The sequence below is a fragment of the Bacillus basilensis genome (genome assembly GCF_050630465.1).
Taxonomy (GTDB): Bacteria; Bacillota; Bacilli; order Bacillales; family Bacillaceae_G; genus Bacillus_A; species Bacillus_A basilensis.
Map to the genome: position 1 here is coordinate 1 of NZ_JBNTQO010000020.1, position 57,671 is coordinate 57,671.

General features: G+C 36.3%; 56 protein-coding genes, 1 tRNA gene, 1 other RNA gene, 2 pseudogenes, 1 riboswitch and 1 other annotated feature (1 of these 62 running past the window's edge). Of the genes and pseudogenes, 42 read left to right on the plus strand and 18 right to left on the minus strand.

The genetic code is table 11. The features are described from left to right. From ACQVV1_RS25265 to ACQVV1_RS25295, 7 genes are all read right to left on the minus strand, one after another. Window positions 1–596: DUF421 domain-containing protein (locus ACQVV1_RS25265; RefSeq protein WP_431169675.1), on the minus strand; the 596-nt coding region annotated here is incomplete at its 3' end. A gap of 20 nt (window positions 597–616) precedes the next feature. Further along, complete coding sequence (locus tag ACQVV1_RS25270) at window positions 617–823, minus strand: DUF1657 domain-containing protein (protein WP_000215914.1); 207 nt, start codon at window positions 821–823, stop codon at window positions 617–619. An 11-nt stretch (window positions 824–834) separates the two neighbouring features. Continuing rightward, on the minus strand, window positions 835–1,185 hold the full coding sequence (spoVAE, locus tag ACQVV1_RS25275; RefSeq protein ID WP_000575919.1) for a stage V sporulation protein AE: 351 nt from the start codon (window positions 1,183–1,185) through the stop codon (window positions 835–837). Continuing rightward, on the minus strand, window positions 1,182–2,198 hold the full coding sequence (spoVAD, locus tag ACQVV1_RS25280; protein ID WP_063221773.1) for a stage V sporulation protein AD: 1,017 nt from the start codon (window positions 2,196–2,198) through the stop codon (window positions 1,182–1,184). The genes spoVAE and spoVAD overlap by 4 nt, the downstream gene beginning before the upstream one ends. Beyond that, complete coding sequence (gene spoVAC, locus ACQVV1_RS25285; RefSeq protein ID WP_000095399.1) at window positions 2,199–2,675, minus strand: stage V sporulation protein AC; 477 nt, start codon at window positions 2,673–2,675, stop codon at window positions 2,199–2,201. A gap of 29 nt (window positions 2,676–2,704) precedes the next feature. Beyond that, window positions 2,705–3,190 carry a YhcN/YlaJ family sporulation lipoprotein gene (locus tag ACQVV1_RS25290; RefSeq protein ID WP_001228545.1) on the minus strand — a complete coding sequence of 162 codons (486 nt, stop codon included), beginning with the start codon at window positions 3,188–3,190 and terminating at the stop codon, window positions 2,705–2,707. A gap of 93 nt (window positions 3,191–3,283) precedes the next feature. Next, on the minus strand, window positions 3,284–3,490 hold the full coding sequence (locus ACQVV1_RS25295) for a DUF1657 domain-containing protein (protein WP_000216166.1): 207 nt from the start codon (window positions 3,488–3,490) through the stop codon (window positions 3,284–3,286). Between the two features lie 205 nt (window positions 3,491–3,695). Here ACQVV1_RS25295 and ACQVV1_RS25300 point away from each other — a divergent pair. The 9 genes from ACQVV1_RS25300 (at window position 3,696) to eno (ending at window position 12,753) form a co-directional block, all read left to right on the plus strand. Further along, a tRNA-Arg gene (locus ACQVV1_RS25300) sits at window positions 3,696–3,771 on the plus strand. Between the two features lie 259 nt (window positions 3,772–4,030). Continuing rightward, the gene (gene rpoN / locus ACQVV1_RS25305) at window positions 4,031–5,338 is read left to right on the plus strand and encodes an RNA polymerase factor sigma-54 (RefSeq protein WP_242254861.1); all 1,308 of its coding nucleotides are present in this window, start codon (window positions 4,031–4,033) and stop codon (window positions 5,336–5,338) included. 9 nt (window positions 5,339–5,347) lie between these two features. Beyond that, window positions 5,348–5,593, plus strand: a complete 246-nt coding sequence (locus ACQVV1_RS25310) for a glutaredoxin family protein (RefSeq protein ID WP_063221768.1) — start codon at window positions 5,348–5,350, stop codon at window positions 5,591–5,593. A 136-nt stretch (window positions 5,594–5,729) separates the two neighbouring features. Next, window positions 5,730–6,758, plus strand: coding sequence for a gapA transcriptional regulator CggR (cggR, locus tag ACQVV1_RS25315; protein ID WP_001258183.1), 1,029 nt, complete (start codon window positions 5,730–5,732; stop codon window positions 6,756–6,758). A 26-nt stretch (window positions 6,759–6,784) separates the two neighbouring features. After that, a complete protein-coding gene (gap, locus tag ACQVV1_RS25320) occupies window positions 6,785–7,789 on the plus strand; it encodes a type I glyceraldehyde-3-phosphate dehydrogenase (RefSeq protein ID WP_000161237.1) in 1,005 nt (334 codons plus the stop codon). Between the two features lie 139 nt (window positions 7,790–7,928). Continuing rightward, window positions 7,929–9,113, plus strand: a complete 1,185-nt coding sequence (locus tag ACQVV1_RS25325) for a phosphoglycerate kinase (protein WP_063221767.1) — start codon at window positions 7,929–7,931, stop codon at window positions 9,111–9,113. Window positions 9,114–9,145: 32 nt separating this feature from the next. Beyond that, on the plus strand, window positions 9,146–9,901 hold the full coding sequence (gene tpiA / locus ACQVV1_RS25330; protein ID WP_001231043.1) for a triose-phosphate isomerase: 756 nt from the start codon (window positions 9,146–9,148) through the stop codon (window positions 9,899–9,901). Next, complete coding sequence (gene gpmI, locus ACQVV1_RS25335) at window positions 9,898–11,427, plus strand: 2,3-bisphosphoglycerate-independent phosphoglycerate mutase (RefSeq protein ID WP_001231144.1); 1,530 nt, start codon at window positions 9,898–9,900, stop codon at window positions 11,425–11,427. Before tpiA ends, gpmI begins: the two co-directional genes overlap by 4 nt. 30 nt (window positions 11,428–11,457) lie before the next feature. Further along, window positions 11,458–12,753 carry a phosphopyruvate hydratase gene (gene eno / locus ACQVV1_RS25340; protein ID WP_060632838.1) on the plus strand — a complete coding sequence of 432 codons (1,296 nt, stop codon included), beginning with the start codon at window positions 11,458–11,460 and terminating at the stop codon, window positions 12,751–12,753. Window positions 12,754–12,803: 50 nt separating this feature from the next. On the opposite strand, the gene ACQVV1_RS25345 is transcribed toward eno, so the two are convergent. Beyond that, window positions 12,804–13,754, minus strand: coding sequence for a nucleoside hydrolase (locus ACQVV1_RS25345; protein WP_431169677.1), 951 nt, complete (start codon window positions 13,752–13,754; stop codon window positions 12,804–12,806). A 321-nt stretch (window positions 13,755–14,075) separates the two neighbouring features. Between ACQVV1_RS25345 and ACQVV1_RS25350 the strand changes: the two genes are divergently transcribed. From ACQVV1_RS25350 to ssrA, 7 genes are all read left to right on the plus strand, one after another. Then, window positions 14,076–14,444: a CidA/LrgA family holin-like protein gene (locus ACQVV1_RS25350; protein ID WP_000673222.1), complete on the plus strand. Its 369-nt coding sequence runs from the start codon at window positions 14,076–14,078 to the stop codon at window positions 14,442–14,444. Continuing rightward, window positions 14,441–15,133 carry an LrgB family protein gene (locus ACQVV1_RS25355; protein ID WP_063221764.1) on the plus strand — a complete coding sequence of 231 codons (693 nt, stop codon included), beginning with the start codon at window positions 14,441–14,443 and terminating at the stop codon, window positions 15,131–15,133. The genes ACQVV1_RS25350 and ACQVV1_RS25355 overlap by 4 nt, the downstream gene beginning before the upstream one ends. 94 nt (window positions 15,134–15,227) lie before the next feature. Then, window positions 15,228–15,461 (plus strand): preprotein translocase subunit SecG, encoded by a 234-nt coding sequence (gene secG / locus ACQVV1_RS25360; RefSeq protein WP_000557263.1) that lies wholly within the window; start codon window positions 15,228–15,230, stop codon window positions 15,459–15,461. Window positions 15,462–15,623: 162 nt separating this feature from the next. Next, window positions 15,624–16,364 carry a carboxylesterase gene (estA, locus tag ACQVV1_RS25365; RefSeq protein ID WP_161940515.1) on the plus strand — a complete coding sequence of 247 codons (741 nt, stop codon included), beginning with the start codon at window positions 15,624–15,626 and terminating at the stop codon, window positions 16,362–16,364. 142 nt (window positions 16,365–16,506) lie between these two features. Then, window positions 16,507–18,957 (plus strand): ribonuclease R, encoded by a 2,451-nt coding sequence (gene rnr, locus ACQVV1_RS25370; RefSeq protein ID WP_242254857.1) that lies wholly within the window; start codon window positions 16,507–16,509, stop codon window positions 18,955–18,957. Window positions 18,958–19,207: 250 nt separating this feature from the next. Beyond that, complete coding sequence (gene smpB, locus ACQVV1_RS25375) at window positions 19,208–19,675, plus strand: SsrA-binding protein (protein ID WP_001123906.1); 468 nt, start codon at window positions 19,208–19,210, stop codon at window positions 19,673–19,675. Window positions 19,676–19,801: 126 nt separating this feature from the next. Next, window positions 19,802–20,156, plus strand: a transfer-messenger RNA (tmRNA) gene (gene ssrA, locus ACQVV1_RS25380). A gap of 317 nt (window positions 20,157–20,473) precedes the next feature. Here the strand turns inward: ssrA and ACQVV1_RS25385 are convergent. Then, entirely contained in the window at window positions 20,474–21,241 is a 768-nt protein-coding gene (locus ACQVV1_RS25385; protein WP_431169679.1) for a GNAT family N-acetyltransferase, read from the minus strand. 488 nt (window positions 21,242–21,729) lie between these two features. Here ACQVV1_RS25385 and ACQVV1_RS25390 point away from each other — a divergent pair, with 488 nt between their 5' ends. The 5 genes from ACQVV1_RS25390 to ACQVV1_RS25410 all read left to right on the plus strand — a co-directional run bounded on the left by ACQVV1_RS25390 (window position 21,730) and on the right by ACQVV1_RS25410 (window position 26,636). Then, a complete protein-coding gene (locus tag ACQVV1_RS25390) occupies window positions 21,730–22,407 on the plus strand; it encodes a response regulator transcription factor (protein WP_242254836.1) in 678 nt (225 codons plus the stop codon). Window positions 22,408–22,776: 369 nt separating this feature from the next. Next, window positions 22,777–23,790, plus strand: a complete 1,014-nt coding sequence (locus ACQVV1_RS25395; RefSeq protein ID WP_242254834.1) for a siderophore ABC transporter substrate-binding protein — start codon at window positions 22,777–22,779, stop codon at window positions 23,788–23,790. Between the two features lie 19 nt (window positions 23,791–23,809). After that, entirely contained in the window at window positions 23,810–24,826 is a 1,017-nt protein-coding gene (locus tag ACQVV1_RS25400) for an ABC transporter permease (RefSeq protein WP_061679285.1), read from the plus strand. Beyond that, window positions 24,823–25,887: an iron chelate uptake ABC transporter family permease subunit gene (locus tag ACQVV1_RS25405; RefSeq protein ID WP_431169682.1), complete on the plus strand. Its 1,065-nt coding sequence runs from the start codon at window positions 24,823–24,825 to the stop codon at window positions 25,885–25,887. Before ACQVV1_RS25400 ends, ACQVV1_RS25405 begins: the two co-directional genes overlap by 4 nt. Then, a complete protein-coding gene (locus tag ACQVV1_RS25410) occupies window positions 25,884–26,636 on the plus strand; it encodes an iron ABC transporter ATP-binding protein (RefSeq protein WP_048566655.1) in 753 nt (250 codons plus the stop codon). The genes ACQVV1_RS25405 and ACQVV1_RS25410 overlap by 4 nt, the downstream gene beginning before the upstream one ends. Window positions 26,637–26,934: 298 nt before the next feature. Here ACQVV1_RS25410 and ACQVV1_RS25415 read toward each other — a convergent pair whose 3' ends face one another. Further along, window positions 26,935–27,900, minus strand: coding sequence for a DUF4822 domain-containing protein (locus ACQVV1_RS25415; RefSeq protein ID WP_431169684.1), 966 nt, complete (start codon window positions 27,898–27,900; stop codon window positions 26,935–26,937). 441 nt (window positions 27,901–28,341) lie between these two features. Between ACQVV1_RS25415 and ACQVV1_RS25420 the strand changes: the two genes are divergently transcribed. The 5 genes from ACQVV1_RS25420 (at window position 28,342) to ACQVV1_RS25440 (ending at window position 31,110) form a co-directional block, all read left to right on the plus strand. Next, window positions 28,342–29,304: a nuclease-related domain-containing protein gene (locus ACQVV1_RS25420; protein ID WP_431169685.1), complete on the plus strand. Its 963-nt coding sequence runs from the start codon at window positions 28,342–28,344 to the stop codon at window positions 29,302–29,304. Between the two features lie 49 nt (window positions 29,305–29,353). Then, entirely contained in the window at window positions 29,354–29,758 is a 405-nt protein-coding gene (psiE, locus tag ACQVV1_RS25425; protein ID WP_000834704.1) for a phosphate-starvation-inducible protein PsiE, read from the plus strand. A gap of 142 nt (window positions 29,759–29,900) precedes the next feature. Next, window positions 29,901–30,416 carry a spermidine N1-acetyltransferase gene (speG, locus tag ACQVV1_RS25430; RefSeq protein ID WP_063221756.1) on the plus strand — a complete coding sequence of 172 codons (516 nt, stop codon included), beginning with the start codon at window positions 29,901–29,903 and terminating at the stop codon, window positions 30,414–30,416. A 136-nt stretch (window positions 30,417–30,552) separates the two neighbouring features. Further along, entirely contained in the window at window positions 30,553–30,789 is a 237-nt protein-coding gene (locus tag ACQVV1_RS25435) for a DUF3955 domain-containing protein (RefSeq protein ID WP_003295667.1), read from the plus strand. 81 nt (window positions 30,790–30,870) lie between these two features. Beyond that, on the plus strand, window positions 30,871–31,110 hold the full coding sequence (locus tag ACQVV1_RS25440; RefSeq protein WP_242255023.1) for a DUF3947 family protein: 240 nt from the start codon (window positions 30,871–30,873) through the stop codon (window positions 31,108–31,110). Between the two features lie 33 nt (window positions 31,111–31,143). Here ACQVV1_RS25440 and crcB (ACQVV1_RS25445) read toward each other — a convergent pair whose 3' ends face one another. After that, window positions 31,144–31,500: a fluoride efflux transporter CrcB gene (gene crcB, locus ACQVV1_RS25445; protein WP_242254815.1), complete on the minus strand. Its 357-nt coding sequence runs from the start codon at window positions 31,498–31,500 to the stop codon at window positions 31,144–31,146. Then, window positions 31,497–31,901: a fluoride efflux transporter CrcB gene (gene crcB, locus ACQVV1_RS25450; RefSeq protein WP_431169699.1), complete on the minus strand. Its 405-nt coding sequence runs from the start codon at window positions 31,899–31,901 to the stop codon at window positions 31,497–31,499. The genes crcB (ACQVV1_RS25445) and crcB (ACQVV1_RS25450) overlap by 4 nt, the downstream gene beginning before the upstream one ends. Window positions 31,902–31,959: 58 nt before the next feature. Continuing rightward, window positions 31,960–32,019, minus strand: a riboswitch (Fluoride riboswitch). A gap of 218 nt (window positions 32,020–32,237) precedes the next feature. On the opposite strand from crcB (ACQVV1_RS25450), the gene ACQVV1_RS25455 reads away from it, so the two are divergent. The 5 genes from ACQVV1_RS25455 to tyrS all read left to right on the plus strand — a co-directional run bounded on the left by ACQVV1_RS25455 (window position 32,238) and on the right by tyrS (window position 38,351). Further along, complete coding sequence (locus ACQVV1_RS25455; RefSeq protein WP_431169688.1) at window positions 32,238–33,296, plus strand: endonuclease/exonuclease/phosphatase family protein; 1,059 nt, start codon at window positions 32,238–32,240, stop codon at window positions 33,294–33,296. A 27-nt stretch (window positions 33,297–33,323) separates the two neighbouring features. After that, window positions 33,324–34,826 carry a DUF4077 domain-containing protein gene (locus tag ACQVV1_RS25460; protein ID WP_431169690.1) on the plus strand — a complete coding sequence of 501 codons (1,503 nt, stop codon included), beginning with the start codon at window positions 33,324–33,326 and terminating at the stop codon, window positions 34,824–34,826. A 196-nt stretch (window positions 34,827–35,022) separates the two neighbouring features. Beyond that, window positions 35,023–35,418 carry an SET domain-containing protein gene (locus ACQVV1_RS25465; RefSeq protein WP_000573650.1) on the plus strand — a complete coding sequence of 132 codons (396 nt, stop codon included), beginning with the start codon at window positions 35,023–35,025 and terminating at the stop codon, window positions 35,416–35,418. Window positions 35,419–35,806: 388 nt separating this feature from the next. Then, a complete protein-coding gene (murB, locus tag ACQVV1_RS25470; RefSeq protein WP_063221750.1) occupies window positions 35,807–36,721 on the plus strand; it encodes a UDP-N-acetylmuramate dehydrogenase in 915 nt (304 codons plus the stop codon). A gap of 100 nt (window positions 36,722–36,821) precedes the next feature. Further along, window positions 36,822–37,037, plus strand: a binding site (T-box leader). A 51-nt stretch (window positions 37,038–37,088) separates the two neighbouring features. Then, window positions 37,089–38,351, plus strand: coding sequence for a tyrosine--tRNA ligase (gene tyrS / locus ACQVV1_RS25475; RefSeq protein ID WP_309259502.1), 1,263 nt, complete (start codon window positions 37,089–37,091; stop codon window positions 38,349–38,351). 190 nt (window positions 38,352–38,541) lie between these two features. Here the strand turns inward: tyrS and ACQVV1_RS25480 are convergent, their stop codons facing one another. From ACQVV1_RS25480 to ACQVV1_RS25490, 3 genes are all read right to left on the minus strand, one after another. Then, entirely contained in the window at window positions 38,542–39,720 is a 1,179-nt protein-coding gene (locus tag ACQVV1_RS25480; protein WP_000043194.1) for an NAD(P)/FAD-dependent oxidoreductase, read from the minus strand. A 44-nt stretch (window positions 39,721–39,764) separates the two neighbouring features. Then, window positions 39,765–40,205: a DUF1641 domain-containing protein gene (locus tag ACQVV1_RS25485; RefSeq protein ID WP_001115309.1), complete on the minus strand. Its 441-nt coding sequence runs from the start codon at window positions 40,203–40,205 to the stop codon at window positions 39,765–39,767. A 435-nt stretch (window positions 40,206–40,640) separates the two neighbouring features. Then, a complete protein-coding gene (locus ACQVV1_RS25490) occupies window positions 40,641–40,985 on the minus strand; it encodes a winged helix-turn-helix transcriptional regulator (protein WP_000760481.1) in 345 nt (114 codons plus the stop codon). Window positions 40,986–41,351: 366 nt separating this feature from the next. Here ACQVV1_RS25490 and ACQVV1_RS25495 point away from each other — a divergent pair, with 366 nt between their 5' ends. The 4 genes and pseudogenes from ACQVV1_RS25495 (at window position 41,352) to ACQVV1_RS25510 (ending at window position 47,554) form a co-directional block, all read left to right on the plus strand. Then, a complete protein-coding gene (locus ACQVV1_RS25495) occupies window positions 41,352–42,515 on the plus strand; it encodes an MFS transporter (RefSeq protein ID WP_166688331.1) in 1,164 nt (387 codons plus the stop codon). A 16-nt stretch (window positions 42,516–42,531) separates the two neighbouring features. Beyond that, on the plus strand, window positions 42,532–43,371 hold the full coding sequence (locus ACQVV1_RS25500; RefSeq protein WP_048528200.1) for an aldo/keto reductase: 840 nt from the start codon (window positions 42,532–42,534) through the stop codon (window positions 43,369–43,371). A gap of 112 nt (window positions 43,372–43,483) precedes the next feature. Further along, window positions 43,484–44,404, plus strand: coding sequence for a thioester domain-containing protein (locus tag ACQVV1_RS25505; protein ID WP_242254801.1), 921 nt, complete (start codon window positions 43,484–43,486; stop codon window positions 44,402–44,404). A 570-nt stretch (window positions 44,405–44,974) separates the two neighbouring features. Next, window positions 44,975–47,554 (plus strand): annotated as a pseudogene (locus ACQVV1_RS25510) (M60 family metallopeptidase). 44 nt (window positions 47,555–47,598) lie between these two features. Here the strand turns inward: ACQVV1_RS25510 and ACQVV1_RS25515 are convergent. Beyond that, window positions 47,599–48,237, minus strand: a complete 639-nt coding sequence (locus ACQVV1_RS25515) for an NAD(P)-dependent oxidoreductase (RefSeq protein ID WP_242254797.1) — start codon at window positions 48,235–48,237, stop codon at window positions 47,599–47,601. A gap of 300 nt (window positions 48,238–48,537) precedes the next feature. On the opposite strand from ACQVV1_RS25515, the gene ACQVV1_RS25520 reads away from it, so the two are divergent. From ACQVV1_RS25520 to ACQVV1_RS25540, 5 genes and pseudogenes are all read left to right on the plus strand, one after another. After that, window positions 48,538–49,968 (plus strand): alanine/glycine:cation symporter family protein, encoded by a 1,431-nt coding sequence (locus ACQVV1_RS25520; protein WP_001022921.1) that lies wholly within the window; start codon window positions 48,538–48,540, stop codon window positions 49,966–49,968. 255 nt (window positions 49,969–50,223) lie between these two features. Next, window positions 50,224–51,669, plus strand: coding sequence for an alanine/glycine:cation symporter family protein (locus ACQVV1_RS25525; protein ID WP_431169692.1), 1,446 nt, complete (start codon window positions 50,224–50,226; stop codon window positions 51,667–51,669). 331 nt (window positions 51,670–52,000) lie between these two features. Continuing rightward, on the plus strand, window positions 52,001–53,182 hold the full coding sequence (locus ACQVV1_RS25530) for a NupC/NupG family nucleoside CNT transporter (protein WP_000673852.1): 1,182 nt from the start codon (window positions 52,001–52,003) through the stop codon (window positions 53,180–53,182). 352 nt (window positions 53,183–53,534) lie between these two features. Continuing rightward, window positions 53,535–54,716: a NupC/NupG family nucleoside CNT transporter gene (locus tag ACQVV1_RS25535; RefSeq protein ID WP_063222188.1), complete on the plus strand. Its 1,182-nt coding sequence runs from the start codon at window positions 53,535–53,537 to the stop codon at window positions 54,714–54,716. A gap of 94 nt (window positions 54,717–54,810) precedes the next feature. Further along, window positions 54,811–55,032 (plus strand): annotated as a pseudogene (locus tag ACQVV1_RS25540) (hypothetical protein); the annotation flags it as partial. A gap of 36 nt (window positions 55,033–55,068) precedes the next feature. On the opposite strand, the gene ACQVV1_RS25545 reads toward ACQVV1_RS25540, so the two are convergent. Next, window positions 55,069–55,575, minus strand: a complete 507-nt coding sequence (locus tag ACQVV1_RS25545; RefSeq protein WP_063222186.1) for a ferritin — start codon at window positions 55,573–55,575, stop codon at window positions 55,069–55,071. Window positions 55,576–55,628: 53 nt separating this feature from the next. Continuing rightward, window positions 55,629–55,952, minus strand: a complete 324-nt coding sequence (locus tag ACQVV1_RS25550; RefSeq protein ID WP_063222185.1) for a MazG nucleotide pyrophosphohydrolase domain-containing protein — start codon at window positions 55,950–55,952, stop codon at window positions 55,629–55,631. A gap of 73 nt (window positions 55,953–56,025) precedes the next feature. Here ACQVV1_RS25550 and ACQVV1_RS25555 point away from each other — a divergent pair, with 73 nt between their 5' ends. Further along, on the plus strand, window positions 56,026–56,604 hold the full coding sequence (locus tag ACQVV1_RS25555; protein ID WP_277930185.1) for an LOG family protein: 579 nt from the start codon (window positions 56,026–56,028) through the stop codon (window positions 56,602–56,604). Window positions 56,605–57,008: 404 nt separating this feature from the next. Then, window positions 57,009–57,671, plus strand: the beginning of a protein-coding gene (locus ACQVV1_RS25560) for an RNA-guided endonuclease TnpB family protein (RefSeq protein WP_242254793.1). The gene runs 693 nt beyond the window's last position; 663 of the gene's 1,356 nt are visible here — the first part of the coding sequence; its start codon is at window positions 57,009–57,011; its stop codon lies off the right edge, out of view.

A 57,671-nucleotide genomic window follows, 5' to 3' on the forward strand; every position in this document is an offset into this window, starting at 1 on the left:
GAATGCAACCAAGCGCGGTTATGCCCGCTTGCTGAAAGAGGTTCATCTAGTACATTGCCATCCATAATAACAGTTTGCGGTTCTTTTTCATTCGGCACTTTTAAACCGAGATCTTTTGCAGTAAGTGGTTGAGAATCTTTCTTTAATAATACATTTAATTCTCCGCTTGGTTCTAAGACAGCAAATTCGACTTCAGCTATACTGAATGCACCATTTCCTCTAAGAAGTTCAAGTAACTCATCACTTGTATATTTTTCTTGTTTTAAATTATCCTCAAGTACTTTGCCATCTTTTATTAACACTGTAGACTTCCCTTCAAAAAAATCTCTAGCAGTTTTGTTTTTTAGGGAGAGAATTCCGACAAAAAAGGGTACTGAGGCGAAAATAAGTATGGCAAAAACACCATGGAAAAACTTTTGATCAAGCCCTGTAGCTATTTGAGCGGCGATATCACCGATTGTCATTCCTGCTATGTATTCAAAAAAGGAAAGTTGGGAGATTTGCCTTTTTCCTAAGCATTTTGTAATAGTGAATAAAATGATTAATATGAATACAGAGCGAAGAATGACCAGTGTCCATTCCGGCAGGTGAGACATAGTCATTTCCTCCAGTCTACTTAAAACCCTTTATATTGAGGTTCTTCACGTTCTAATACGGAAACTCTATTTTGTAAATCAGCGATGATGCTGTCCATTTCTAACATACATTCATGAAATACGCGTTTTGCTTCATCGTCTGTAGAATTTAGCGAAAGGGAGCTTAAGCTTGCTTGAGCTCCTCTTACACTAGCAAGGCAGGTTTTTACGCTAGCGATAACAGTCATACAAACACCTCTTATCCTTTCGGTTTGAATAGCAATGCTCCGATGAAGCCGAAAATAATAGCTGCTGACACACCGGCGCTCGTTACTTTAAACATGCCAGTAATAACGCCAACGATGCCATGTTTTGCAGCTTCTTCCATTGCACCGTGAACAAGGGCATTACCGAAGCTTGTAATAGGTACGGTTGCCCCAGCTCCAGCGAAGTCAATTAATGGTTCATACAAATTGAATCCATCTAATATAGCTCCGGCAACAACGAGTGTTGCCATTGTATGAGCTGGTGTTAGCTTGCCGACATCAAACATAAGTTGCCCGATTACACATATGAGTCCACCAATGACGAAAGCCCAGAAAAAAATCATTGCATTGCACCTCCAAATTCAATCGAAACGGCATGAGCGATACACGGAATCGTTTCTTCTTGTTGGAATGTAAGTGGAGATAGCAAGGCGCCTGTCGCAACGACAAGTATTTTTTTAAACTCTCCTCTTTTCATTCGGTTTAATAAGTGACCGTATACGACTGTTGCAGAGCATCCTGGTCCGCTAGCACCAGCGATAACAGGTTGCCCTTCTCTATAAATGAGTAACCCACAATCTTGAAACTGTTCGCTCGTTACTTTTGTTCCGTGTTTATGTAGTAAGTCATAAGCGATTTCGCGACCGACATGTCCGAGGTCGCCTGTTACGATTAAATCGTAGTAAGAGGCATCAATTTGGCGTTCGCGTAAATGGGCTTCAATTGTATCAACGGCAGCTGGAGCCATTGCACCTCCCATATTAAAAGGATCTGTTAATCCCATATCAACCACTCGTCCGATTGTGGCAGATGTTACCCTAGGACCGTGTCCCGTATCGCTTAAAATAGCGGCTCCTGCTCCGGTTACTGTCCACTGCGCGGTAGGTGGTTTTTGCCCGCCATATTCGGTAGGATAGCGGAACTGTTTTTCCACAGCTGTATTATGACTTGATGCACCGGTTAATAAATATTTTGCGCCTTTTGCATTTACGATACTTGCTCCAAGTGCTAAACCTTCCATAGAAGTAGAACAAGCGCCGAATAGTCCGAGATAAGGAGTGCCCAGTGTACGGCAAGCAAAGCTTGTAGGGGTAATTTGATTAATTAAATCGCCTGCGAGTACAAATTGAATATCATCTTTACGAAGTTTTGCTTTTTCAGTAGCGCGGCTACAAGCCTCTTCGAACAAAATTTTATGTGCTTTTTCATAGGAATCTTGTCCGAGCCATAAATCTTCATGGAGGGTATCGAAGTCTTCTGGAATTTTTCCTTTAGCTTCAAACGGCCCGCCAACGACTCCCGTCGAAATAATAACTGGTTTGTTTTCAAATACCCATGTTCGGTGTCCTTGTAACATTTATAGCCCTCCCCATTGAACGAGAATCGTTTTAATAAGTGCGATGACGAAAGCGGAAAATACACCAAATAAAATAACAGAACCAGCTAATTTAAACATGTTACCGCCAACACCGAGGACAAAACCTTCCGTTCGGTGTTCGATACATGCGGCAATAACAGAGTTACCAAATCCAGTGACAGGTACAGCTGTGCCTGCTCCGGCAAACTGTCCAAAACGATCATATATACCAAATCCAGTTAGTAACATGGAGATGAAAATAAGAGTTGCGACTGTTGGATTTCCCGCTGAGCGTTCAGTGAAATCAAAATATGTGATATAAAATGTAGAAATGAGTTGTCCGATGAAGCAAATAAAACCACCGACGAAAAAGGCTTTTATACAATTTTTCAAGACAGGGCGCTTCGGTTCTCGTTCTTGTTCGAATTTTTTATACTCCTGTTGCACAGGGGTTAAGTTTTTATCTTTACTAGACATTGCAATCCTTCCTTTTCTTAAAAAAAGCGTTAAGTGTTAGACTCCATTTTTTTCCCAATGAATTTTAATTGTTTATTAATTTCATCTTTAGATACTTCTTTTTCCTTAATTTTTCTTTCGAGTTTTTCGAGTAACATAAAGATTTTTTTATCTGTACTGACACGAACATCGAAAGTAGGATGCTCATCACTTAGCTGCTTTTGAAGCTTCTTACGAAGAGGTTTTAATCCAAACCTTTCGTGATGCTCCGGTGTAACTGCTATGTAGAGATCTAAATTTGAATTTACTGCTGTGCTTTTTATAATTTCATCCATAGCGAGAGCTCTTTTTTTTGCTCCTTGTGATATAGATTGATTAAAGGATTCCGTACTTGTCTTTGTTAATTTGGGACCTTTCTCTTTCTCCGTTCGTTTTGCTTCTTCTTTCACTTTTTTATCTAAGGGACTATTATCACATCCGGTAAAAGAGCTAAATAGAAGGGCAAATAATGCGGTTATGAGGCCGAGTTTTCGCATAATTATCATTCCATTTCTATTGCAATATGTAATGTGATAGAAAAAGGATGACTGCATATCATCCTTTTTCTATTTCACAGCATGACGAATCCGTTATTGCTGTGAGTATTGTGGTTCTTCTTGTTGGACTTCTTCAACGCGAGGGTTTAAAGAATCGATAATCGTTTGTGTTTGCTGCGCAGCTGTTTGGAAAAGTTGCTTAGCTTGTTGGTTATCCGTATCAAGAGCGAATCCCTCTAAGCTAGCTTGTGCACTTTTTAATCCAGAAACAGTTTGCTTTAGTTTCGTAATTACAGTCATTGAATGAAGCCCCCTTTGGAATATCAATTCAAAGATTATAATTTGTGAGTTGGGGTGAATTTATGATTGGAAAATTTAGGGGATGGTGCTTTGTTGATGTAATCATAACTAAGTTGCATAAAGGATTATGGGGATATTTTTATTGATTTAGATGGATTTTATTGCTATTATTATGAGAAGAAAATGAAGTGTATTTTATAATCATGCGCCCATAGCTCAGTCGGATAGAGCGGTGGTTTCCGGTACCACGTCTGCCGGGGGTTCGAATCCCTCTGGGCGCGTCAAAAAGTCTTAACTTACGTTTTGTAGGTTAGGACTTTTTTTATTTCTCTCTTGTTATATCTAGTGATAAGATTTACTATTAGTACTTGGTAATAATTTTTTGGCCTTAATATTTTCTTTCAATATTATTCAAATTTCGGTTGTAAGTTGTAAATCTCATTAATACATATAAATTAATAATATTTTGGAATGGGTGTCTGTGATAGCATTCTCCTTTTACCAAACTTATTGTACAATAGAAACAAGGGGGAGATTAGTTTGAAGGCAAGTCTTTTACAAGAACAAAGCTTACGTTTGGCAATGACACAAGAGTTAAGGCAAGCGATTACAATGCTCCAGTATAATGTACAAGAATTATCGGAGTTTTTGTATGAGCAATCGTTAGAGAATCCCCTTATTGAGTTAGGTGGTTTTGAGAGGGAGAAGAAAAAGAGCTCTAACACAAGTAAAAGTACCAGCAAACAAGTCGAGAATCAGATGGAAATCTACAGTGTGGATTCTACAACGATTCAGCAACATTTATTAAATCAAATACAGTATTATAAAATAGAGGAAGAAGAGCGAAAAGCAGCTTCTTTCATTATTATGAACATGGATGGAAATGGATATTTACAAGAAACGAACGAGGAGTTAGCGAGCCTCCTTTCCGCACCGCTTCATGTAGTTGACCGCTCTGTAGAGCTTGTCCAATCACTCGAGCCAGCAGGGGTAGGCGCGCGTAATATTCAGGAATGTCTAACTTTGCAATTGAAGCGCTTACAAAGACGAAATGGATTAGCAGAAGAGGTTGTGGAAGATCATTTCGCTTATTTCGTGAAGAAAGATTGGCGAAAGCTTGTTCAAGTGTTGAAGTGTAGTAATGAAGAATTGCAGGATGCGGTAAATTGTATAACGTCATTACAACCAAAACCAGGTCTTGCGTTTTCTTCTGATAAACCACTTTATATTGTGCCTGATATGGCGGTGAAAAAAGATGGCGATCGTCTCGTTTTACAGATGAATGAGAGAAATATGCCAAGAATTGAAATTCATTCTGAGTATAGTGCGCTTCTTAATAATAGCGAAAGTGAAGTAGCATCTTACGTATCAGAAAAGTATCAGCATGTGCAGTGGATCATGCGCAGTTTGAAACAGAGAAAACAGACATTGCTGCAAGTAATGACTATTATTATGGAAAAACAACGTGATTTCTTTTGGGAAGGTCCAGCGTATTTAAAACCGCTTGCTTTAAAAGAGGTGGCGGAAGAGTTAAGTGTGCATGAATCTACAATTAGTCGTGCAACGCGAAATAAATATGTGCAAACACCACATGGTTTATTTGAGATGAAATCGTTCTTTAGTAATGCTGTTTCAACGACTGAAGATGAAGCAGTTTCTACAAAACGTGTAAAACAGTTTATTCAAACGCTTGTTGAGGCAGAGGATAAGAAAAAGCCACTTTCAGATCAAAAGATTTCAAAATTATTAGAAGAAGAGCATGAAATCGTTATTTCTCGAAGAACGGTGGCGAAGTATAGAGAACAAATGCATATTCCAGCTTCGTCATTACGAAAAACGATTGGATAGGTGAAGAAGATGAAAGTTGTACTGTATACAAAAAAAGATTGTGGTCTTTGCGTGCAGGCAAAAGAAGTTTTGCAGGAAGTACAATGTGAATATTCTTTTCAAATCGAGGAAATAGATATATATGAAGATAATGACCTTTTAGAAAAATATCACTTAATGATTCCGGTTGTAGAAATAGACGGAAAACAAGTAGAATATGGTAACATTCACAAAGGTGTCATAATAAACTATATAAAGAATGCAGTTAAGAGTTGAATAAGTTTCTATCTCCTGTTACAATAATACACGTAGCAGGGATTATTTTTTTAACCTATGTGGGACACAAAATGTCACTACGGGACGTAAAGTGACCACCGAGGAAAAATGAACCAATGTAGTGAGGAGAAAAGATATGCGCTCATGGATTCAGAACACAAAAAAATTATTACCTGATCTGCTACCTGTTATGCAAACGAGAATGCAAATTCTTCAATACATTAGGCTCATGCAGCCGATTGGAAGAAGAAACTTATCAGCAAGTCTCGGTATGACAGAACGAGTATTGCGAAGTGAAGTTCAAGTTTTGAAAGAACAAAACTTAGTTCACGTCGCTTCTTCTGGAATGACTTTGACAGAAGAAGGAACAGCTTTAGTTCTTGCTTTGGAAGACTTTATGAAAGAAATTTCCGGGTTAAAGGTTTTAGAAAAGCAACTTAAGGAAACATTAGACTTGGATGAAGTTTTCGTTGTCCCTGGTGATAGTGATGAATCACCTTGGGTCAAACTGGAGATGGGCCGTGCTTGTGTGACTTGTATAAAAGACCGTCTGACAGCGAATAATATCGTTGCTGTGGCTGGAGGAACTACGCTAGCTGCTGCTGCGGACATGATGCAGCTTGATTGCAAAGATTTACATATGCTATTTGTCCCAGCGCGTGGTGGAATTGGAGAAGGTGTTGAGTTAGAAGCCAATACCATTTGTGCCAAAATGGCGCAAAATACGATGAGTAATTATCGCTTGTTGTATGTTCCAGACCATGTTAGTAGCGAAGCATATGCGTCTATTGTGACAGAGCCTTCCGTGAAAGAAGTTCTTGAGTTGATTCGATCTTCCAATATCGTCATTCATGGAATAGGTGATGCGTTAACAATGGCACGTCGCAGAAATACTTCAGAAGCAGATTGGTTAAAGATTCAGGCAAGTGAAGCAGTTGGCGAAGCTTTCGGTTACTACTTTAATGAACAAGGAAATGTTGTTCATAAAGTAAGAACAGTTGGTATGCAACTAGAGGATTTACAACATGTATCTCACGTTGTTGCAGTCGCTGGAGGTTCTTCAAAGGCAAAGGCAATACAGGCTGTAATTAAACAAGGGCACACTTCAATTCTAATTACAGATGAAGGTGCAGCAAAACAGTTAACAAAGGGTATTACCCTTTAATATAATCCCCCAAGGAGGAAATTCAAATGACTAAAATTGGTATTAATGGATTTGGACGTATCGGACGTAACGTATTCCGCGCAGCTCTTAACAACTCTGAGGTAGAAGTAGTAGCAATCAACGACTTAACAGATGCTAAAACATTAGCTCACCTTTTAAAATATGACACAGTTCACGGAACTTTAAATGCAGAAGTATCTGCTAACGAAAACAGCATCGTTGTTAACGGTAAAGAAATTAAAGTTATTGCTGAGCGTGACCCAGCTCAACTACCATGGAGCGACTACGGAGTAGAAGTAGTAGTAGAATCTACTGGTCGTTTCACTAAAAAATCAGACGCTGAGAAACACTTAGGTGGATCAGTTAAGAAAGTTATCATCTCAGCTCCAGCTTCTGACGAAGATATCACTGTAGTTATGGGTGTTAACCACGAACAATACGATGCAGCTAACCACAACGTAGTATCTAACGCTTCTTGTACTACAAACTGTCTAGCTCCATTCGCTAAAGTATTAAACGAAAAATTCGGCGTAAAACGCGGAATGATGACAACAATTCACTCTTACACTAACGACCAACAAATCTTAGACTTACCACACAAAGATTTACGTCGTGCTCGTGCAGCAGCTGAAAACATGATTCCAACATCTACTGGTGCAGCTAAAGCTGTAGCATTAGTATTACCAGAACTTAAAGGTAAATTAAACGGTGGCGCTGTACGTGTTCCAACTGCTAACGTTTCTCTTGTTGACTTAGTTGTTGAACTTGACAAAGAAGTAACAGTTGAAGAAGTAAACGCAGCATTCAAAGCAGCTTCTGAAGGCGAATTAAAAGGTATCCTTGGATACAGCGAAGAGCCATTAGTATCTATCGACTATAACGGATGTACAGCTTCTTCTACAATCGATGCATTATCTACAATGGTAATGGAAGGTAACATGGTTAAAGTACTTTCTTGGTACGATAACGAAACTGGTTACTCTAACCGCGTAGTAGACTTAGCAGCTTACATGACTTCAAAAGGTCTTTAATTCTTAATTATATAAGTTATCAATGACAAAACGAGGGAGAGGGTTTGTTCCCTCTCTCTCTTCTTTCGTTTTAAAAGCAAATGTGTTAAGCTTTTGAGTGGGTTTTGTCAATCCTAACTAGTAGTCGGAGGGAAATCCAATGAACAAAAAATCAATTCGTGACGTAGATTTAAAAGGTAAGCGTGTATTTTGCCGCGTTGACTTCAACGTACCTATGAAAGAAGGCAAAATTACAGATGAAACTCGTATCCGTGCAGCTCTTCCTACAATTCAATATTTAGTAGAGCAAGGTGCGAAAGTTATTTTAGCAAGCCACTTAGGCCGTCCAAAAGGTCAAGCAGTAGAAGAATTACGTCTTACTCCAGTAGCAGCACGTTTAGGCGAGCTTCTTGGTAAAGATGTTAAAAAAGCGGACGAAGCATTCGGACCAGTTGCACAAGAAATGGTTGCAGCAATGAACGAAGGCGACGTATTAGTTCTTGAAAACGTACGTTTCTATGCGGGCGAAGAAAAGAACGATGCAGAACTTGCGAAAGAATTTGCAGCTCTTGCTGATATCTTCGTAAACGATGCATTCGGTGCAGCTCACCGTGCTCATGCTTCTACAGCAGGAATCGCAGACTACCTACCAGCAGTATCTGGTTTATTAATGGAAAAAGAGTTAGATGTATTAGGTAAAGCACTTTCTAACCCAGAACGTCCATTCACAGCTATCATTGGTGGTGCGAAAGTAAAAGATAAAATCGGTGTAATTCGTCATCTATTAGACAAAGTAGATAACTTAATCATCGGTGGCGGACTTGCTTACACATTCGTTAAAGCTTTAGGTCATGAAATTGGTCTATCTCTATGTGAAGACGACAAGATTGAACTAGCTAAAGAATTTATGCAACTTGCAAAAGAAAAAGGCGTAAACTTCTACATGCCAGTTGATGTTGTAATCACTGAGGAATTCTCTGAAACTGCAACAACTAAAATCGTTGGTATCGACTCTATCCCTTCTAACTGGGAAGGCGTGGACATCGGTCCTAAAACACGTGAAATTTATGCAGATGTAATTAAAAACTCTAAGCTTGTTGTATGGAATGGACCAATGGGTGTATTCGAAATGACTCCATTCGCAGAAGGTACAAAAGCAGTAGGACAAGCATTAGCAGATGCAGAAGGTACATACTCTGTTATCGGCGGTGGTGACTCTGCAGCAGCTGTTGAAAAATTCGGTATGGCTGATAAAATGAGCCACATTTCTACTGGCGGCGGTGCGTCATTAGAATTCATGGAAGGTAAAGAGCTTCCAGGTGTAGTTTGTCTTAACGACAAATAAGTAGCAGCCAAAGAAAAAGGACGGTGCAAAGCATGCGTAAACCAATTATCGCAGGTAACTGGAAAATGAATAAAACTCTATCTGAAGCAGTTAGCTTCGTAGAGGAAGTTAAAGGTCAAATCCCAGCAGCTTCAGCTGTTGATGCAGTAGTTTGCTCTCCAGCTCTATTCTTAGAGCGCTTAGTAGCAGCAACTGAAGGAACTGACTTACAAGTAGGTGCACAAAACATGCACTTCGAAAAAAATGGTGCATTCACTGGCGAAATTAGCCCAGTAGCACTTAGCGACTTAAAAGTAGGCTACGTAGTACTTGGCCACTCTGAGCGTCGTGAAATGTTTGCTGAAACAGACGAATCAGTAAACAAAAAGACTCTTGCAGCATTTGAACATGGTTTAACACCAATCGTATGTTGTGGTGAGACTTTAGAAGAGCGCGAAAGCGGAAAAACATTTGATCTAGTAGCAGGTCAAGTGACTAAAGCACTTGCAGGCTTAACAGAAGAGCAAGTTAAAGCAACTGTTATCGCTTATGAGCCAATTTGGGCTATCGGTACAGGTAAATCTTCTTCTTCTGCAGATGCAAATGAAGTATGTGCGCACATCCGTAAAGTTGTTGCAGAAGCTGTTTCTACAGAAGCTGCAGAAGCTGTTCGTATTCAATACGGCGGTAGCGTAAAACCAGAAAACATTAAAGAGTATATGGCACAATCTGACATCGACGGCGCTTTAGTTGGCGGTGCTAGCTTAGAGCCTGCTTCGTTCTTAGGTCTTCTGGGGGCGGTAAAATGAGAAAGCCAACAGCTTTAATCATCCTTGACGGTTTCGGACTACGTGAAGAAACTCACGGGAATGCTGTAGCACAAGCTAAAAAACCTAATTTTGATGGTTACTGGAACAAATTCCCTCATACAACGCTTACAGCTTGTGGTGAGGAAGTAGGTCTTCCAGAAGGTCAAATGGGTAACTCTGAGGTTGGTCACTTAAATATCGGTGCTGGCCGCATAGTATATCAAAGCTTAACACGCGTAAACGTTGCAATTCGTGAAGGTGAGTTCGATCAGAACGAAACGTTCCAAAATGCAATTAAAAGCGTAAAAGAAAAAGGTACTGCACTTCATTTATTCGGTTTACTTTCTGACGGTGGTGTGCACAGTCACATGAACCACATGTTTGCTCTTCTTCGCTTAGCAGCAAAAGAAGGCGTGGAGAAAGTTTATATCCATGCATTCTTAGATGGCCGCGATGTTGGACCACAAACAGCAAAAGGTTATATCGATGCAACGAATGAAGTAATTAAAGAAACAGGCGTAGGACAATTCGCGACTATCTCTGGTCGTTATTACTCTATGGACCGTGACAAGCGTTGGGATCGCGTTGAAAAATGTTACAGTGCTATGGTGAATGGTGAAGGCCCTACTTATAAATCAGCAGAAGAGTGTGTAGAAGACTCTTATGCGAACGGTATCTATGATGAATTCGTATTGCCGTCTGTAATTGTTAACGAAGATAACACGCCAGTTGCAACAATCAATGATGATGATGCAGTTATCTTCTATAACTTCCGTCCAGACCGTGCAATTCAAATTGCTCGTGTATTTACAAACGAAGATTTCCGTGAGTTCGATCGTGGTGAAAAAGTACCTCACATTCCTGAATTCGTTTGTATGACACACTTCAGTGAAACTGTAGATGGTTACGTGGCATTCAAGCCAATGAATCTTGATAACACTTTAGGTGAAGTTGTTGCGCAAGCGGGATTAAAGCAACTTCGCATCGCGGAAACTGAAAAGTATCCGCACGTTACATTCTTCTTTAGCGGTGGTCGTGAGGCTGAATTCCCAGGAGAAGAGCGTATCTTAATTAACTCACCGAAGGTTGCAACGTATGACTTGAAACCTGAAATGAGCATTTACGAAGTAACGGACGCTTTAGTAAATGAAATCGAAAATGATAAACATGATGTTATCATTCTTAACTTTGCAAACTGTGATATGGTTGGCCATTCTGGGATGATGGAACCAACAATTAAAGCAGTAGAAGCAACTGACGAATGTTTAGGAAAAGTTGTAGAAGCAATTCTTGCAAAAGATGGTGTAGCACTTATTACTGCTGACCATGGTAATGCTGATCAGGAGTTAACTGCTGATGGCGAGCCAATGACAGCTCATACAACTAACCCGGTTCCTTTCATCGTTACAAAAAATGATGTAGAGCTTCGTGAAGGTGGTATTTTAGGAGATATCGCCCCAACAATGCTTACGCTTTTAAATGTGGAACAACCGAAAGAAATGACAGGTAAAACAATTATTAAATAATTTGCTTATATAAAAAGGAGAGAATTTATTATGTCAACAATTATTGATGTTTATGCTCGCGAAGTCCTTGACTCTCGTGGAAACCCAACTGTAGAAGTAGAAGTTTACACAGAAAGCGGCGCTTTCGGACGCGCTATCGTACCAAGTGGTGCATCTACTGGTGAACACGAAGCAGTAGAATTACGTGACGGTGACAAATCTCGTTACCTTGGTAAAGGTGTTATGAACGCAGTAAACAACGTTAACGAAGCAATCGCTCCAGAAATCGTTGGTTTCGACGTAACTGACCAAGCTGGTATCGACCGTGCTATGATCGAATTAGATGGCACTCCAAACAAAGGTAAACTAGGCGCTAACGCTATCCTTGGTGTATCTATGGCAGTAGCTCACGCAGCAGCTGACTTCGTAGGTCTTCCATTATACCGTTACCTTGGTGGATTCAATGCAAAACAATTACCAACTCCAATGATGAACATCATCAACGGTGGTTCTCACGCTGATAACAACGTAGACTTCCAAGAGTTCATGATCTTACCAGTTGGTGCTCCAACATTCAAAGAATCAATCCGTATGGGTGCTGAAGTATTCCATGCACTTAAAGCTGTATTACATGACAAAGGTCTTAACACTGCAGTAGGTGACGAAGGTGGATTCGCTCCAAACCTTGGTTCTAACCGTGAAGCTCTAGAAGTAATCATCGAAGCTATCGAAAAAGCTGGTTACAAAGCTGGCGAGAACGTATTCTTAGGAATGGACGTTGCTTCTTCTGAGTTCTACAACAAAGAAACTGGTAAATATGACCTTGCAGGTGAAGGCCGTACTGGCTTAACTTCTGCAGAAATGGTTGATTTCTACGAAGAGCTTTGCAAAGACTTCCCAATCATCTCTATTGAAGATGGTTTAGACGAAAACGACTGGGATGGTCACAAATTATTAACTGATCGTATCGGTGATAAAGTACAATTAGTTGGTGACGATTTATTCGTAACTAACACTCAAAAACTTGCTGAAGGTATCGAAAAAGGTATCTCTAACTCAATCTTAATTAAAGTTAACCAAATCGGTACTTTAACTGAGACTTTCGAAGCTATCGAAATGGCTAAACGTGCTGGTTACACAGCAGTTGTATCTCACCGTTCTGGTGAAACTGAAGATGCTACAATCGCTGACATCGCAGTTGCAACTAACGCTGGCCAAATCAAAACTGGTTCTATGAGCCGTACGGATCGTATTGCTAAGTACAACCAATTATTACGTATCGAAGACGAGCTAGGCGAAGTAGCTGTTTACGATGGTGTAAAATCTTTCTATAACATCAAACGATAATTGTAGAAAATAACGACAGACCGTGAGAAATCACGGTCTGTTTTTTTGTGCTAAAATTGTTCACCCGTCATAAGTGACATGAAATGTTTAAAGAAACGGTTATAATCAAAATCAATGGCGATTTGATGAACCGGCCAATCAATAAATGGCTTCTGGTTCACTAAAGAGCGAAATTCCCCAATGCTTGCTCCTTGTGCAGAGGATTCCGTCATGACAACAATAGGTGATTTGTGATACGTGAACATAGAGTTATCAAATAAAGCGAGTATCGGCATTGTGTCATGAAAGGGGCTTCCCTTTAAATGCGGTAAGGCAACTTTATAATAGCCGTAGTAATAATGATCGAATAACGGTTTGACGAGTGGGGCTTTTCCTTTTGCTTCAATGTATTCGGTCATTTCGGATGTAATGACCGAATATTGGGTGACGTTTAACGGGTATATGTACATGTTAGCTGCGGATTGAAGAACGATATTAGCGGCAGTAGGATCGCCATAAAAGTTCGCTTCCGAAATAGGAGTAACATTACCGGGATGTAAAAAGGCACCGCCCATTACGTAGTAAGATTTAATTTGCTTCATTAACTGTTTGCACATGATAAACAAAATTGCTAGGGAGGTAAGTCTTCCTAAACTTACAATGATTAATTCATCTTTATACTGTTCAATAAGAGGAATAACCTCGAAAAAATTCTCCATTTCTCCATTAGTCACATTCCCATTTGGAATAATTGGACCGAGCCCTTGTGTCCCGTGTACATCTGTAAAAAAAGCAGGGGGGGCACCAGTAAGCGGACGTTCTGAACCACCGAATATCTTGATATTTCTATTCTTTGTTTCGTTCTTAAGAAAATGAGCATTTTGTACGGCCATTTCTTTTGGAACATTGCCGTAATCAGCAACAATACCGATGATTTCTATTTCATCGATAAAGAATGCTAAGAGGAGAGCCATCGTATCATCAATCCCAGGATCACAAAAAATAAGAACTTTTTTTGGCATATGTTCACCACCTATGTTGTTTGGTCCGTAAAAGCCCGATTGGTGAGAGGTGATTAAAGTTTCACTTTATATATATGTAAGTTTAAGGAGAAAAAGATTATTTTATTGAAATAACAACCTTTAAAATTCAGAAAATAAAAACTTCTTATATTAGGTCAAGGTTTTTGACTTAATTTTCTCTTGGAAATACAGTCATATCAAGGTTGTAAGCGTATAACATAGGCTGTTTTTGCTGTCAAGTTGATAAATTGCAGCTTTTTACAATTTATACTATGATAAAGATATTAAGAGAAGATCGTATAAACATGAGGGATGATGAACATGAAATTTACAAAGATTCTTGTCCAAATTGCTGCTCTTTACGTTTTTTATATGGTTGGAACTTGGGTACAAGAAATGTTAAATATTCCGATTCCAGGAAGTTTGATTGGGATGTTCCTCTTACTTGTTTTACTTAGCCTAAAAGTTCTTCCGGTGAAATGGTTCGATTTAGGAGCAGAAACACTCGTTGCTATTATGCCGTTTTTATTAATTCCGCCAACGCTTGGCTTAATGAATTACGGTGCTTTTTTTATGAGTAAAGGAATTTCACTTTTTATTACAGTTGTAGCGAGTACATTTTTAATTATTATTGTCGCAGGACATACAGGACAATATCTTGCGAATAGAAAGGAAAGAGAGTCGCGATGAACCAAATATTAATCGGAATTGGTTGGGTTCTTTTTACGGTGCTATTATATCAATTATCTAAAAAAATCTATAAAGTATTTCCAACACCATTCACCATTCCAATGCTTGTAGCAACAGGTTTAATGGCTTTCTTATTTATCGTGCTTGATATACCATATCAACATTATATGGAAAGTGGTGGTGGCTGGATTGCAAAACTGCTGGGACCCGGTGTTGTAGCATTTGCAATTCCTCTTTATAAACAACGTCACGTTCTGCAAAAATATATTGTGCCGATTGCTGGTGGTGTATTAGTAGGTACAACAGTTGCGATTGCAAGTGATTTTGCCATTGCATCACTTATGGGAACAGATAAAAGCTTAATTTTATCTTCTTTACCAAAATCGGTGACAATGCCAGTTGCGATGAGTGTTTCAGAGCAAGTTGGTGGTGTACCGTCATTAACAGCAGCTTTCGTTGTTATTGCAGGTATTACTGGAACGATTACAGGACCGCTTTTATTAAAATGGAGCCGCGTTACAAACTCAGTTGGTAAAGGGATCGGATTTGGATGTGCTTCTCATATTATGGGCGTCATGAGAGCGATGAAAAATAATGAACATGAAGGTGTTATTGGATCGGTAACAATGACATTAACTGCAATTTTGACATGTTTGCTTGGACCATTATTTGCAATGATGTTTATGTAATAGAAGAAAAGCGAGAGCAACCTTATTGCTCTCGCTTTTCTATAGGATTTATGCTACAGTTACAATAACTGAATCTTTGTAGGAGGTACGCCAAGTGCATACGTTATTATCCGTTTTACTTATTATTGTATCGATTTTAATGATTGTTATGGTACTTATGCAGTCTAGTAATAGCTCAGGCCTTTCAGGTGCAATTTCAGGCGGTGCAGAGCAATTATTTGGTAAGCAAAAAGCACGTGGAATTGAAGCGGTATTGAACCGTATTACGATTGTTTTAGCTGTGCTATTCTTCGTATTAACAATTGCTGTAACGTACTTAAATTTATAGAATTGAAAGAAGAAGCGTTAGTAAGTTGTACTAATGGTTCTTCTTTTTTTATTTTGCTATTTGAAAGATGTTTCTAATTAGATTATAGAAATATAAATATGGTACACTAAGATATAGAAAGAATACGACTAGATTACAGAAGAGAAAGAGGAGAAGTACATGATGAAATTAGCATCTCCGAAACCATTTACATTTGAGGGTGGAGACCGCGCTGTTTTATTACTACATGGTTTCACAGGAAACTCAGCTGATGTACGTATGTTAGGGCGTTTCTTAGAAAAGAAAGGCTATACTTGTCATGCGCCAATTTATAAAGGGCACGGTGTACCACCAGAAGAGCTTGTTCATACAGGTCCTGAAGATTGGTGGCAAGATGTAACGGAGGCATACCAGCTTTTAAAAGATAAAGGTTTTGAGAAAATTGCTGTCGTTGGATTATCACTTGGCGGCGTATTTTCTCTAAAATTAGGTTATACAGTACCGGTTTTAGGTGTAGTACCAATGTGTGCACCAATGTATATTAAGAGTGAAGAAACGATGTACCAAGGTATATTGGCATATGCCCACGAATATAAAAAGCGTGAGCAAAAATCACCAGAGCAAATTGAACAAGAAATGTTGGAATTCCAAAAGACACCGATGAATACATTAAAAGCATTACAACAATTAATTGCTGACGTACGTAACAATGTGGACATGATTTATGCACCGACATTTGTTGTACAAGCACGTCATGATGAAATGATTAATACAGATAGTGCGAACATTATTTATAACGGTGTAGAATCAACGTTAAAAGACATTAAATGGTATGAAGACTCTACGCATGTCATTACACTTGATAAGCAACGTGACGAGCTACATGAGGATGTATATAACTTCTTGGAGCAACTAGATTGGTAAGATCTAGTTGCCTCTTTTTTTCATAAGGAATTTTTTGTGAAAACTGTAAAAATCATAAGGGGAGTATTGAATTTTCGCTTTATACATCCCCTATCTTTCGGATACACTAAATAATATAAGGTTTTAAAGGAGGTATTTTTGCTTGGAAGAAATCATACAAGAACATATTGATAAGTTGTTATTATTTATGAGAGAAGAAGCGTATAAACCATTAACAATACAAGAGTTAGAAGAGGCATTTGGAATTGAAAGTTCTGAGGGCTTTAAAGATTTTGTAAAGGCACTTGTAATGATGGAAGAGAAGGGACTTGTTATTCGTACCCGTAGCAACCGTTACGGTCTTCCTGAAAAGATGAATTTAGTACGCGGTAAGTTAATTGGACATGCACGTGGCTTTGCATTCGTTGTACCAGACGAGAAGAAAACAGGAGACGATGATCTTTTCATCCCGCCTACAGAGTTAAACGGTGCACTTCATGGCGATACAGTATTAGCCCGACTTAGTTCCCAATCGAGTGGTTCGCGTCAAGAAGGTTCAATTGTACGCATTTTAGAGCGTGGCACGAAAGAATTAGTTGGTACATATACAGAATCGAAAAACTTTGGGTTTGTTATACCTGACAATAAGCGCTGGACGAGTGATATCTTTATCTTGAAAAGTGCATCGATGGGTGCTGTAGAAGGTCATAAAGTAGTTGTGAAAATTACGAGCTATCCAGAGAATCGTTTAAGTGCAGAAGGTGAAGTTATTCAAATTCTAGGTCATAAAAATGATCCAGGAGTAGATATTTTATCTGTCATCCATAAACATCACTTACCTTTAGCATTTCCTGAAGAAGTAATGGAACATGCAAACAGTGTACCAGAAACGATTTCAGAAGAAGATTTAAAAGATCGTCGTGACCTGCGTGACCAAATGATCGTAACAATTGATGGTGCAGATGCGAAAGATTTAGATGACGCTGTTACAGTAACAAAACTGGAGAACGGTAACTACAAGCTTGGCGTTCATATTGCGGATGTAAGCCATTACGTTCAAGAAGGTTCTCCAATTGATGTAGAAGCAGCGGAAAGAGCGACGAGTGTATATCTTGTTGACCGTGTAATTCCGATGATTCCGCATCGACTATCGAACGGTATTTGTTCATTAAATCCAAAAGTAGACCGTCTGACACTATCTTGTGAAATGGAAATTAACAATTTAGGTGACGTTGTCAAACACGAGATTTTCCAAAGTGTAATTAAAACGACAGAGCGTATGACGTATGCTGACGTAAGAAGCATTTTAGAAGACGAGGATGAAGAATTAATCAAGCGCTATGAACCGCTTGTACCGATGTTTAAAGAGATGGGTCAATTGGCACAAATTTTACGTGAAAAACGTATGCGCCGCGGTGCAATCGACTTTGACTTTAAAGAAGCGAAAGTATTAGTAGATGAAGAAGGAAAACCGACAGATGTTGTCATGCGTGATCGTTCTGTATCAGAGAAGTTAATTGAAGAATTTATGCTTGTTGCGAACGAAACAGTAGCAGAGCACTTCCACTGGATGAACGTACCATTCATGTACCGTGTCCATGAAGATCCGAAAGAAGATAAGCTAGAGCGTTTCTTCGAGTTTGTAACGAATTTCGGATATGCAGTAAAAGGTCGTGCGAATGAAGTGCATCCTCGCGCACTACAACAAATTCTTGAAATGGTTCAAGGGCAACCGGAAGAAGTGGTAATCTCAACAGTTATGCTTCGTTCAATGAAGCAAGCTCGTTACGATTCGGATAGCTTAGGACATTTCGGTTTATCAACTGAATTCTACACGCATTTCACGTCGCCAATTCGTCGTTACCCAGATACGATTGTTCATCGATTAATTCGTGAATACATCATTAACGGTAAAGTCGACAACGAAACACAAGCAAAATGGCGTGAAAACTTACCTGAGATTGCAGAGCACTCTTCTAATATGGAGCGTCGTGCTGTTGAAGCAGAACGTGAAACAGACGAAATGAAAAAAGCAGAGTATATGGTTGATAAGATCGGCGAAGAGTATGACGGTATGATTAGCTCTGTAACAAACTTCGGTTTATTCGTAGAGCTTCCAAATACAATCGAAGGTCTTGTACATGTTAGCTACTTAACGGATGATTACTACCGTTATGATGAGCAACATTTCGCAATGATCGGAGAACGTACAGGTAACGTATTCCGCATTGGTGACGAAATTACAATTCGCGTTATTAACGTAAACAAAGATGAGCGTGCAATCGACTTTGAAATCGTTGGCATGAAAGGTACGCCTCGTCGTAAATTCAAAGACCGCCCAGTCGTTATCGAACAGCCAAGAACAGGCAGAAAGAAACGCGGTGGACGTAGCGAGCGTAGTAATGAGCGCGGCGGAGAACGTGGCACAGGAAGAAAATTTGACCGTGGTGGCAAAGGTAAAGGCGCAGGAAAAGGAAGAGGATCCGCATCCGCATCCACATCCACATCTACGTCTGCTAGCCAGTCAGGGAAAAAAGATGGTAACGGCAAGAAGAAAAAAGCATTCTTCGAAAACGTACCAGGATTCAAGAAGAAAAAGAAAAAGCGTAAGTAAGAAAAAGATGGCTTCGCTTTGATGAAAAGCGGGGCTTTTTCTTTTTTCTTGGTGGCTTGAGAGCGAGCCACTTTCGCTTTTTATGGAATCCAGCTACAGTAGTGGCTAGGATGTTCGGCGGCTTCGCTTCTTCCCCAGAGGTAAAGAGCACCTCAAGGTCAGAAGCTCCATCCACCTCACATTCTGAGCGAGCCACTTTCGCTTTTTATTAACATTTGTTACAATAGTAAAAATAGAGGAGGGACGTTATATGCCAAAAGGTTCAGGTAAGGTTATTGCACAAAATAAAAAAGCATTTCATGATTATTTCATCGAAGAAACATACGAAGCAGGGCTTGTCCTTCAAGGAACGGAAATTAAGTCGATTCGCGCTGGACGCGTGAACTTGAAAGATGCGTTTGCACGTGTACATAATGGTGAAGTATGGGTTCATAATATGCATATTAGTACGTACGAGCAAGGGAATCGTTTCAACCATGACCCGCTTCGTACGAGAAAGTTACTTCTTCATAAAAAAGAAATCGAGAAGTTAATGGGTGCTTCAAAAGAAACAGGATATGCATTAGTTCCAGTTAGAATCTATTTAAAAAATGGATTCGCGAAAATGGCACTGGGTTTAGCAAAAGGTAAGAAACAATATGATAAGCGTCACGATTTAAAAGAGAAAGAAGCTAAACGTGAAATTGCACGCGCGTTCCGTGATCGTCAAAAGATGTAATACAGATATTTACATTTGTAAAACGGCGCGCGTATGTTATAATAACTTATGTAAGATTGTTGCACATTGAAAAACAGCTCTTAGTAGCTATCACGAAATTTTCTTCGTATGCTCCATTTTTATCATGGGGACGTTACGGATTCGACAGGGATAGTTCGAGCTTAGGTTGCGAGTCGAGGGGATCGGCCTCGTTAAAACGTCAAAGCCTATAATTGGCAAACAAAACAATCTTTCTTTAGCTGCTTAATTGCACTAAAGGTTCCTCCCTCCATCGTCCATGTGGTAGGGTAAGGGACTCAAACTAAGTGGACTACGCCGGAGTTCGCCGTCTGAGGACAAAGGAAGAGAACAACCAGACTAGCAACTTGGAAGCCTGTCGATAGGCCGAAGAGTTTGCGAAATGCTAATATATCGACTACACTCGTAGAAGCTTAAGTGCCGATATTTTTGGACGTGGGTTCGACTCCCACCGTCTCCACCAATACATATTTGGTGGTTTTTTTATTTTGTTATAACAGGAAGCGTAACTTTGCATAAAATGCAGGTTTATGCTTCCTTTTTTGTTATGCAAAGATATGCTCCTTGGAAGTAATTTTAATTAAGGTTGTTTTAGAATAAAGTTTGTTCAAATTAAGCAAATAACCTTGATAAATAAAAAAGGAAAAAGCGTGTTTTGAAAAAAATTGGTCAAAACACGTCCTTAATATTTTCAATTAGTTCATTCTTTTAAAAAAATTTGGATCATTTTCTATCTATGTTGCTCAAGAATCCTGCCCTATAGCTGAATAAGAAAACCCCTTATTCAAATACAACCATTTCCCCGACATCCATAAATCCAAATCGCTTATAGATATTTTTTCCATCATCTGAAGCTTGTAATACAACTGGTTTTTGTTTATCCGTTGTTTGATTTAGAAGAAATTGAAACATTTCACTGCCAATTCCTTTACCTCTAAATGTTTCTTTTGTCATCACATCATAAATACCATAACTATCTTTGCTTTCTATTAATAAACCAGTAGTTACAGGCATTTCATCTATGCATCCAATAAACATTTGAACTTTTGGACCTAATTTTACTTGAGAAAACTTATTAAAATAACTTTCTAATGCGTTTTTTTCTGGTGTACCCTCAAATAAGCTCATGAATACGTCTATATATTTTAAAAGTTCTTCATTATTTTTTACATTAGTAATCATAAGTTGATCGGAAATTCTTTGACCAACATTAAGAGTATTTTCAAGCTTCATCATCACATTACGTTCCGCTTCTTCTAGGTCATATTCTTGCATAAGTTTTGTCCAATCCTCGGTTAAATACTGAGCATCAATCCAAATACTAAAGGGATATTTTTTATATGAAAAATTATCGATTCCATGTCTAATCTTACCTGTATTTTTGATATTTGGAGATTTCGGCAATATTACATTGAATGTATCAGTAGGAATGTCTGTATTTGCTATGATGAAATCTTCTTCTTTTGTAAGTTCTCCACTAACTGCATGAGTAAATACTTTTAATTTTTCTTCCAAATTGTTTATGACTAATTGTTGATTTGTAATCATTTTTTTGCACCTTTCAAATTAATTTAGCGCGCTGTTTTTTATTATAAGGTCAATTAAACACTAAATATACCGTGTTCACAGTATTTACATCCTCCCATAATATTCAGAAAATATTGAAGCGATTTGTCTTCTAGGTTTAAAGCAATAGAAAAAATACCGTATTTTGTTTTGTAGTTTTATAAAATGTATAAGTTGATGGGGCGGTATCCCTGAAACAGAAAATGAAGGAATGGTTATTGATGATAAGCAGGTAGATACTATAGATGCCCGTAAGCGCCCGATTGGCGAATAGTTATTGAAATTTCACTTTATTCAAATCTTTATATGTTTTGTATTTTTATCTATACATATTGTAAGATTATATAGAGTTCTCCTAATAAGCTGTTTTAATGAATTTTTTAGGAATTTAATATTTATAAATCTTAAATTATTTTCTGGGGATAATTTTTTATCTAACTAAGTGATATTGAAGTAGAGGTGAACCATCGGTGAGGCAGGTGTTAGTAATTAAGAATGAACGGTCTTTAGCAAAGAAAATCGTAAGCGGTTTAACGCAAGAAGGCTATTTCATTTTAAAACTTCACAATGAAAACGAAGGTTTAAATATAATATATGAACAAGATTGGGATATTATCATATTAGATTGGGATTCATTAAGCATATCCGGACCAGAATTTTGCAGACAAATACGACTTGTTAAAATGACACCGATCATTATTGTAACCGACAATATTTCTAGCAAGGATTGCGTAGCAGGGTTACAAGCAGGAGCAGATGATTATATAAGAAAACCATTTGCGAAAGAAGAATTAGTAGCAAGGATTCAAGCTATTTTAAGAAGAAGTGACTGTAACCAGCAAAATGAGATAAACTTTTTTCAGTTTAAAGATCTTTTTGTTGATGCATCTAGCAATATTGTGAAAAAAGGTGGTAAAAATCTCTCGCTTACGAAGCGGGAGTATGATTTACTTGTATTCTTAATCAAGAATAAAAATACAATATTGAGCCGTGAAATGCTTTTGAATCAGGTTTGGGGACATAACGTAGTAGTAAATCCAAATGTAGTAGACTTATATATTGGGTATATAAGAAAAAAGTTAAAGTGCGAGAAGAAAGATAGATATATTCAAACGATACATGGCAGGGGATATTCAATGGTTGAATGATAAAAATAAGATAATAAAGTAGTTTCTGTGAAATATGAAAAGACAGAAACTATAAAAAGAAGATTGCTATCAGGAAATGGTCATTTTCTTGCAGTAGAAATCATGGTTTATAAGGTGTGAGCCTATCGGTTAGTATGAGTGGGGGGATGGATCTGATGCGCATTAGTTGAGACCGTATCAAATTTATCTTTAATTTTATTAACTCACACCATTCACAAGATTTTCACAGAATTAATGACTATACTTATTTACAGGATGTTCAAATGAAAATGATTATCAATAGCAATTTAGATGTATAAAAGTTACTATCTAATTTAATCTATGAACTTTATCATTTTCGAACTAAATTACATAATAAGGAGTATACGTATGAAAAAAACTATGCTTTTAAAATTAGTAAGTATTCTAGCAATTTTCACTTTAATGTTAGTAGCTTGCTCAGATTCAAGTAAGGAAACTTCGAAAGCTAATAAAGGTGATAGTAGTGATAAGTCAAAAACGGTTGAAATCACTGATGCTCATGGAACTGTTAAAGTCCCTGTAAATCCAAAGAATGTAGTTGCTTTAGATAATAGAACTTTTGAAACTTTAGCTGATTGGGGAATTAAATTAGCGGCTGCTCCAAAGGATATCATGCCTGCTGATTCAGCATATAAAAAGGATGAAAAAGTTCAAAATATTGGGAATCACCGTGAGCCAAATCTTGAAATTATTGCAGCTGCAAATCCTGAACTTGTAATCGTTGGTCAAAGATTTGCTGATCATTACGAAGAAATCAAAAAATTAGTGCCAAATGCAGCTGTTATTGATCTTAATTTTGATGTTTCTGAGAAATCTACTACGCCTGGAAAAAATTTAGTAGATGGACTTAAAAATTCTACAACTACTCTAGGAAAAATCTTTGATAAAGATAAAGAAGCTAAACAATTAGTAGCTGATTTTGATAAATCTATTGAAAAAGCAAAATCTGCTTATAACGGAAAAGATAAAGTTATGAGTGTTATTGTTACTGGTGGGAATATTGGTTTTGCTGCTCCACATTCTGGTCGTGTTTGGGGACCAATGTATGAAATTTTCGGTTGGACTCCAGCATTAGAAGTGTCTAATTCTACTGCAGGTCATAAAGGTGATGACGTTTCTGTTGAAGCTATTGCACAAACAAATCCTGATTGGCTTTTCGTATTAGATCGTGATGCTGCAACATCTGATGCAGCTACTTCAACACCTGCTAAGGATGTTATTTCTAAATCACCAGCTCTTCAAAACACAACTGCTGTTTCTAAAAAACAAGTTGTTTATGCACCAGAAGATACTTACACAAATGAATCAATTCAGACTTATGTAGAGTTATTTGGAAATCTTGCAAAAACTTTAGCTAAGTAGTGTAAAGGGGTACGAAATAGTGTCAAAAAATATGATTTCTAGGGTTGAGAATATTTCTCAACCCCAGTTTTATAATCACAATAAAATATGGACAAAACCTTTTATAATAGCGGTTATAGTTGTTATAATTTTAGGGATTATATCACTGTTTACTGGAGTTTATGATATACGTGGACAAGAGGACGGAATGGAGATGTTTTTCATCACTCGTGTTCCGAGAACAGTTGCATTAATGCTTACTGGAGCTGCAATGGCGATGGCAGGACTCGTAATGCAACTCATTACACAGAATCGCTTTGTTGAACCTACTACAACGGGTACTATTGAATGGTCAGGCTTAGGCCTGCTTTTTGTGTATTTATTATTTCCTGCCCCGACTTTAGTTCAAAGAATGACTGGTGCAATCATTTTTTCTTTTATAGGAACTATGATTTTCTTTCTATTTTTAAGAAGAGTTAAGCTTCGTTCGTCTTTAATTGTCCCGATTATTGGATTGATGCTTGGAGCAGTTATTTCTGCAGTGTCTACTTTTTTGGGACTCCTTTTTCAAATGACGCAAAGTATTGAAACTTGGTTTGTAGGTTCATTTGCTAACATTCAGGTGGGAAGATATGAATATTTATGGCTGATTGTTATCATTACTTTGCTTATTTTTATGTATGCTAATAGATTGACTTTAGCTGGACTAGGAGAAGATGTCGCAACAAGCCTTGGCGTTAATTACAATAGAATTGTTCTTTTTGGGACTGCTCTTATCTCTGTTGCAGTTGGAATTGTTGCAGCTGTTATTGGACACTTACCTTTCTTGGGATTAATTGTGCCAAATATTGTTTCTATGTTTAGAGGTGATGATCTTAGAAGTAATTTACCTTGGGTTTGTGTGATTGGAATGGGGACAATAACTGCCTGTGACATCATTTCTCGAACAATTATAAAGCCTTTTGAAGTCCCTGTTTCTTTAATACTTGCAACAGTGGGAGCGGTTGTGTTTATTACTATTCTATTGAGACAAAGAAAACCAAGGAGGCTGCGATGATCACATTAGAATATAAAAATAAAGAAAATGTCGAAATCGATTCTAGCCTTCATAATGAAAGTAGATCAGCTAGTGCTTTTCGTTCTAAGAAGGAAGCGAGACGTTATTGGATTTTACTCATAACATTGATTGCTTTAGGTCTCCTTTCTTCATATGGACTTTTAGTTTATAACAACCCAGTTCCGATAGATTCACCTTCTTTTATCCCAGTTGTTAAGAGAAGGATAGTAGCTATTGTTGCAATGATTATTGCTGCAGTTTGCCATAGCTTATCGACAGTTGCTTTCCAATCTATTACGAATAATAAGATTATTACTCCTTCACTTTTAGGTTTCGAATCACTTTATTCAGCAATTCAAACGAGTACAATATTCTTCTTTGGTGCTAGTGCATTAATAAACTTTAATGGAATTGGATCATTTTTATTTCAAGTTGTTGTGATGGTTTTCATGAGTTTGATACTTTATGGATGGTTACTTTCCGGTAAATACGGGAATTTACAACTTATGCTTTTAGTTGGAATTATCATTGGTACCGGGCTAAATTCTGTGTCAACTTTTATGAGAAAACTACTTGCGCCTTCAGAATTTGATATTTTACAAGCGAGATTATTTGGTTCTGTTAATCATGCAGACCCTGCATATTTTCCGATTGTAATTCCTATGATCATAATTGTAGCAGTATTAATTTTTGTTCATTCTAAGAAGTTGAATATTTTGTCATTAGGAAAGGATGTTGCTACTTCTTTTGGGGTTAAATATCAACCTAGTGTAATTTATACGCTTGTATTAGTAGCTATTTTGATGTCTATCTCAACAGCTCTAATTGGGCCACTTACTTTCTACGGCTTTTTAGTAGCAACTTTGAGTTATCAGGCGGCGTCAACGTATGATCATAGATATATTTTCCCAATGGCTTTTGCTATAGGATTTTTAATAATGACGAGTGCATACTTTTTAATGTATCATGTATTCCATGCTCAAGGGGTAGTTTCAGTTATTATTGAATTATTTGGTGGAATCATATTCTTAACTATAGTTTTAAGGAAGAGGGCTTTATGATAAAAATTGATAACGTTAAAAAGTTCTATACTGATAAGGTAAAAATAGGACCTTTGGATATTGAAATACCAAAAGCAGGCTTTACTTCTTTAATTGGACCAAATGGCGCTGGAAAGTCCACGACACTTTTGATGATTGGAAGACTTTTAGATATGGATGAAGGTCAAATTCAGGTAGCGAATATGGATGTTTCTGAATCTAAATCAAAAGACTTAGCAAAAGTTTTGACTATATTGCGACAAGAAAATCATTTTGTAACTAGGCTTACTGTTAGACAATTAGTTGGATTTGGACGCTTTCCTTATTCAAAGGGAAGATTAACGAAAGAGGATGAAGTTATTATTTCTAAATATATCGACTTCCTAGATTTAACTAATTTAGAGAATAGGTATTTAGATGAGCTTTCTGGTGGTCAAAGACAAAGGGCATATGTAGCGATGGTATTGTGCCAAGAGACTGAATATGTACTTTTGGATGAGCCTCTGAACAACCTTGATGTTGCTCGATCTGTTCAAATGATGGAGCATTTGAGACGTGCGGCTAATGAATTTGGAAGAACAATTTTGACTGTTATGCATGACATAAATTTTGCAGCTAAATACTCTGACAAAATTTGTGCTATGAAAGATGGACAAATTGCTGCTTTTGGAACAGTAGAAGAGGTTATGGACCCAACACTTTTGACAGATATTTTTGAAACAAAAATAGAGATTATCAAGGGGCCTTATGGGCCAATTGCTGTTTATTAGTTAAAAAATGTATACTGTAGCTTGCGTAAATTATGTTAGCTACTTTAGTTGAAGTTGCTGTCTGTATTTTATAGGCAGCATTTTTTTTTACCTTGCAATCAGCTGAAGAATTAACAATTTTTTCATCTGAGCTTCAAAAGCCAACGAAAGTAATGGATGAACTGTAGTGATTGTTCCATGTAAAAGAAGCATAAGCTGACTGTGCTGGTCAGCTTATGCTTCTTTTATTTTTTAAATATAAAAAGTAGACTCATAAAAAAACTCCTGTAACTCAGTACAGGAGTTTTAATCAAACTAATTAAAAACTAAATTGTGGCTTCATATCACCTTTATAAGGTTCATGTTCAACGAATATAGTGATGTCCTTACCCGCTTGGTCTTTACCAGTTCTTTTATACGTAAATTTCTTATTGTTCAGTTCAGTAAGTTCAAGAGCCGCACCATATTTATTATTTCCAATTGAAACATGAGCTCTTATTTTATTTTCATGTAAAACATCGAAGTAACCATAGTCACCGCGGCGTTGACCTGTTTCGCTATTGAAGAACTCATATTTATTAGATTTGTCATCGAATTTTGCTAAACTAATAAAGTTCGAATTAAACTGTGTTACGTCATTACCAGCTTCATCTAATGCTTTTGTTCCGTACCAAAGGGTTCCACCTAAAATTTTATCTCCATCAACGTTCTTAACGATATCGCCTGTAGTCGTGTTCAGTTGCTTGTCCGGATCAGTGAAAGAAAGCTCTTTTTCTTTATATGGAACATGTTCAACGAAGACTTCTACATCGTTACCGTTAGCGTCTTTCCCCATTCTTTTATAAGTAAATACATTTTTATTTAATTTTGTCATGTCAACAACAGCTTGATATTTCATTGATTCTGAAATTAATATTCTCTTCTTCCCATCATTTGTGATAAAGAAAGTTCCTTTATCGCCACGACTTGCACCTGTTTTAGCATCAAAGAATTCATATCTTCCTGACTTTGCATCATATTTCGCAAGACCAATGAAGTTTGCATTTTCTTTTGTTAAATCATTTTTATCTTTGTCATATACTTGGGTACCTTGCCAATTTGTATCGCTAAGAATGTTAGCCATTTTTTGGCCTTTCGTTAACTTATTTTCCTTTTTTGTTTCTTTAGCAGCTTGTTCTTGTTTCGGTTTACTATGATTTTCTTCAGCTTTAGTACCAACACATCCGGTTAGTGCTAGTGTGAATCCGAGCAATATAGATGATAGTGCTTTCGTTTTTTTGTTCATTTTTTATCGTCTCCTCATTTTATAAATGTAAGTAGTACGGTTGTTGATTGTAGTAATAGTTACTACGTTTATTATGTTAATCCTCGAGTATAAACTGCCTCTAAATAAAACATTAAAAAAAGATAAACTAATTCCTAAAATTTGTTCATACTTAGAAAATGGTCTTTTACATACGATGAATGCTGATCTCTCATTTTGAAACTGCCGGAATCAAATGGGCGGATTAATATTATGATTACAGTACGCTTTTTGATGTGATGCTATACTGTATATAGGGTTCTATGAGTGTTTGTTGTGTCGGTTTTTGTCGGTAAGTCGATATATTTAGAAAATCGCTGATATATTTGGATTTGCGCCGATATATTTAGAAAATCGCCGATATAATTTGAGTAGCGCTGATATATTTGAAAAATCGCTGATATATTTTGGAGGTGGATAAAGATGATTGTGAAAGAACGAAAAATACCCGTACATTTACTTCAATTAGAAGCTTTACTTAGAAGATTGCCTGCCCATCATCCAAAAAGGAATATGGTGGCTGAAAATCTAGCGAAATTTATGGCTGGCTATAAAGGAGAGCGGGCGATTGAATATCCACTTAGTTTTCTGTCCGAAACAAGATATAGTATTTTACATGATATCAGGTTGTTTGATCAGAAACATTATTTCCAAATCGATACCCTTGTAGTTTCCTCGTGTTTTCTTCTTTTTCTTGAAATAAAAAATATCATTGGCACATTAATTTTTGATGCGAAGTTTAATCAACTCATTCGAATAGCAGATGGTACTTCGGAAGAAGGGTTCCCAGATCCGCTTTTACAACTGAAACGGCAAGAGATGCAGCTGAGAAAATGGTTGAGTTTGCATGATTTATATAATATTCCGATTGAATCTCTCGTTGTAATTAGTTCTCCTCGTACAATTATTAAAACTTCAGATGAAATACTTCCTAATAAAATTATACACGGTGCAAATTTACCTAATAGAATCAAACAGATTGAAAATCAATATAAAGAAGAAGCAATTAGTAATATAAATGGACTTATAAATCAAATTATGAATGGGCACATCCCGCAGAGACAAAATATTCTTGTACAATATAAAGTTAAAGAAGAGGAGTTGCTAAAGGGCGTACAGTGTGAGGAATGTTTTACCATGGCGATGTTAAAAGAAAAGCAGGGATGGCGTTGCCAAAACTGTAATAGTACGTCTAAACAAGCTCATTTACGTGCTTTGCAAGATTACACACTTCTGTTTGGAATGATAACTACTAATAGCAAATTGAGAGGATTCTTTAATATGCAATCTAGTTCTGCGGTTAAACGACTCCTCCAAACAATGAAAATCCCATACACCGGCAACAACAAAGGACGAACCTATGATTTAACTTCTTTCCAATCATAATTTTGCTATAATAAATACGTACTTATACGAAGGGGAGTTTAAAGAGAAAATGAAATCATTCAATATTGATCATTTTATCGCGAGTGTTTTACAGTGGATATTAAATATAGCTCTAATTATATTATCCATTGTTTTATCTATCTTTTTAATTAATGAGACGATTACTTTTATTCAATACATATTTTCAGCGAAGAAGTATACGTCATATAAATTAGTTGAAAGTATTATCGTTTATTTCTTATATTTCGAGTTCATTGCATTAATTATTAAGTATTTTAAATCGAACTATCATTTCCCATTACGTTATTTTATTTATATCGGAATTACGGCTTTAATTCGATTAATTATTGTATCTCATGAGGAACCGATGGAGACGTTATTATACGCAGGAGCAATTCTTGTTTTAGTTATTGCTTTATACATATCAAATATGAGAGATTTGAGAAAAGAGTAGTAGTGCAGGCATAAGCTTGCACTGCTTTTTTATGTCTTGACCTTCAAGTTGCTTGAAAGTTTACAATGTAAATAGGGCGTTTGAAATTGAAAAAAATTGAGAAATTAAGTGAAGAGGTTTCTTTTACTTGGAGGTTATAGAAATGAGTCAAGAATTGAAGTTACGTCCATTAGAGCGAGAAGATTTAAAGTTTGTACATGAACTTAATAATAATGCACATATTATGTCGTATTGGTTTGAAGAGCCATATGAGGCATTTGTGGAGCTACAGGACCTATACGATAAACATATACATGATCAAAGTGAACGCCGATTTATCGTTGAAAAAGATAATGAGATGGTTGGATTAGTTGAGTTAGTAGAAATCGATTATATTCACAGAAGAACAGAATTTCAAATTATTATTGATCCTAATTATCAAGGGTATGGTTATGCAGCGGATGCGACGCGTTTAGCGATGAATTACGCTTTTTCCGTATTAAATATGCATAAGATATATTTAGTTGTGGATAAGGAAAATGAAAAAGCAGTACATGTTTATAAGAAGGTTGGATTTATGGTAGAAGGTGAGCTTTTAGACGAGTTCTTCGTTGATGGCAACTACCATAATGCGATAAGAATGTGTATGTTCCAAAAGGAATATTTTAGAGTGAAATAAATGCGTAAAAAGGGCTAAAGACAATGTTTTGTCTCTAGCCCTTTTTTATGAGTTTAACAACAATATTTTATTGATAAACAATAAAATATTGTTGACTTATAATATTTATAGACTTATTATGTTGGTAATAAGATTAGTGGGAATTAAAGGAGAGTACATGATGAAAAATAAATACGTAGTAGCTATTTCTTTCATGATTTTAGCGATTATTTCTTTAACTATACATGCTTCAAACAGTAAAGTAGGAGCGAATGGATTCCTTGAAGAACCTTTCTTTTTCCTAGTACCGATAAGTTATGTATTGTTCCTTAGTGGTATTGGTGTATTATTATTTGGATTTATTACTTCAAAGCTGAAAAAAAGTAATAGATAAGGGGTTCATAAAGCGGGACAAAACACTCACTATGAAATAGAAACATATCATATGGAAGACAAATAATAAGTGAGTTGGATAATGATGAATCGTTATTTTTACAATGGAAGACAAATAGGAGCAGCTATTACGCTGGCTGGGGCACAGGGAACCATTCATGCTGTGAATCAAGTTATTAAAATGCAACAACAAGCACAATTTGCAAAAATGATGCAAGGTCAGTACATGCCGTATTCACAGTTTCCAATGCAAATTGTCCATTATAATGTGTATCCAGCTAGTTTTTTTTCCATTCCATATGGCGGAACTTACTTCTTATGAAAGAAAGCGACTGATAAGAGTCGCTTTCTTTTTTTATATTCCCCCTAGCTTCATTCCAAGGAATGCAAAGAGGAGACCAATTATGTAAGTAGTACTTAAGTATAAAAGGAAAGTGTTAATGTTTTTACGATTGAGAAGTTGAACAGATTCTAGTTTAAACGTCGAAAATGTCGTGAATGCCCCCATAAATCCAGTACCTAATAATAATTGCCAACCTGTAGTGACTTCACTGCCAATTATATATCCGAGTAAAAACGCTCCTGTTATATTAATGAGAAATGTAGCAATTGGAAATGAAGTTTTATTTCTTTTTTTAAACCAATTGCTAATTGCGAATCGTGTAATCGCACCGAAAAATCCCCCTGTTGCGACTAATAAAGCTTCCATCATATGTGATCACCTTCCGTCAGTGATTTCTTAATTAAGAAATCACCAAGTGTATAGCCGATGCCAGACATAATGAGGCCACCAAGTATGCTGCATGATACATATAAGAAGGCTATGCTCCACTCAGAATGATTAATCAATTGAATAGTCTCTACACTAAATGTTGAAAAAGTCGTAAAAGAACCGATAAATCCAGTTCCAACGCCTGTGATAACCTCCGAAGGTAAAATGTTTAGCCGAGCAATATATGTAGTTAACCATGCTAATAAGAAGCAGCCGATTAAGTTAATCAGTAATGTAGCTAATGGAAATGAATGATACCAAAACTCATGAATAGTAAGACCTAAATAATAACGAGAAAGGGCTCCTAATATACCGGCAATGCCAACGATAATATAAATCAATTTTCTCACCTCTTTAAATAGCTTGCTCAAAAAAATAGACTCCTACCAGTAAGTTATACTACTGGTAGGAGTCATTAGCTAAGCAGCAGTTATGGCGAACTCCATCGCCTATGATTATTACATATAGTGTACTAAACATTTTGTTTGATTTCCAGTGAAGAAGTAGGGGCATTTTGTATTTTTTGATGATTTAAGAGCAAGAATAATTACTTATAAACTAAATATAGTGATATAGGGTTTTCGATGTGATAAAATATTTCGTATGTCTGTTATTCAGTTTTATTTAACTGAAAATAAAGATAATTAAGTTGCGTGTTTTAGAAAAGGGGCGTTTATTTGAAGAAATTATTAAAAATAGTACTTATATGTATTTTAGTAGGAGTGGGAGTTGTAGGTGGTTTTTTAGCGTATATGACGCTTACTAAAGAACAGCCTGCTGATGTTATAAGTTTGAAGGTGGAAAATAATAAAGAGCGCGTATTAGCGACAGGAAATGAATTTAAAGTTACAACATTTAATATTGGTTATGCTGGATTAGATAAGGACCAAGACTTCTTTATGGATGGGGGAAAGAGATCTGGTTCAAGTAGTGAAGATCAAACGGAAACGAACTTAAAAAATATGCTTTCGTTTTTACAAAATGAGAATAGTGATTTTGCGTTATTACAAGAAGTTGATATAAAATCACTTCGATCATTTGATGTAAATGGGCATGAATTTTTAAAAAAGGGATTACCTGATTATGCTTCGTCATTCGGGAAGAACTATGATACAAAATGGGTTCCTGTTCCAATTACAAGTCCAATGGGATATGCGGAGGCTGGATTAAGTACATTTTCTAAATATACAGTTCAAACAGCGAATAGGTTCCAGCTTCCTGGAATGGAGCCTTGGCCGAAGCGTTTGTTTGATTTAGATCGAGCGATTGTTGAACATAAAATTCCTGTTAATAATGGGAAGTTTGTGAGACTCGTAAATTTACATTTGTCTGCCTATGATGAAGGCGGGAAAATTAGAAAACAGCAAGTAGAGTATTTAAAAGAATATATGAACAAGCGTTATAAAAATGGTGATTACGTAATAATGGGCGGAGATTGGAATCAATTGCTTTCTGACGTTCAATTAAGTGATCCGAAGTTTGTGAAAGAGCGTCCGGAGTGGTTAGTAGAGTTACCGAAGGACTTTACTGATGGTGGCTTTAAGTGGGCTGTAGATCCGTCTGTTATGACGGTGAGAGATGATGTGAAGAAATATGTGGAGGGTGAAAACTTCGTTACGATTATTGATGGCTTTATCGTTTCGCCGAATGTGGAGATTGTAAATGTACAAGGGAAAGATTTAAAGTTTGAAAATAGTGATCATAACCCAGTGAGTGCGGTATTTAAGTTGAAGTAATTAAGTGCAGAAGGTGGGACTTTATATATGGAATGGTTAAAGAAAACTTGTTTTTCTAACCTTGAGAAAGAATCACAGAAAAATCATTTATTGCTGTTTATTACGATTTGTAGTTTCTTCCTTGGAATCATCGCGATTGGGTATTACGGATATATTTTTACAGAGAGAGCACTAGCGTTTTGGGCTTGTGGCATTTCTGTCGTTGTATTTGGAACGATTTTTACTTTTATAAAAAGTATGGAATCAATGTATAAATACATCATGACATTTATGTTGCTTATGATGTCTTTCATTATGGTACAAGCATTTAATGAAAGCCCAGCTGTATTTCAAATGGTCTACTTTACACTAGCGGTTTCACTTATTTATTTAAGTGAGCGCCTTATTTTAATTCTTGGTGGGGTAGCTGTTGTTAGTACATTTATCCTTTGTAGTTATTGGCCGGATCAATTTTTTGCTTATACAGCGGCATCTGAAGCTGCTAATTTTGCGAGTTTGTTAGCGATTGTTACAATCGCTATGTGGGGCGTCACGAAAATTGGTTCTAATCTGTTGTCTCGTTTAAGCGATGAGAAGCAAGAAGTAATGAGAAAAGCTCAGGAGCTAGAAGAGACGCAAAGGCTTATTGAAGAAACAGTTGTGAAACTAGATAGTAATTTCAATCATTTAAGACAAAATATGAATACATCAATGGAGTCGATGAGTGACATTAATTTTGCTTTTGAAGAGGTGGCAGTTGGCACGCAATCACAATCAGAGATGATGTCACGTTCAGTAGAAGTATTGAACGATATGGAAGGAAATATTGAACAAATCATCTCTCAAGTAAGAAATGCATCAATTCGTGTTGATGAAAGTTTAGAGATTTCAAAGGGTAGTGTACATACTTTAAGAAGTTTTGAAGCTAACATGAGAAGTTTAAATGATGTTGTTTCACAATCAGGAATTATATTTAGAGATTTAATGATGCAATCGAAGCAAATTAATGAAATTGTAGATGTAATAACGAATATTTCAAGTCAGACGAGTTTGCTAGCTTTAAATGCAAATATTGAAGCTGCAAGGGCAGGAGAACATGGAAAAGGGTTTGCTATTGTAGCGAATGAAGTATTAAAGCTTGCTGAAGAATCGAATCGTTCTGCTGGAAGAATTCAAGGGATTTTGAAGGAGTTTAGTAATCAAGCAAGCAAGGTAGAAGTACAGGTAGAGAAATCAGAAAGAGTACAAGAAGAATGTAACGAAATGCTAGCAAGCGTTTTAACAAATGTAACGGATTTAGGGAAGTTTATTGATACAATTAATGATGTAATGAGAGAGATTGTTGGTCATCAAGAAAATTTCCAAGCTAAAACGAAGAATATCGTAAAGGATGTTACACATGCTTCTAATGTAATTCAGCAAACTTCTGCGGCTACAGAAGAAGTGTTAGCAAGTGTGGAAGAAGAAAAACATCGAAATGATACATCAGTGAAGACATTACATACTGTTAGCGAGCAAGTGAAATTGTTAGAAGATATTTTAGAAAAGTAATATCGCTTGAAGAGAGCACACCATTTGTGCTCTTTTTTTATTTAAACGAAGACTTAATAGGAATTTAATTGCTTTTCTGCGCGTTTTCTGCCAAGCTTAAGGAGATAAAATTCAACTAATAGCTACTAATTATTAGTTGAACCTCGCAGGTAGCGAGATAAAATACTTCAAAGAAAGAATTTTATAGGTGACGCATATGATCGAAGTTAAGACTTCTGAACTTAGTGATGGAGAATTTAATAGAGGTGTATTTGCAACTCGTGATATTAAAAAGGGCGAGTTGATTCACTCAGCACCAGTTATCTCTTATCCGAATGAACAGCATGAACACATTGAGAAAACGTTACTTGCTGACTACGCATTTGAGTATGGGGTAAATCATACGGCATTCCTTTTAGGATACGGCATGTTATTTAATCATGCATATAATCCGAATGCAACGTATGATATTGTCTTTGAGAATCATACGTTTAACTTCTTTGCTTATAAGGATATAAAAGCGGGAGAAGAGATTCTAATCAATTATAATGGTGAAGTTGATGACGATGAGCTGTTATGGTTTGATAAGGAAAAAGAAGAGAACGAAAAGTAATTTAAAATAAGTAATGAAAAGGATGCTTTTACATAGGTAAAAGCATCCTTTTTTGTTGATGAAAACAAAGTAAAAATTACAAAAAAATACCACTTTCTTTTCGTATGGTATAGTAAGATACTGAAGGATATTGTTTTGTAAAAGTGATATATTTTACAAATTGTTGTCTTTCTGGTTACATGTCAAGTTTAGTAGCCCATTTGGGTTGCTTTATTATGCAATATATATTTTAATATGAGTGGCACCTCTTATAATTAAGAGGTTTATAGGTGTCTCGAATTGATTTTGGGTACACTGTATCCACCACTTTAGGTTCTTTCATGTACGTGGGGATATTATGGGCCCGTATAACGGGATAAAAAGAATATAGAAATAGAGGAATCGTAAAATGAATATGCAAGAGGTTTATGAATATTTAAGTACGGTATTGCCTGAAGGTCATGTGAAACAAGATGAAATGTTAAAGAATCATACGCATATTAAAGTTGGCGGAAAAGCAGATGTGTTCGTTGCGCCTACGAATTATGATGAAATTCAAGAAGTTATTAAATATGCGAACCAATATAATATTCCAGTTACGTTTTTAGGAAATGGTTCGAATGTCATTATTAAAGACGGTGGTATTCGAGGGATTACGGTAAGTTTAATTCATATTACAGGTGTTACTGTAAATGGAACAACGATTGTAGCACAGTGCGGTGCAGCAATTATTGATGTATCACGTATTGCGTTAGATCATAACTTAACGGGCCTTGAGTTCGCTTGTGGTATTCCAGGTTCAGTGGGCGGAGCATTATATATGAATGCTGGTGCTTACGGCGGTGAAATTTCGTTTGTATTAACAGAAGCTGTCGTAATGACAGGTGATGGAGAGCTACGTACTTTAACGAAAGAAGCATTTGAATTTGGATATCGTAAGAGTGTATTTGCTAACAATCACTACATTATTCTTGAAGCGAGATTTGAACTTGAAGAAGGTGTACGTGAAGAAATTAAAGAAAAAATGGATGATTTAACGTTTAAACGTGAGTCAAAACAACCTCTAGAATATCCTTCATGCGGTAGCGTATTTAAACGCCCACCAAATAATTTTGCTGGTAAATTGATTCAAGAATCAGGACTACAAGGTAAGCGAATTGGTGGAGTGGAAGTTTCTCTAAAGCATGCTGGATTTATGGTGAATGTTGATAACGGAACAGCACAAGATTACATCGATTTAATTCATTTCGTGCAAAAAACAGTTGAAGAGAAATTCGGTGTGAAGTTAGAGCGAGAAGTAAGGATTATTGGAGAAGATAAGTAATAAAGGAATACGTATGAAGATGGGAATTATTTTAAAATAATATTTGGCGATTATTGACAATTTGTTTTTAATTCAATATAATGGCTAATAATTTAACAAATAACATACGTTGAAAGAGCCCAGTAGCAGTTTGTCACTGTTAACGAGAGAGCTAGGGGTTGCTGGAACCTAGCACAAACAAACTTGCGAATTACACTCTGGAGTATCTTAGGTAATGCTAAGCGGATTGGCAATCGATATTATTGCTAAGAGTGGTATGAGTAGCTATGCTATTTATACAAACTGGGTGGTAACACGGTGAATAATCGTCCCTATGTCATAGACATAGGGATTTTTTGTTTTTAAAAAATAAAGGGGATGACAAAAGATGAATATCATTGATGAATTAGAATGGCGCGGCGCCGTTAATCAACAGACTGATGAAGAAGGTTTACGTAAGTTAGTAGAAGAGAAAAAGATTTCACTATACTGCGGAGTGGATCCGACTGGTGATAGTATGCATATCGGACATTTGATTCCGTTTATGATGATGAAGAGATTCCAGTTAGCTGGCCATCATCCAGTTATTTTAATTGGTGGGGCAACAGGAACAATTGGTGATCCGAGTGGACGTCAATCAGAACGCCAACTTCAAACGTTAGAAGTAGTTCAGCATAATGTAGATGCGTTAACAGCACAAATGAAAAAGCTATTTGATTTTGGCGGAAATAGCGAAGTGAAGATGGTAAATAACTACGACTGGACACATGAAATAAACATTATTGAGTTTTTACGTGATTACGGAAAAAACTTTAGCATTAATAGTATGTTAGCAAAGGATATTGTAGCAAGCCGTTTAGATACAGGAATTTCTTTCACGGAATTTACGTACCAAATCTTGCAAGCGATGGATTTCCATCACTTATACACGAAAGAAGATGTGCAACTGCAAATTGGTGGTAGTGACCAATGGGGAAATATTACGAGTGGATTAGATTTAATTCGTAAGCTAGAAGGGCACGAAGCGAAAGTATTCGGATTAACGATTCCGTTATTATTGAAATCAGATGGTACGAAGTTCGGTAAATCGGCAGGTGGCGCTGTTTGGCTTAATCCTGAAAAAACGACACCGTTTGAATTTTACCAATTCTGGGTAAATACAGATGACCGTGACGTAGTCAAATACTTGAAATACTTTACATTCTTAACGAAAGAGCGCATTGATGAATTAGCGGTCAAGGTAGAAACAGAGCCTCATAAACGTGAAGCGCAAAAAGTATTAGCGGAAGAAATGACAAAATTCGTTCACGGAGAAGAAGCATTCCTGCAAGCTGTGAAAATTACAGCAGCGTTATTTAGCGGAGATATTAAATCGTTAACAGCTGATGAAATTGAACAAGGCTTTAAAGAAATGCCAACATTCCAGTCTTCAAAAGAGACGAAAAACATCGTAGAATGGCTAGTTGATTTAGGAATTGAACCATCTAGAAGACAAGCACGCGAAGACATTAATAATGGTGCGATTTCTATGAATGGTGAAAAAGTAACAGATGTAGGCACGGATGTTACTATAGAGAATTCATTTGATGGACGATTTATTATTATCCGTAAAGGGAAGAAGAACTATAGCCTTGTGAAGTTAGGAGAATAATTTGTGTGAAAGGATGGGAGTAGGAAGAATACTTCCATTCTTTCATATACACAATTTAGACATAAAATAATCAGTAAATTTAGATAATTTAAAGGATTATTTTATTCTTCTGCCGAATAAATAAGTTAGAGAAAATTACGGATAAAAATAGCCCGAACCATGCAGGGCATGATTCGGGCTTATATTCAGATTAGTAAGCTAAGCTGAATAGACCTTTAATGTGTGATAAGTAACGAACGTTACTTGCTTCTTTCATTAATGATGCTGGTAAGCCTTTAAGTGGAGTATTGCTTGCTCCGATTGTAGCAACAGCATCTTTACGTCCTAGACTAGCAAGTGTTCCAGAGTTTACAGGTGCGAACTCTTCGAATGCTTTGCCTTCTAGTGCTGCGTATAAGTTGTATCCAATTAACTCACCCATTTGCCAAGCAATTTGTGCAGTTGGTGGGTATGGACGTCCGTCTGGAGCGAAGACAACAGCGCTGTCTCCAGCAACGAATACGTCTTTGTGAGAAGTAGATTGTAGGTATGCATCAACTGTTGCACGTCCACGGTTAACTTCAAGACCTGATTCACCGATTAGTGGATTACCTTGTACACCGCCTGTCCAAACGAATGTGTTAGCAACAAGTTTTTGACCGTCTTTTAAGTCGATCTCATTGCCAGCAACGTTTGTTACAGGAAGACCAGTTAAGAATGTAACGCCGCGTGCTTCTAGGCTAGTAGTTGCACGTTCGATTAAGTGGTCTGGTAATACTGGAAGGATTTTTGGACCTGCTTCAACAAGAAGAAGTTTAACTTCTTTTGGATTTACGCCGTGGCTTTTTGCAAGTTTAGGCATAATGTCAGCAAGCTCACCAACTAGCTCAACGCCAGTTAATCCGCCACCACCGATTACGATTGTAGCATCAGCTTCGTTTTTCGTTTTCGCGTATTCACGAATACGGTCTTCAACGTGTTTGTAGATTTTGTTTGCATCAGCAGCAGATTTTAATACCATGCTGTTTTCTTCTAGTCCTGGAATACCGAAGTAAGCAGTTTTACTTCCTAAAGCAACTACAAGTGCATCGTAAGATAAAGTAGTGCCGCCAGCTAATTTAATTTCTTTGCTATCAACTGAGAATGACTCAACTGTTGCAATTTTAAGATCGATGTCTTTACCTTTGAAAAGCTTTGTAAGTGGCATTGCAATTGCTTGCTCAGCAACATTACCAGCTGCAAGGCGGTGTAGTTCAGTGATGATTTGGTGTGTTGGGTATTGGTTAATCACTGTAACTTGTGCTTCTGATTTGCTGTAATATTTACGTACGTTTAAAGCGGCAAGAAGACCGCCATAACCAGCGCCTAAGATGACAATTTGTTTTGACATAGTATGATATCCCCCGTCTTTACTAATTGTTGTTATAAGTTAACTTATTTATTGTTACGTTCTGCACTAATTTGAAGATATGCGTTCACAAAGCGGAACATTTTTTGTGCTTGTGGATCTTTTAGTAATTTTAATAGACCGAATAGGCCAATAACTTCGTTGCTTTCGTCAGCACGATCTTTCGCTTCGATTGCAGTTGCAGCCATGCTTTTCACTGTATCTTTTACAGGTTCTACAAGCTCTGTGATTGCACCAACAGTGTCGCTTTTTAATACTTCATCAGTAGCAACAGTTTGAGCGAAGTCATAAGACTTAGTTAAAATGTTAACAAGCTCAGTTAATTTTGGAAGCTGTTCCACTAGTGTTGTTAATGATTCTTGTACCTCAGGTTTTAACAACTGATCAAGTACATCAAGTTGTCCTTGGCTAGCAGAAATTTGTACAGTTTCTTGTTCTGGCTTTGTTTGAGTCATAGTTTCTGGCATCTCCAATTCTCCTTTACGATAGCAATACTCTTATTTTTTATAAGTAAGATAGTAAACGGTTACGAAACTTTATACAAAGTTTCACAAAACACAATAAAATGCCTTTAAATTTATGACAGCAAGTAAGCTGCAAACATAAATCTAAAACCATAACGTCTTACCTATTATTTATGAACTGTCCGATATATGGCTTGTCCGCATAATGGAAAAGCTCCGTTACCGGAAAGTGTATATAATATATATCCTATATTATATACTATATACACCTATGTTAACATAAAAATGATTCCTAATTATTTGATATTGAATGTATAACGTAGTACTGACAAGGTATGAAAGCGTATAAAATATTTTGTTTCAGTTAGAAATGTACATATATAATAAGAAAAAAAGGAAAAAATGAACAAATTCATGTTCGTTTTTTCCTTTTTCCTATTATTCACCTTCCGCAATTAGCATCGATGTGTTACCTTCCTTTTCAAGATGGCATTCGCCCCAAGAACAAAGAGAATCAAGAATGGATTCTAAAGACCAACCGTAATCAGTAAGAGAATATTCTACTTTTGGTGGAACTTGATTGTATACCTTTCTTTGAATAACGCCGTCGTCTTCTAATTCACGTAATTGCTGCGTTAACATTTTTTGTGTAATACCAGGCATTGAACGTTTTAGTTCACTCGTTCTCTTTGTACCTTTCGTTAAGTGACAAAGAATAACAACCTTCCATTTGCCGCCGATAACTTCTAAGGTCGCCTCTACAGGAATATTATATTTCTTCATATGAAACCCTCCTTGTGTGAGTGTTAAATAATACAAATGTTACTTTTTAGTACCTATAGCACTTTAAAGTACGTACTTTTTATCATGTTAAATATGTTTCATAATAGCACATGTAAGAGGCAAATGAGTAGTACGGTACTGAAAAGTGACTATGTTACCTTTTGGTGCCTATAGTACTTTAAAGTGCGTTCTTCAAAAAAAGAATGAAACCATTCATAATAGCATTTGTAGAGATTAAATATATTTTTTAGAAGATAAAAGGGCCTTTTTATCGCACTATTATGATTGGATTTCTTGTAATAAGGAGGAATTCAATTGAGTTCATATACAGTACCATCTTCCGAAGTTCAGACGAACCGAAGAAGTATGTTTGCTTTATTAGCACTAGCAATTAGTGCGTTTGGGATTGGTACGACCGAATTTATTAGTGTCGGTTTATTACCATCCATTTCAAAAGATTTAAATGTTTCGGTTACAACAGCTGGTTTAACTGTTTCCCTATATGCGTTAGGGGCAGCGGTAGGAGCTCCTGTCTTAACAGCGTTAACAGCTAGTATGTCGAGAAAGACATTATTAATGTGGATTATGGTTATTTTCATTATTGGTAATGGCATTGCGGCAATAGCAACAAGCTTCACTGTATTAATTATCGCAAGGATTGTAGCTGCGTTTGCACATGGTGTGTTTATGTCGATAGGATCTACAATCGCGGCCGCAATCGTACCAGAGAATAAACGTGCTAGTGCCATTGCGATTATGTTTACTGGATTAACAGTTGCGACTATTACAGGTGTGCCAATTGGTACCTTTATTGGGCAACAATTTGGCTGGAGAGCGTCATTTATGGCGATTGTTGTAATTGGAATTATTGCTTTTATCGCAAACAGCATACTAGTCCCATCTAATTTGAAAAATGGTGTACCTGTATCGTTTCGTGATCAATTCAAACTAATTAAAAATGGAAGACTATTACTTGTTTTCATTATTACTGCACTTGGATACGGCGGTACATTCGTAACATTTACGTATTTATCACCGCTATTACAAGAAGTAACAGGGTTTGAAGCAAGTACTGTTACTATCATTTTATTAGTGTATGGAATTGCCATTGCGATAGGGAATATGGTCGGCGGAAAGTTATCGAATCATAATCCGATTCGAGCGCTATTTTACATGTTCTTGATTCAAGCGATTATATTATTTGTTTTAACATTTACAGCGCCATTTAAAGTAGCTGGATTAATCACAATTATTTTCATGGGACTATTCGCATTTATGAATGTTCCGGGGCTGCAAGTATATGTAGTTATATTGGCAGAGCGCTTTGTTCCGAGTGCGGTTGATGTTGCTTCAGCAATAAATATTGCCGCATTTAACGGAGGAATCGCTTTAGGTTCTTATATAGGTGGCCTTGTAACGAATTCATTAGGGTTAATCCATACTGCTTGGGTAGGCGGCATTATGGTAGTAGCTGCTGTTATTTTAACAGCGTGGAGCATGACATTAGAAAAAAGAGATCAAGCAAAATAAAAGGAGAGAAAATAAAATGAAAAACTTACAAAGTAAAGCAGTATTAAATAATGGTGTAGAAATGCCTTGGTTCGGTTTAGGTGTATTTAAAGTAGAAGAAGGACCAGAACTTGTAGAAGCTGTAAAATCAGCGATTAAAGCAGGATACCGCAGTATCGATACAGCTGCAATTTACGGAAATGAAAAAGCTGTAGGTGAAGGAATCCGTGCAGGTATCGAAGCAACTGGTATTTCAAGAGAAGATTTATTCATCACTTCAAAAGTGTGGAATGCAGATCAAGGATATGAAGAAACAATTGCTGCATACGAAGAGAGTTTAAAGAAATTAGAACTAGATTATTTAGATTTATTCCTTGTTCACTGGCCTGTAGAAGGAAAATATAAAGATACATGGAGAGCGTTAGAAACACTTTATAAAGAAGAGCGCGTACGTGCAATTGGTGTAAGTAACTTCCAAATCCATCACTTACAAGATGTAATGAAAGATGCAGAAATCAAGCCAATGATTAACCAAGTAGAATACCACCCTCGTTTGACACAAAAAGAATTACAAGCTTTCTGTAAAGAACAAGGTATTCAAATGGAAGCATGGTCACCATTAATGCAAGGTCAATTATTAGATAACGAAACATTACAAGCAATTGCTGAGAAACACGGTAAAACAACAGCGCAAGTTATTTTACGTTGGGATCTTCAAAATGGAGTAATTACAATTCCAAAATCAACGAAAGAACACCGCATCATTGCAAACGCTGATGTATTTAACTTTGAGTTAACGAAAGAAGATATGGAAAAAATCGATGCGTTAAATCAAAATCACCGCGTTGGTCCAGATCCTGATAACTTCGATTTCTAAGATTAAAGTAAGAAAGAAAAAAGAGTGCTTTTATGCACTCTTTTTTTGTGCATAAAAATATTTTCTAATTAAATACTACTTAGTATTAAGTTTGTTATAAGGGGCTGTAAACATGAATATAAAGCAATCGTTCAAACTTCTAGCTATGTTTTTAAGTGTGTTATTTGTGTTATTCCCACTTCAAAAAGCATTTGCCGAAGTTATGGACCATACAAAGTATCAAATGGATTGGAGTTATAGTAAGTCAAAGAAGAAGCCAATTCGAACAGAACTTATTAAAACGGCAGATGGAAAAATTGCATTTTGCTTAAATGTAGATTTGAAATCTCCGAGCGGTCAAGATTTACCGGAAATGGGTAAAGTGGATATTAATGTGTACCGTGTACTATTGAATGGATATCCACAAAAGAGTCCACAAGAATTAGGTGTTTCTGATTGGAGAGAAGCGCATTACGCAACGCAGCTTGCGGTATGGGATGCGTTAAAACAAATCGATATTAATGATTTAGATTTCCGTAATAAAAATGTAGAAAAGGTAACGAAAGATATCGTTGCAAAAGCAAGCGCTAGTGAAGAATTACAAGAAATTACGATGAGTGTCGTACCATTGGAAGAACAACAAGCAGTATTGAAAAATGATTTCTTTGAAACAGGTTTATATACAGTAGAAACAAATGCAAAAAGCGGGACGTATAAAGTGCAAGCAATAGGTGCACCAGCAGGAGCGAAATTTGTAAATGAAAAAGGCGAAGCAAAAACAGAATTTAATGTAGGAGAAAAGTTCCGCATTTTAATTCCGAAACAAACACCAGCTGGTGGATTTAGCTTTAAAGTAATCGGGAAATTAACGAAGCTACAAGGGATTGCACATAAAGGTACACCGACAATTCAAAATGCAGTTGTATTACTTGAGCGTAGTGAAGAAGAAACAAGTCCGGAGTTATCAGTGAGTTGGAAAAAAGGAAATGGTCATGATAATAATAAACCACATACTCCAAATGAACCGCATAAACCGAATCAATATAAAAGGTAAGGATGAAAGCATTGGTGTTAACCAATGCTTTTTATATATGAAATTTAAAATTATATCAAGATAATTATTAACTAGATAAAACACTGTTTTTATGTTGGGAAAATTATTTGGAAATAACAAAATATAATAAAATCTAAACGTTACAATCAATAGATTAAATTCACGAAATTGTAACATTATTCTAATTGAAAAGTCTATCAAACAAAGTGTAAAGCGTGTACAATTCAGTTGGAAAAACTACCTATAGATGGTCATATATGAAGAAAATGTAAGTTTATATTACTATTTTTATTTTCGGATGTATAGATGACAATACTAAATTATATCTTTTACTATTCTCTTTTTATGTACGAAGAGAACTCATCACAAATAGAGAGAAGTGAGGAGGGCATATTACATAAAAATTTTACAATGTAAGAAAGCGAATACATGGAGGGAAATGCAGTAGTAATAGATACAGGTGCGCGAGGTGTTAGTCTATTCATTAAATTTTTTTATAAAAATAATAGGATTTCTTATTAAATGAATATATGTTGGTTTTTCTAAATAAAGGAACAGGGGACACAGATTATGTCGAAGAAAAAGACGAGTAGGGTATTAGTGGCTGGTGTTTGTTTAGCTACGTTATTAACGCCATATGGACTTGAAGTACCTAAGGTGTATGCAGAGATGACGATTGAAGATAAGGAGAAGCAGCAAGAAGAGCGAGTGTATCAATTGCTGCCAAAAGGTAATGTAGAAGAGATGCGTGAGTTGCATCAGCGTCGAATGAGTTTTTCTCCTTATGAACCAACGGGCATTTATGTAAAGCCAGGTGAAGAAGTAGTTATTCAAGTAGAAGGGACTCAACAGATTAAAGCTTATATTGGTACATATTCTTATGAAAAAGAAGAACCTAAACAATTCAATTTAAATCCTGGTGAGAATAAAATTTCTTCTTCAAATGGGGGACTATTATACTTTTATAATTATCACAACACAGGAGAATTAGTCGCTAAAGTGAAAAAAGGTGGTACAACAAATCCTTTATTTATTTTAGGAAAGCATACGACGAAAGATTGGAAACGTATGTTGGCAGAGAATCCTGATCCATATGCAATAGAAATGAAGGGAGAAAATAGTTTATTAACTATGCATCCTGAGACTGTAGCGGGGCATTTAAAACAAGAAGATCCAGCTGCGTTATTAAAGAAACAGGATGAAATAATTAATATAGAACATAAGATATCAGGTTTATCAAAAGATGGTGTGGGTGTTGCGAATCAAGGTAAACATTCCATTCATTTTGTTGAAGACTGGTATACGGACAATTATATGTATGCGACTTATTATCGAACAGCTTATAGTAAAGGGAATTTAGGCCCAGTACTAAATCTAGAAAAGTTAACTAATGATGGATGGGGGCCTTGGCATGAAGTGGGACATCAACATCAACAGAATACTTGGTTATGGGATGGACTTGGAGAAGTAACCGTTAATATTTATTCTTTGGCAGTTCAAACTACATTTGGGCATAAAACAAGGTTAGAGCAAGAGGGGCGCTATGAAGTTGCATTTGCTTATTTAGGTAAACCGGATGCACAAGAAAAGATGGATGTATTTGAGAAATTAGTTATGTTTTGGCAGTTACATTTAGCTTATGGGGATCAATTCTATCCGAATTTACATCAAATGTATCGTTTGTTACATGATACAGAACTGCCTAAATCTGATGAAGAGAAAAAGCAGATGTTTATTTATATGACGTCAAAAGTGGCAGGACAAAATTTAATTCCTTTCTTTGATAAATGGGGATTATTTGCAAATGATGCTACGAGAGAAAAGATTGAAAAATTAAATTTACCAAAATTAGAAAAAGAAATATGGTTATCTACAGATAGCAATCCAATTCGTGAAAAACAAACTGAGTTATATGAAGTTCCATATGGCGAGCCAAATAATGAAAAAATATAAAATGTAGTAATCGGTACTACATATGATGAGAAAAAAGCAAAAGAACTTGTACAGAATTTAGGCAAAGATGTAAAAACAACAGGTGTGATTATACAAGGTAAGCCTGAAGTTGGAGAAAAAACTGTAAAAGTAGAAATTATAGATGAAAAAGGTAATAAGAATTTAATTCCGGTTGTAGCAAATGTTAGTTATGGTGATAGCTTAGTATTTAAAGGGCTTAATTACATAGATGATGGTGATGTTAAATCAATTGTAACGCTGCAACATGATCAGAAAAAGTTTAGTGCGATGGCTAATTCAAATCAAGTGCATTCTTATTTTAAAGAAGATACGTATTTTGAATTCGCGTTACTAGGTTCAAATGGAAAAGAAAAAAAGAAAGTAACTGTAAAAGGCGTTGAAAATGCGGAAGAATTCGCAAAAACGATTAATGGATTAGAGTTTGCATATGGTGACGTTGTTAAAGTATATCACGCAGAATCAGATCGCTTGAATTGGTATCAAAATAATGAGTTTATCGGTCAAGGAAAGGCGAAAGTAGAAAAGGAATTACTCTTTAAGGTAACCGAAAAGGGCTTTGAGAGAATGGGAGCTCAGCAAGAAGTAACAGCTGTACCGCAAAAAGTAGTAATTGGAACAAACGCTGATAAATTAGAAGCACAAAAATTTGTTCAAGTGAAAGATGGAGAAGTAATCGGTTTTGTAGAAAATCTGGATACGACAAAAATCGGTGAACAAAAAGTAAAGGTAGAAACGAAAGATCGCTTTGGAAATAAGAAAGTGACGGAAGTGCCAGTAGAAGTAACGTATGGAGACAGCATTGTATACCAAGGGCTTAGTAATGTTGTTCGTTCTATTGTAACGTTAAATCATGATGATAAGAAATTACATGTAACGTCTACAAATGAACAAATTCATAGTTACTTTAACAATGAATTATATATGGGAATTACGTTATATGATCAAAATAATAATGAGAAAAAGCATGTAATAGCAGAAGGGCAAGAGACTTCAAAGAATTTTGCAGAACAAGTAAATGGTATGATGTTCGAGTATGGAGATGTAGTAAAAGTGTATCATGCCGAATCAGATCGTTTAAGCTGGTACAAAAATAGTGAGTTCGTTGGAAAAGGAGATAAGAAAAAGTTTGAAGAAATTTCCTTCAAGATTACTCCGAATGGTTTAGAGCAAATATAATAATAAAAAAGCTCGTAAAACATAACGTTTTACGAGCTTTTTTATTATTCAGCTTCAGAAACAACTGTGAAGCGTTCGTTTACGTGTTTTGGATTTTCAATTTCATCAAGTGCTGCTACTGCGAAGTCTTCGTAACTTACGTAGCTATCACCTTTTGCGTTAACAAGCAGATTGTCTTTTCCAGCTGTATAAGAGCCTGTGCGTTTTCCTAATGCAAATAGTGCAGAAGGGCTGATGAATGTCCAAGTAATATCGTTTGTTTGTTGCAAGATTTCTAAGTTTTTACCTTGGTTTTGAGCTGTTGCAAGGTATTCGCCTGGGAAACCTGGTGTCTCAAATACACGTGTTGTTTTCTCTTCGTCTACAAATAAGCTTCCAGCGCCGCCAACTACAAGTAATTTTGTATTTGGTGCACCCTTCATAGCTTCAATTAGTACGTTTCCTGCATCTACGTGAAGGTGTTCTTGTCCTGCTGGAGCACCGAATGCATTTACAACTACATCGAATGCTTGTAGATCGTTAGATGTAAGAGTGAATACATCTTTCTCTAAAACTTTTACATTTTCTTCTGTAATTTTTGCAGCATTTCTTACGATTGCAGTTACTTCATGTCCGCGATCTAATGCTTCTTTTAAAATGCGACTTCCTGCTTTACCAGTTGCTCCGATAATTCCGATTTTCATAATAAATCCCTCCAAAGTGTTTTGTTAAAGTGTATATCTGAAAGTAAATGAATGTATTGTAATTAGGTTTGTTACAACCTGTTGTAATCATTATAGTTACAGGTTGGTATTTTTGTCAATGGGGTAGTTTGTAGATTTATTTTTTGTTTTAGTATGCACAGTTAGAGGGAGGAGAGTCATAAAGATATTGTTACTTCGAGCCTGGCTAATATTTGGAAATTGCAAATTGTCGAAAAATGTTGATTTTTAAATGTTTTTTAAATATAATTCGTTTTATGGAGAAAAGGAGGGGTTAATTGTATGAATATTTTAGAGCAATTTATTTCATCAACGAATACAATTCTTTGGTCATATATTCTTATTGCAATGTTAATTGGTTTAGGTCTTTATTTTTCTATTAAATTGAAATTCGTACAAATTACTCATTTAGGGGAAATGGTTCGACTAATGAGTGATGGATTAACTGGAAAGACGCGTAAAAAAGGTAGTGTATCTTCTTTCCAAGCGTTCTGTATGAGTTCAGCAGCTCGTATTGGTATCGGTAATTTAGCTGGTGTAGCGTTAGCTATTTCTATGGGAGGACCTGGCGCAGTATTTTGGATGTGGGTTATTGCGATTATCGGAGCTTCTTCAAGTTTCGTAGAAAGTACGCTTGCACAAATTTATAAAATAAAAGATGGCAGTGGCTTCCGTGGTGGTCCTGCTTATTATATGGAAAAAGGTTTAAATAAACGTTGGATGGGAATTTGGTTCTCTATCCTTATTACAATTAGTTATGGTTTAATTTTTAACTCAGTACAAGCAAATACAGTTACATTAGCATTTAAAAATGCTTTTGGTATTGAGCGTTATATTGTTGGGATTGCATTAGCTGCATTAGTTGCGGTTATTATTTTTGGTGGTGTAAAAAGTATCGCACGTATGTCGGAAATGATTGTTCCACCAATGGCGCTTATTTATATTGCGGTCGCTATTTTTGTTGTCATTAAGAACTTCTATTTAATACCAGATGTGTTTACAGAAATCTTTAAAGGTGCATTCGGTTTAGATTCAGCTGTAGGTGGCGGTATCGGTGCTGCAATGAAATATGGTATTCAGCGTGGATTATTCGCGAACGAAGCAGGTATGGGTAGTGCGCCGAACGCGGCAGCAACAGCTGATGTAACGCATCCAGCGAAACAAGGTTTTATTCAAACGATTGGTGTTTTAGTAGATACATTCTTAGTATGTACATCAACAGCATTTATCGTACTATGTTCTGGTGCATATAAAGCAACGAATTTAGAAGGTATTGAATTAACGCAAAATGCATTAAGTTCACAAATTGGCCCATGGGCGAGCAGTTTCTTAGCGATTATTATTTTCTTATTTGCATTCAGTTCACTTTTAGGAAATTACTATTATGGTGAAACGAATATTGAATTCATTAAACAAAGTAAAACTTGGTTAACGATTTACCGTATTGCGGTAGTTGGAATGGTGTTATTCGGTTCTATTGCGACGCTTCAAGTCGTATGGAATATGGCAGATTTATTTATGGGTCTAATGGTAATTACAAACTTAATTGCGATTACACTTCTTGGGCGATTTGCATATGCTGCTTTGGCAGACTATGTAAGGCAAAAGAAACAAGGAAAAGATCCGGTCTTCAGTGCAGATTCTATTCCTGGTTTAACGAATACAGAGTGTTGGGATAAGTCAGCGGTAACAGATAAAGAAAAAGCAGTGTAATAAAAAAGAGCATCGAGATGAATTCGATGCTCTTTTTGTTTGGTCTTTTTTTCTGTGATTTGTCGAAAATATGTGGTTGGGTATTAGGGAAATGCGCTAGCTGAGTATAGTTTTATTTTATGAAAAAAGCCTCATGTCATATGATGTAACGCCGTCATGTTATAAAATATAACGTGAATTTGTCGAAAATTCTTGATTACTAAAAGTTTTTAGAATATAATTTTCTTATTGTTAGGAAGAGGGGGCAATACAATTATGGATTTTTTAGCTAAGGTAATTGGGGATATAAATAATGTCCTTTGGTCATATGTCATTATTGCGATGTTAATTGGGTTAGGGCTCTACTTTTCATTTCGTGTGAAATTTGTCCAAGTTCGTTACTTCGGTGAAATGATTCGTTTGCTTGGGGATGGGGCAAGCTCAAAAACGAGAAAAGCGCAAAAAGAGAAGAGCGGCGTATCATCATTCCAAGCATTTTGTATGAGTACAGCTTCTCGTGTAGGTACTGGTAACTTAGCTGGTGTAGCTATCGCAATTTCAGCAGGTGGACCAGGAGCGGTATTTTGGATGTGGTTAATTGCGGTAATTGGGGGTGCTTCTGCATTTGTAGAGAGCACATTAGCGCAAATTTATAAAGTAAAAGATGGGAATGCGTTCCGTGGTGGTCCAGCGTATTATATGGAAAAGGGATTAAATAAACGATGGCTTGGAGCTATTTTCTCTGTATTAATAACAGTAAGTTTCGGATTAATTTTTAACGCTGTACAATCTAATACTGTAGCAGCTGCTTTTGATGGTGCATTCAAAACAGATAGTAGATTAGTAGGTCTTGTAATGGCTGGTTTACTTGCAGTTATTATTTTCGGCGGAGTAAAACGAATTGCTCGTGCGGTTGAGATGATCGTTCCAGTAATGGCGATTATTTATGTAGCTGTGGCATTATTCGTTGTTGTAACAAATATTACGGCAATTCCGTATGTATTTAAAGAAATTTTCTTACATGCTTTCGGAATTAAAGAAGTAGTAGGCGGAGGATTAGGAGCTGCGATTTTATTAGGGGTAAAACGTGGATTATTCTCAAATGAAGCAGGTATGGGTAGTGCGCCGAACGCAGCTGCGACTGCAAACGTAACGCACCCAGTTAAACAAGGTTTCATTCAAACTTTAGGGGTATTTACAGATACATTATTAATTTGTAGTTGTACAGCATTTATTATTCTTTTATCAGATGTGCATAATGCAGCTGATCTAAATGGTATTCAATTAACGCAACAAGCGTTAAGTCAGCATATCGGCCCATGGGCTTCTGTATTTGTAGCGGTGGCAATCTTCTTATTTGCATTCAGTTCATTAGTAGGTAACTACTACTATGGTGAAACAAATATTGAGTTCTTAAATGGAAGTAAAGTGCTATTAAATGCATACCGCATTGCTGTACTTGGTATGGTTATGTTAGGGTCTGTAGCAACAATTCAAATCGTTTGGGATTTAGCAGATTTATTTATGGGGATTATGGCTGTTATTAACTTAGTAGCGATCGTATTCCTTTCTAAGTACGCTTTTGCAGCGTTATCAGATTATATTAAGCAGAAGAAACAAGGAAAAGATCCGGTCTTCTACGCAAATTCTATTCCAGGCCTGAAAAATACAGAGTGCTGGGAAGAGCAAGTAGCAGATAAAGAAAAAGAAAAAGCGGTATAATGAGGTGAGCATCAAGTGAAACTTGATGCTCATTTTTTGTTTTATCCAGCTATTTGTGAGAAGTAAAATTCCCGCTCATTAAAGCTTCACTTTATAATGCAAAAGACGAACATTCTTGAATGTTTTATAATAAAATGTAATTTTTTTAAGAAAAGTGCGGATATGAGTTGTGATTTATGTTAGAATGGGAAATGCCTTTGAAACAAGAGGTTTTATGATCTTTCCTATCCGATTGTAGCTTTTGGAGGAGAAATGGAAAGTTCGGATTATTTCTTATTTTGAGTGGTCAGACGTTCAACGTTAATGAAGAGTTAAATGGAGGATTTTATTAATGAAGTTTGTTATGTTTCTTGTAGGATTACTCGTTGTATTTGTACTCGGTTTTCTTATAAGTGCCGATCGAAAGAAGATTAAGTACAAACCAATCGCAATTATGCTTGTTATTCAGCTAGCGTTATCTTATTTCTTATTAAATACACAAGTTGGTTATATTTTAGTAAAAGGAATTTCAGATGGATTTGGCGCGCTTCTTGGATATGCGGAAGCTGGAATCGTTTTCGTATTTGGTGGCCTTGTTAATAAAGGAGAGGTTTCATTCTTCTTAACAGCATTATTACCAATCGTATTCTTTGCCGTTTTAATTGGAATTCTGCAACACTTTAAAATTTTACCGATATTTATTCGCGCTATTGGTACTTTGTTAAGTAAAGTAAATGGTCTAGGAAAATTAGAATCATATAATGCAGTAGCAGCTGCCATTGTTGGGCAAGCAGAAGTATTTATTACAGTAAAAGATCAATTAAGTAAAATCCCAAAACATCGTTTATATACATTATGTGCATCTTCCATGTCGACAGTATCAATGTCAATCGTCGGTTCTTACATGAAAATGATCGAACCAAAATATGTAGTAACAGCACTTGTATTAAATTTATTTAGTGGTTTCATTATTATTCATATTATTAACCCGTACGATATTACAGAAGAAGAAGATACACTGAAATTAGAAAATAAGAAAAAACAGTCATTCTTTGAAATGTTAAGTGAATATATTATGCTTGGTTTCACAATCGCGATTACAGTAGCAGCGATGTTACTTGGTTTCGTGGCATTAATTACAGCAATCAATAGCTTGTTTGATTCAATGTTCGGTATTACATTCCAAGCTATTTTAGGATATATTTTCTCACCATTAGCATTCGTAATGGGTATCCCACAAGCAGAGATGGTAACAGCGGGACAAATTATGGCAACAAAATTAGTATCAAACGAGTTTGTTGCAATGCTTGATCTTGGAAAAGTAGCTGGCGATTTATCAGCTCGTACAGTTGGTATCCTTTCTGTATTCCTTGTATCATTTGCGAACTTCTCATCAATTGGAATTATCGCAGGTGCAACGAAAGGTATCGATGAAAATCAATCAAATGTTGTATCATCATTCGGTCTACGCCTTGTGTACGGTGCGACATTAGTAAGTATTCTATCAGCGATTATCGTTGGTGTTATGCTATAAAAAGGTGGCCCTAGCTCATAGCTAGGGCTATTTTTTTTTATGGTAAATTTGCATGAAAAAACCAATTAATTAGGAATATATTAACATATGAAAATCTTTTAAAATTTATATTGCATTTCGTCTAGATAACGCTTACAATTTGATTTGTAGGTGGTATCAATTTCAGACTTTCAAATATGGTAGGAGAGAAGAGGCTACCTTTTATAAATTGTAATTTATGTAAACGCTTACTGATTTTAGATAACAGTTGAATAGTATTTAGGGGTTTTAAATTTTTTAACATCAATGGTCAGACGTCATTCGTTATACGTTATACGACCAATAACTCGTGGGAGAAGTGGAGGATTCACATATGAAAATAGTAATGTTTCTAGTCGGTTTACTTGTAGTATTTGTACTAGGGTTCCTTATCAGTTCAGATCGTAAGAAAATTAAATATAAACCAATTGCACTTATGCTTGTCATTCAATTGGTGCTTGCGTATTTCTTACTAAATACAAAGGTCGGATTTGTATTAGTAAAAGGGATTGCAGATGGGTTTGGCGCTATTTTAAAATTTGCGGAAGCAGGGGTTAATTTCGTATTTGGTGGTCTAGCAAATGATGGACAAGCACCATTCTTCTTAACAGTATTATTACCAATTATTTTCTTAGCAGTACTAATTGGGATCTTACAACATATTAAAGTTTTACCGATTATCATTCGTGCAGTCGGTTTCCTATTAAGTAAAATTAACGGTTTAGGAAAACTAGAATCATATAATGCGGTAGCAGCTGCAATTGTTGGTCAAGGGGAAGTATTCATTACAGTAAAAGATCAACTAAGCAAATTACCGAAAAATCGTTTATACACACTTTGTGCATCTTCAATGTCAACAGTATCGATGTCAATCGTTGGTTCTTATATGAAAATGATTGATCCAAAATATGTAGTAACAGCACTTGTCTTAAACTTATTCAGTGGATTCATTATCGTTCATATCATTAATCCATATGAAGTAAAAGAAGAAGACGATATTTTAGAATTGCAAGAAGATAAGAAGCAAACATTCTTTGAAATGTTAGGCGAATATATTATGCTTGGTTTCTCTATCGCTGTAACAGTAGCGGCGATGCTAATCGGTTTCGTAGCATTAATTACAGCAATTAACGGTGTATTCGATTCAATTTTCGGAATCACATTCCAAAGTATTTTAGGATATGTCTTCTCACCATTAGCATTCGTAATGGGTATTCCAACATCAGAGATGCTGGCAGCAGGACAAATTATGGCAACGAAATTAGTAACAAACGAATTTGTTGCGATGCTTGATTTAGGAAAAGTAGCTGGCGACTTATCAACTCGTACAGTAGGTATTTTATCAATTTTCCTTGTATCATTTGCGAACTTCTCATCTATCGGAATTATCGCAGGTGCAACGAAGAGTATCGATGGTAAACAAGCAAACGTTGTATCATCATTCGGACTAAAACTTGTATACGGTGCCACGTTAGTAAGTATATTATCAGCGATTATCGTTGGGGTTATGCTTTAATAAAATAGTAAAGAAGTCGTTTATCTCTCGCTTAGAGGGATGAACGACTTTTTTTATTTTAGTATGATAAATAATATAGAGAGGGGGAATTAGGGTGAAAGAAGCGGATAGTGTAAGGGAGTTTGATGAGATTATAGAGAACATTGATCAATTAACTGGAGAAGATGCTAGAGCATTTTTAAAATTGATACATGGATATTTGAGCATAGTAGAAGAAGGCGATGGGACTTTTACTCATAGTGACTTTGTTGAAAAGGTTTCAGGGCTTTATAAGAAGGATGTGGCGAGGGTTATCCAGCTTAGAGAAGAAATAAAAAATCACCTTAATATATTCATTAAGGTGATTGAAATACTACTCAGCTGGAGGCGTAAATGTACGTTTCTCTAATTCAGCATCTAGCATAAATAGTGCGTTTGAATCGCTTGTAATACGTTTTAATTTTTGGATGATGCTATCAAATGAAGCTTCTTCTTCAACTTGCTCGTCAACGAACCATTTTAAGAATGTAATTGTTGCATGTTCACGCTCATCCCAAGCGATATCAGATAAGTGATAAATGCGTTTCGTTACTTCACGCTCGTGCTCAAGTGCAACTTCAAAAGCATTTAATACAGATTCGTATTCGTTGTTAGGATTATCAAATCCAGTAACAATAGCGCGCTCACCGCGGTCATTAATGTAGTTATAAAGCTTCATTGCGTGGAAACGCTCTTCTTCAGCTTGTACAAGGAAAAAGTTAGCGAATCCATCATAGCTCTCTGCCGTACAGTAAGCAGCCATTGCCATATAAGCGTGAGCAGAGTAAAACTCAAAATTCATTTGATCGTTTAGTGCGTCGTGCAATTTTTTAGATAACATAAAATCCCCCTTAGTATTGTGACAAGAATATTATATCATAATTGATAATGTTCTCATTTAGATGTTTCAAACCTTTTCGAAAGCTTTGTGACGTGTGCATCCATAATGTCTTGTAAATCCAAATCATATTTTTGTGAAAGAATAATAAGATTAGATAGTACATCACCAAGTTCTTCTTTTAGTTCTTGTTTTAGTTCTTCTTCTGTTTTTGCGTCTTCATCAGGACGATCACGACCGATTTCAATAGCGCGAACAACGCGTGAAACTTCCCCAACTTCCTCTGTTAAGAAATTTAAGCGAATAAAGGAATTATACTGTGACCAGCTTCGTTTTTCATAAAATTCCTCAACCCATCTTTCAAATGCGACGATATCCATTTCTTCCTCATCTCCTCAATATGTTGTACAATGACAATTGTATCATAACAATATATAGTTTCGGGGTGTAGGAATGAGAAAGATTTGTGTGTTTGCAGGTTCAAATTTAGGGGAGAGACCAGAGTTCAAAGAGCAGGCAATTGAATTAGGTAAAATGTTTGTTGAGAACGACTATGAGCTTGTATATGGAGGTTCATGCGTCGGATTAATGGGAGAAGTAGCAAACGAAGTACTTCGCTTAGGTGGTCGTGTGACAGGTGTTATGCCGCGCGGACTATTCCGAGGAGAAATTGTTCATACAGGATTAACAGAATTAATTGAAGTGGAAACGATGCATGAACGTAAAGCGAAAATGGCAGAGCTTGCGGATGCTTTTATTGCACTGCCAGGCGGATATGGAACCTTTGAAGAGCTATTTGAAGTTGTATGTTGGTCACAAATTGGTATACATAGTAAGCCAGTTGGTTTATTGAACATAAAAGATTTCTACGGACCAATTCTGCAAATGGTTGAACGTGCAGCAGAAGAAGGGTTTATGAATCCATCGAATAGAGAGTTAATCGTTTCAGCTGAGACGGCAGATGCACTCATTCATAAGATACAAAATTACGAGCGTCCTGTTTTAGGAACGAAGTGGAAGCAACTATCATAATACAATTGTATAGAGATTTTTGGAAACACATGTCATTTTATCCTTTTCGGCAAGAAGACTCCATCTGATTTGTGTTACGGGTGAAACCTAACAATTCAGGTGGAGATGAATTGCTGTCAACAGGTAGACGAAACAATTTGGTTTCTTTTGTCTTACTATATAATCTGCCCTAGATAAGGAGGTAATATATCGTAGGAAAACGAAATTGAATAATGATAATCATAATCATTTGGTTGCTTGAACCAAAAGGAATTATGATGAAGACCATGTTCACATTTTGTTCCGTTCTAAATATTGATTTGTCAAAAGTAATTAACAGTTACAAAATTATTTCTTTCCTAAGAAAAAACGATTTTAGGAAAGAAATAATTGTAATGAACTCTCTAAGAAAGGTGGTGAAAACAATGGCTAGAAAGAAAGCGGTGAAAGTATTACGTAAACAAAAGAAAAGAGAAAACATACAACGATTCACGCAGAAACAGAATATCGGACGAGCTTGCCTCACAGCTAAAGAATTTCGTTTATTGCAACGCATGTCGCATAGTTCAAAAGCGTTACGAAATGTTGGATTGTACACGATTAAACAAAGTTACTTGAACAATAACAAAATAGCTACTGTAAAAGAAGTGGACACTGCCATGCAAGCTGATATGAACTACTGGGGTGTTCAATCAAACTCTGTTCAAGCGATTCGAAGAGCCTTATTTACAGAAGTGAAGAGCTTTTTTAAGGCGTTGGAACAGTGGAAGAAAAATCCTGAGAAATTCACAGGTCGTCCGAAGTTTCCAAATTATTCTCGTTCAACTGACAAACGAATTATTGAAATCTATCAAGTACCAAAAGTGGATGAGAACGGATATTGGATCATTCCGATGAATGTTGCATTCAGAAAAAAATTTGGTTCTATTCAAATACGTATGCCTAAAAACTTAAGAAATAAAAAAATCTCCTATATTGAGATTGTACCGAAGCAAAAAGGTCGGTTCTTTGAGGTGCATTACACATATGACATGCACGTTTCTCAAATGAAGAAACAATCCACGACTACTAGTAACGCTTTGAGTTGC

What these genes read in the sequence shown, in the direction of transcription:
- ACQVV1_RS25555 (WP_277930185.1), top strand. Translation starts at nt 56,026, where the DNA reads ATGAGAAAGATTTGTGTGTTTGCAGGTTCAAATTTAGGGGAGAGACCA.
- ACQVV1_RS25295 (WP_000216166.1), bottom strand. Translation starts at nt 3,490, where the DNA reads ATGACTGTAATTACGAAACTAAAGCAAACTGTTTCTGGATTAAAAAGT.
- ACQVV1_RS25290 (WP_001228545.1), bottom strand. Translation starts at nt 3,190, where the DNA reads ATGCGAAAACTCGGCCTCATAACCGCATTATTTGCCCTTCTATTTAGC.
- ACQVV1_RS25350 (WP_000673222.1), top strand. Translation starts at nt 14,076, where the DNA reads ATGAAATTTACAAAGATTCTTGTCCAAATTGCTGCTCTTTACGTTTTT.
- gpmI (WP_001231144.1), top strand. Translation starts at nt 9,898, where the DNA reads ATGAGAAAGCCAACAGCTTTAATCATCCTTGACGGTTTCGGACTACGT.
- smpB (WP_001123906.1), top strand. Translation starts at nt 19,208, where the DNA reads ATGCCAAAAGGTTCAGGTAAGGTTATTGCACAAAATAAAAAAGCATTT.
- ACQVV1_RS25355 (WP_063221764.1), top strand. Translation starts at nt 14,441, where the DNA reads ATGAACCAAATATTAATCGGAATTGGTTGGGTTCTTTTTACGGTGCTA.
- ACQVV1_RS25530 (WP_000673852.1), top strand. Translation starts at nt 52,001, where the DNA reads ATGAAGTTTGTTATGTTTCTTGTAGGATTACTCGTTGTATTTGTACTC.
- ACQVV1_RS25325 (WP_063221767.1), top strand. Translation starts at nt 7,929, where the DNA reads ATGAACAAAAAATCAATTCGTGACGTAGATTTAAAAGGTAAGCGTGTA.
- ACQVV1_RS25465 (WP_000573650.1), top strand. Translation starts at nt 35,023, where the DNA reads ATGATCGAAGTTAAGACTTCTGAACTTAGTGATGGAGAATTTAATAGA.
- crcB (WP_242254815.1), bottom strand. Translation starts at nt 31,500, where the DNA reads ATGATGGAAGCTTTATTAGTCGCAACAGGGGGATTTTTCGGTGCGATT.
- ACQVV1_RS25415 (WP_431169684.1), bottom strand. Translation starts at nt 27,900, where the DNA reads ATGAACAAAAAAACGAAAGCACTATCATCTATATTGCTCGGATTCACA.
- cggR (WP_001258183.1), top strand. Translation starts at nt 5,730, where the DNA reads ATGCGCTCATGGATTCAGAACACAAAAAAATTATTACCTGATCTGCTA.
- ACQVV1_RS25515 (WP_242254797.1), bottom strand. Translation starts at nt 48,237, where the DNA reads ATGAAAATCGGAATTATCGGAGCAACTGGTAAAGCAGGAAGTCGCATT.
- ACQVV1_RS25270 (WP_000215914.1), bottom strand. Translation starts at nt 823, where the DNA reads ATGACTGTTATCGCTAGCGTAAAAACCTGCCTTGCTAGTGTAAGAGGA.
- ACQVV1_RS25420 (WP_431169685.1), top strand. Translation starts at nt 28,342, where the DNA reads ATGATTGTGAAAGAACGAAAAATACCCGTACATTTACTTCAATTAGAA.
- ACQVV1_RS25525 (WP_431169692.1), top strand. Translation starts at nt 50,224, where the DNA reads ATGGATTTTTTAGCTAAGGTAATTGGGGATATAAATAATGTCCTTTGG.
- ACQVV1_RS25395 (WP_242254834.1), top strand. Translation starts at nt 22,777, where the DNA reads ATGAAAAAAACTATGCTTTTAAAATTAGTAAGTATTCTAGCAATTTTC.
- gap (WP_000161237.1), top strand. Translation starts at nt 6,785, where the DNA reads ATGACTAAAATTGGTATTAATGGATTTGGACGTATCGGACGTAACGTA.
- tyrS (WP_309259502.1), top strand. Translation starts at nt 37,089, where the DNA reads ATGAATATCATTGATGAATTAGAATGGCGCGGCGCCGTTAATCAACAG.
- ACQVV1_RS25405 (WP_431169682.1), top strand. Translation starts at nt 24,823, where the DNA reads ATGATCACATTAGAATATAAAAATAAAGAAAATGTCGAAATCGATTCT.
- ACQVV1_RS25490 (WP_000760481.1), bottom strand. Translation starts at nt 40,985, where the DNA reads ATGAAGAAATATAATATTCCTGTAGAGGCGACCTTAGAAGTTATCGGC.
- ACQVV1_RS25460 (WP_431169690.1), top strand. Translation starts at nt 33,324, where the DNA reads ATGGAATGGTTAAAGAAAACTTGTTTTTCTAACCTTGAGAAAGAATCA.
- eno (WP_060632838.1), top strand. Translation starts at nt 11,458, where the DNA reads ATGTCAACAATTATTGATGTTTATGCTCGCGAAGTCCTTGACTCTCGT.
- ACQVV1_RS25545 (WP_063222186.1), bottom strand. Translation starts at nt 55,575, where the DNA reads ATGTTATCTAAAAAATTGCACGACGCACTAAACGATCAAATGAATTTT.
- ACQVV1_RS25345 (WP_431169677.1), bottom strand. Translation starts at nt 13,754, where the DNA reads ATGCCAAAAAAAGTTCTTATTTTTTGTGATCCTGGGATTGATGATACG.
- ACQVV1_RS25505 (WP_242254801.1), top strand. Translation starts at nt 43,484, where the DNA reads ATGAATATAAAGCAATCGTTCAAACTTCTAGCTATGTTTTTAAGTGTG.
- ACQVV1_RS25310 (WP_063221768.1), top strand. Translation starts at nt 5,348, where the DNA reads ATGAAAGTTGTACTGTATACAAAAAAAGATTGTGGTCTTTGCGTGCAG.
- ACQVV1_RS25485 (WP_001115309.1), bottom strand. Translation starts at nt 40,205, where the DNA reads ATGCCAGAAACTATGACTCAAACAAAGCCAGAACAAGAAACTGTACAA.
- ACQVV1_RS25550 (WP_063222185.1), bottom strand. Translation starts at nt 55,952, where the DNA reads ATGGATATCGTCGCATTTGAAAGATGGGTTGAGGAATTTTATGAAAAA.
- ACQVV1_RS25385 (WP_431169679.1), bottom strand. Translation starts at nt 21,241, where the DNA reads ATGATTACAAATCAACAATTAGTCATAAACAATTTGGAAGAAAAATTA.
- estA (WP_161940515.1), top strand. Translation starts at nt 15,624, where the DNA reads ATGAAATTAGCATCTCCGAAACCATTTACATTTGAGGGTGGAGACCGC.
- ACQVV1_RS25440 (WP_242255023.1), top strand. Translation starts at nt 30,871, where the DNA reads ATGATGAATCGTTATTTTTACAATGGAAGACAAATAGGAGCAGCTATT.
- murB (WP_063221750.1), top strand. Translation starts at nt 35,807, where the DNA reads ATGAATATGCAAGAGGTTTATGAATATTTAAGTACGGTATTGCCTGAA.
- psiE (WP_000834704.1), top strand. Translation starts at nt 29,354, where the DNA reads ATGAAATCATTCAATATTGATCATTTTATCGCGAGTGTTTTACAGTGG.
- spoVAD (WP_063221773.1), bottom strand. Translation starts at nt 2,198, where the DNA reads ATGTTACAAGGACACCGAACATGGGTATTTGAAAACAAACCAGTTATT.
- ACQVV1_RS25500 (WP_048528200.1), top strand. Translation starts at nt 42,532, where the DNA reads ATGAAAAACTTACAAAGTAAAGCAGTATTAAATAATGGTGTAGAAATG.
- ACQVV1_RS25535 (WP_063222188.1), top strand. Translation starts at nt 53,535, where the DNA reads ATGAAAATAGTAATGTTTCTAGTCGGTTTACTTGTAGTATTTGTACTA.
- spoVAE (WP_000575919.1), bottom strand. Translation starts at nt 1,185, where the DNA reads ATGATTTTTTTCTGGGCTTTCGTCATTGGTGGACTCATATGTGTAATC.
- ACQVV1_RS25520 (WP_001022921.1), top strand. Translation starts at nt 48,538, where the DNA reads ATGAATATTTTAGAGCAATTTATTTCATCAACGAATACAATTCTTTGG.
- ACQVV1_RS25495 (WP_166688331.1), top strand. Translation starts at nt 41,352, where the DNA reads ATGTTTGCTTTATTAGCACTAGCAATTAGTGCGTTTGGGATTGGTACG.
- spoVAC (WP_000095399.1), bottom strand. Translation starts at nt 2,675, where the DNA reads ATGTCTAGTAAAGATAAAAACTTAACCCCTGTGCAACAGGAGTATAAA.
- speG (WP_063221756.1), top strand. Translation starts at nt 29,901, where the DNA reads ATGAGTCAAGAATTGAAGTTACGTCCATTAGAGCGAGAAGATTTAAAG.
- ACQVV1_RS25480 (WP_000043194.1), bottom strand. Translation starts at nt 39,720, where the DNA reads ATGTCAAAACAAATTGTCATCTTAGGCGCTGGTTATGGCGGTCTTCTT.
- tpiA (WP_001231043.1), top strand. Translation starts at nt 9,146, where the DNA reads ATGCGTAAACCAATTATCGCAGGTAACTGGAAAATGAATAAAACTCTA.
- ACQVV1_RS25410 (WP_048566655.1), top strand. Translation starts at nt 25,884, where the DNA reads ATGATAAAAATTGATAACGTTAAAAAGTTCTATACTGATAAGGTAAAA.